The organism is Microbacterium sp. lyk4-40-TSB-66 (assembly GCF_030209475.1).
GTDB lineage: Bacteria > Actinomycetota > Actinomycetes > Actinomycetales > Microbacteriaceae > Microbacterium.
In genome coordinates this window covers 114,253-170,897 of the sequence record NZ_JARVRW010000007.1, presented here as the reverse complement: position 1 = coordinate 170,897, position 56,645 = coordinate 114,253, and the positions used below count along the sequence as shown (strand labels likewise).

The 56,645-nt window shown below is 71.8% G+C and carries 47 protein-coding genes (2 of these 47 only partly in view); 25 read left to right on the top strand and 22 right to left on the bottom strand.

The annotated features are described in order from the left end of the window. Together QRO03_RS11660 and QRO03_RS11655 are read right to left on the bottom strand one after the other, a co-directional pair. Positions 1-516: the 5' portion of an ABC transporter permease gene (locus QRO03_RS11660; protein ID WP_285137664.1), read on the bottom strand. Its footprint begins 384 nt before the window's first position; 516 of the gene's 900 nt are visible here — the first part of the coding sequence; the start codon lies at positions 514-516; its stop codon lies off the left edge, out of view. Next, a complete protein-coding gene (locus QRO03_RS11655; protein ID WP_285137663.1) occupies positions 513-1,430 on the bottom strand; it encodes an ABC transporter permease in 918 nt (305 codons plus the stop codon). Before QRO03_RS11655 ends, QRO03_RS11660 begins: the two co-directional genes overlap by 4 nt. A gap of 187 nt (positions 1,431-1,617) precedes the next feature. Here QRO03_RS11655 and QRO03_RS11650 point away from each other — a divergent pair, with 187 nt between their 5' ends. Continuing rightward, positions 1,618-2,319, top strand: coding sequence for a GntR family transcriptional regulator (locus tag QRO03_RS11650; RefSeq protein WP_285137662.1), 702 nt, complete (start codon positions 1,618-1,620; stop codon positions 2,317-2,319). A gap of 273 nt (positions 2,320-2,592) precedes the next feature. Here the strand turns inward: QRO03_RS11650 and QRO03_RS11645 are convergent, their stop codons facing one another. The 4 genes from QRO03_RS11645 to QRO03_RS11630 all read right to left on the bottom strand — a co-directional run bounded on the left by QRO03_RS11645 (position 2,593) and on the right by QRO03_RS11630 (position 7,891). Next, positions 2,593-3,438 carry a Cof-type HAD-IIB family hydrolase gene (locus tag QRO03_RS11645; protein ID WP_285137661.1) on the bottom strand — a complete coding sequence of 282 codons (846 nt, stop codon included), beginning with the start codon at positions 3,436-3,438 and terminating at the stop codon, positions 2,593-2,595. 58 nt (positions 3,439-3,496) lie between these two features. After that, a complete protein-coding gene (locus tag QRO03_RS11640) occupies positions 3,497-4,912 on the bottom strand; it encodes a glycoside hydrolase family 1 protein (protein WP_285137660.1) in 1,416 nt (471 codons plus the stop codon). A 19-nt stretch (positions 4,913-4,931) separates the two neighbouring features. After that, positions 4,932-6,791, bottom strand: coding sequence for a beta-glucoside-specific PTS transporter subunit IIABC (locus QRO03_RS11635; RefSeq protein WP_285137659.1), 1,860 nt, complete (start codon positions 6,789-6,791; stop codon positions 4,932-4,934). A gap of 191 nt (positions 6,792-6,982) precedes the next feature. After that, positions 6,983-7,891 (bottom strand): PRD domain-containing protein, encoded by a 909-nt coding sequence (locus QRO03_RS11630; protein ID WP_285137658.1) that lies wholly within the window; start codon positions 7,889-7,891, stop codon positions 6,983-6,985. 143 nt (positions 7,892-8,034) lie between these two features. Here QRO03_RS11630 and rlmN point away from each other — a divergent pair, with 143 nt between their 5' ends. Further along, positions 8,035-9,345: a dual-specificity RNA methyltransferase RlmN gene (gene rlmN / locus QRO03_RS11625; protein WP_285137657.1), complete on the top strand. Its 1,311-nt coding sequence runs from the start codon at positions 8,035-8,037 to the stop codon at positions 9,343-9,345. A 24-nt stretch (positions 9,346-9,369) separates the two neighbouring features. On the opposite strand, the gene QRO03_RS11620 is transcribed toward rlmN, so the two are convergent. From QRO03_RS11620 to QRO03_RS11605, 4 genes are read right to left on the bottom strand one after another with little or no spacing between them, the layout of a single operon-like run. Beyond that, positions 9,370-10,944 (bottom strand): glycosyl hydrolase family 8, encoded by a 1,575-nt coding sequence (locus QRO03_RS11620; RefSeq protein WP_285137656.1) that lies wholly within the window; start codon positions 10,942-10,944, stop codon positions 9,370-9,372. A gap of 50 nt (positions 10,945-10,994) precedes the next feature. Next, positions 10,995-11,894 (bottom strand): DUF4397 domain-containing protein, encoded by a 900-nt coding sequence (locus QRO03_RS11615; RefSeq protein WP_285137655.1) that lies wholly within the window; start codon positions 11,892-11,894, stop codon positions 10,995-10,997. Positions 11,895-11,945: 51 nt separating this feature from the next. Next, on the bottom strand, positions 11,946-13,919 hold the full coding sequence (locus tag QRO03_RS11610; protein WP_285137654.1) for an ArnT family glycosyltransferase: 1,974 nt from the start codon (positions 13,917-13,919) through the stop codon (positions 11,946-11,948). Beyond that, positions 13,916-15,373, bottom strand: coding sequence for a glycosyltransferase family 2 protein (locus tag QRO03_RS11605; RefSeq protein WP_285137653.1), 1,458 nt, complete (start codon positions 15,371-15,373; stop codon positions 13,916-13,918). The genes QRO03_RS11610 and QRO03_RS11605 overlap by 4 nt, the downstream gene beginning before the upstream one ends. Before the next feature lie 294 nt (positions 15,374-15,667). Here QRO03_RS11605 and QRO03_RS11600 point away from each other — a divergent pair, with 294 nt between their 5' ends. From QRO03_RS11600 to QRO03_RS11580, 5 genes are all read left to right on the top strand, one after another. Further along, entirely contained in the window at positions 15,668-16,543 is an 876-nt protein-coding gene (locus QRO03_RS11600) for an ABC transporter ATP-binding protein (protein ID WP_285137652.1), read from the top strand. Continuing rightward, positions 16,540-17,343, top strand: a complete 804-nt coding sequence (locus QRO03_RS11595) for an ABC transporter permease (RefSeq protein WP_285137651.1) — start codon at positions 16,540-16,542, stop codon at positions 17,341-17,343. The genes QRO03_RS11600 and QRO03_RS11595 overlap by 4 nt, the downstream gene beginning before the upstream one ends. Before the next feature lie 185 nt (positions 17,344-17,528). Continuing rightward, a complete protein-coding gene (locus tag QRO03_RS11590; RefSeq protein WP_285137650.1) occupies positions 17,529-18,542 on the top strand; it encodes an aldo/keto reductase family protein in 1,014 nt (337 codons plus the stop codon). A gap of 138 nt (positions 18,543-18,680) precedes the next feature. After that, positions 18,681-20,342 carry a DUF4407 domain-containing protein gene (locus QRO03_RS11585; protein WP_285137649.1) on the top strand — a complete coding sequence of 554 codons (1,662 nt, stop codon included), beginning with the start codon at positions 18,681-18,683 and terminating at the stop codon, positions 20,340-20,342. Beyond that, positions 20,342-20,821, top strand: coding sequence for an NUDIX hydrolase (locus QRO03_RS11580; RefSeq protein ID WP_285137648.1), 480 nt, complete (start codon positions 20,342-20,344; stop codon positions 20,819-20,821). The genes QRO03_RS11585 and QRO03_RS11580 overlap by 1 nt, the downstream gene beginning before the upstream one ends. Positions 20,822-21,240: 419 nt before the next feature. Here the strand turns inward: QRO03_RS11580 and QRO03_RS11575 are convergent, their stop codons facing one another. After that, positions 21,241-22,212, bottom strand: coding sequence for a zinc-binding dehydrogenase (locus QRO03_RS11575; protein ID WP_285137647.1), 972 nt, complete (start codon positions 22,210-22,212; stop codon positions 21,241-21,243). 253 nt (positions 22,213-22,465) lie between these two features. Between QRO03_RS11575 and QRO03_RS11570 the strand changes: the two genes are divergently transcribed. After that, on the top strand, positions 22,466-23,050 hold the full coding sequence (locus QRO03_RS11570) for a TetR/AcrR family transcriptional regulator (RefSeq protein WP_285137646.1): 585 nt from the start codon (positions 22,466-22,468) through the stop codon (positions 23,048-23,050). 66 nt (positions 23,051-23,116) lie between these two features. Here QRO03_RS11570 and QRO03_RS11565 read toward each other — a convergent pair whose 3' ends face one another. Together QRO03_RS11565 and QRO03_RS11560 are read right to left on the bottom strand one after the other, a co-directional pair. Beyond that, positions 23,117-24,739, bottom strand: a complete 1,623-nt coding sequence (locus QRO03_RS11565; RefSeq protein ID WP_285137645.1) for an ABC transporter permease — start codon at positions 24,737-24,739, stop codon at positions 23,117-23,119. Beyond that, the gene (locus QRO03_RS11560; RefSeq protein WP_285137644.1) at positions 24,736-25,641 is read right to left on the bottom strand and encodes an ABC transporter ATP-binding protein; all 906 of its coding nucleotides are present in this window, start codon (positions 25,639-25,641) and stop codon (positions 24,736-24,738) included. The genes QRO03_RS11565 and QRO03_RS11560 overlap by 4 nt, the downstream gene beginning before the upstream one ends. A gap of 124 nt (positions 25,642-25,765) precedes the next feature. Between QRO03_RS11560 and QRO03_RS11555 the strand changes: the two genes are divergently transcribed. From QRO03_RS11555 to QRO03_RS11530, 6 genes are all read left to right on the top strand, one after another. Next, positions 25,766-26,395, top strand: a complete 630-nt coding sequence (locus tag QRO03_RS11555) for a GntR family transcriptional regulator (protein ID WP_285137643.1) — start codon at positions 25,766-25,768, stop codon at positions 26,393-26,395. Beyond that, positions 26,392-27,918, top strand: a complete 1,527-nt coding sequence (locus QRO03_RS11550) for an MmgE/PrpD family protein (RefSeq protein WP_285137642.1) — start codon at positions 26,392-26,394, stop codon at positions 27,916-27,918. The genes QRO03_RS11555 and QRO03_RS11550 overlap by 4 nt, the downstream gene beginning before the upstream one ends. Positions 27,919-27,994: 76 nt before the next feature. Beyond that, positions 27,995-28,894 (top strand): methylisocitrate lyase, encoded by a 900-nt coding sequence (gene prpB / locus QRO03_RS11545; RefSeq protein ID WP_285137641.1) that lies wholly within the window; start codon positions 27,995-27,997, stop codon positions 28,892-28,894. 186 nt (positions 28,895-29,080) lie between these two features. Then, positions 29,081-30,265 carry a bifunctional 2-methylcitrate synthase/citrate synthase gene (locus tag QRO03_RS11540; RefSeq protein ID WP_285137640.1) on the top strand — a complete coding sequence of 395 codons (1,185 nt, stop codon included), beginning with the start codon at positions 29,081-29,083 and terminating at the stop codon, positions 30,263-30,265. Continuing rightward, a complete protein-coding gene (locus QRO03_RS11535; RefSeq protein WP_285137639.1) occupies positions 30,265-31,443 on the top strand; it encodes a thiolase family protein in 1,179 nt (392 codons plus the stop codon). Before QRO03_RS11540 ends, QRO03_RS11535 begins: the two co-directional genes overlap by 1 nt. A gap of 182 nt (positions 31,444-31,625) precedes the next feature. Next, on the top strand, positions 31,626-32,342 hold the full coding sequence (locus QRO03_RS11530) for a Type 1 glutamine amidotransferase-like domain-containing protein (RefSeq protein ID WP_285137638.1): 717 nt from the start codon (positions 31,626-31,628) through the stop codon (positions 32,340-32,342). Positions 32,343-32,431: 89 nt separating this feature from the next. Here the strand turns inward: QRO03_RS11530 and QRO03_RS11525 are convergent, their stop codons facing one another. After that, positions 32,432-35,893, bottom strand: a complete 3,462-nt coding sequence (locus QRO03_RS11525; protein WP_285137637.1) for a choice-of-anchor I family protein — start codon at positions 35,891-35,893, stop codon at positions 32,432-32,434. Positions 35,894-36,106: 213 nt separating this feature from the next. Here QRO03_RS11525 and QRO03_RS11520 point away from each other — a divergent pair, with 213 nt between their 5' ends. From QRO03_RS11520 to QRO03_RS11510, 3 genes are all read left to right on the top strand, one after another. Beyond that, on the top strand, positions 36,107-36,844 hold the full coding sequence (locus QRO03_RS11520) for a VIT1/CCC1 transporter family protein (protein ID WP_285137636.1): 738 nt from the start codon (positions 36,107-36,109) through the stop codon (positions 36,842-36,844). A gap of 161 nt (positions 36,845-37,005) precedes the next feature. Then, positions 37,006-38,184 carry an acyl-CoA dehydrogenase family protein gene (locus QRO03_RS11515; protein ID WP_285137635.1) on the top strand — a complete coding sequence of 393 codons (1,179 nt, stop codon included), beginning with the start codon at positions 37,006-37,008 and terminating at the stop codon, positions 38,182-38,184. A gap of 271 nt (positions 38,185-38,455) precedes the next feature. Beyond that, complete coding sequence (locus QRO03_RS11510) at positions 38,456-39,244, top strand: enoyl-CoA hydratase-related protein (RefSeq protein ID WP_285137634.1); 789 nt, start codon at positions 38,456-38,458, stop codon at positions 39,242-39,244. Positions 39,245-39,326: 82 nt separating this feature from the next. Here QRO03_RS11510 and QRO03_RS11505 read toward each other — a convergent pair whose 3' ends face one another. Further along, positions 39,327-39,854, bottom strand: a complete 528-nt coding sequence (locus QRO03_RS11505; RefSeq protein WP_285137633.1) for a MarR family winged helix-turn-helix transcriptional regulator — start codon at positions 39,852-39,854, stop codon at positions 39,327-39,329. A gap of 338 nt (positions 39,855-40,192) precedes the next feature. Between QRO03_RS11505 and QRO03_RS11500 the strand changes: the two genes are divergently transcribed. Genes QRO03_RS11500 through QRO03_RS11490 form a run of 3 tightly spaced genes read left to right on the top strand, consistent with a single transcriptional unit; the run spans position 40,193 to position 44,124 of the window. Continuing rightward, entirely contained in the window at positions 40,193-40,969 is a 777-nt protein-coding gene (locus tag QRO03_RS11500) for an electron transfer flavoprotein subunit beta/FixA family protein (RefSeq protein ID WP_285137632.1), read from the top strand. Then, entirely contained in the window at positions 40,969-41,934 is a 966-nt protein-coding gene (locus QRO03_RS11495) for an electron transfer flavoprotein subunit alpha/FixB family protein (RefSeq protein WP_285137686.1), read from the top strand. The genes QRO03_RS11500 and QRO03_RS11495 overlap by 1 nt, the downstream gene beginning before the upstream one ends. Then, on the top strand, positions 41,935-44,124 hold the full coding sequence (locus tag QRO03_RS11490; RefSeq protein ID WP_285137631.1) for a cytochrome b/b6 domain-containing protein: 2,190 nt from the start codon (positions 41,935-41,937) through the stop codon (positions 44,122-44,124). 182 nt (positions 44,125-44,306) lie between these two features. Here QRO03_RS11490 and QRO03_RS11485 read toward each other — a convergent pair whose 3' ends face one another. After that, positions 44,307-44,861, bottom strand: a complete 555-nt coding sequence (locus QRO03_RS11485) for a TetR family transcriptional regulator (protein ID WP_285137630.1) — start codon at positions 44,859-44,861, stop codon at positions 44,307-44,309. Positions 44,862-44,914: 53 nt separating this feature from the next. Between QRO03_RS11485 and QRO03_RS11480 the strand changes: the two genes are divergently transcribed. From QRO03_RS11480 to QRO03_RS11470, 3 genes are read left to right on the top strand one after another with little or no spacing between them, the layout of a single operon-like run. Continuing rightward, the gene (locus QRO03_RS11480; RefSeq protein WP_285137629.1) at positions 44,915-45,520 is read left to right on the top strand and encodes a biotin transporter BioY; all 606 of its coding nucleotides are present in this window, start codon (positions 44,915-44,917) and stop codon (positions 45,518-45,520) included. After that, the gene (locus QRO03_RS11475; RefSeq protein ID WP_285137628.1) at positions 45,517-46,197 is read left to right on the top strand and encodes an energy-coupling factor ABC transporter ATP-binding protein; all 681 of its coding nucleotides are present in this window, start codon (positions 45,517-45,519) and stop codon (positions 46,195-46,197) included. The genes QRO03_RS11480 and QRO03_RS11475 overlap by 4 nt, the downstream gene beginning before the upstream one ends. A 35-nt stretch (positions 46,198-46,232) precedes the next feature. Beyond that, positions 46,233-46,799, top strand: a complete 567-nt coding sequence (locus tag QRO03_RS11470; protein ID WP_502883038.1) for a CbiQ family ECF transporter T component — start codon at positions 46,233-46,235, stop codon at positions 46,797-46,799. A gap of 244 nt (positions 46,800-47,043) precedes the next feature. Here QRO03_RS11470 and cofE read toward each other — a convergent pair whose 3' ends face one another. After that, entirely contained in the window at positions 47,044-47,796 is a 753-nt protein-coding gene (gene cofE / locus QRO03_RS11465; protein ID WP_285137626.1) for a coenzyme F420-0:L-glutamate ligase, read from the bottom strand. A 1-nt stretch (position 47,797) separates the two neighbouring features. Next, positions 47,798-48,304, bottom strand: coding sequence for a GNAT family N-acetyltransferase (locus QRO03_RS11460; protein ID WP_285137625.1), 507 nt, complete (start codon positions 48,302-48,304; stop codon positions 47,798-47,800). 271 nt (positions 48,305-48,575) lie between these two features. On the opposite strand from QRO03_RS11460, the gene QRO03_RS11455 reads away from it, so the two are divergent. Beyond that, positions 48,576-49,136, top strand: coding sequence for an acyl-CoA thioesterase (locus QRO03_RS11455; protein WP_285137624.1), 561 nt, complete (start codon positions 48,576-48,578; stop codon positions 49,134-49,136). A gap of 105 nt (positions 49,137-49,241) precedes the next feature. Here the strand turns inward: QRO03_RS11455 and QRO03_RS11450 are convergent, their stop codons facing one another. The 3 genes from QRO03_RS11450 to QRO03_RS11440 form a co-directional block, all read right to left on the bottom strand. Beyond that, positions 49,242-50,219, bottom strand: coding sequence for an acetylxylan esterase (locus QRO03_RS11450; protein WP_285137685.1), 978 nt, complete (start codon positions 50,217-50,219; stop codon positions 49,242-49,244). 129 nt (positions 50,220-50,348) lie between these two features. Then, positions 50,349-50,480 carry a hypothetical protein gene (locus tag QRO03_RS11445; protein WP_285137623.1) on the bottom strand — a complete coding sequence of 44 codons (132 nt, stop codon included), beginning with the start codon at positions 50,478-50,480 and terminating at the stop codon, positions 50,349-50,351. 266 nt (positions 50,481-50,746) lie between these two features. Then, positions 50,747-51,871 (bottom strand): S1 family peptidase, encoded by a 1,125-nt coding sequence (locus QRO03_RS11440; protein WP_285137622.1) that lies wholly within the window; start codon positions 51,869-51,871, stop codon positions 50,747-50,749. Positions 51,872-52,093: 222 nt separating this feature from the next. Here QRO03_RS11440 and QRO03_RS11435 point away from each other — a divergent pair, with 222 nt between their 5' ends. Next, entirely contained in the window at positions 52,094-55,867 is a 3,774-nt protein-coding gene (locus tag QRO03_RS11435; protein WP_285137621.1) for an aldehyde dehydrogenase family protein, read from the top strand. 179 nt (positions 55,868-56,046) lie between these two features. Here QRO03_RS11435 and QRO03_RS11430 read toward each other — a convergent pair whose 3' ends face one another. Beyond that, on the bottom strand, positions 56,047-56,645 hold the 3' portion of the coding sequence (locus tag QRO03_RS11430; protein ID WP_285137620.1) for a hypothetical protein. The gene runs 322 nt beyond the window's last position; 599 of the gene's 921 nt are visible here — the last part of the coding sequence; its start codon lies off the right edge, out of view — the gene reads right to left on this strand; its stop codon occupies positions 56,047-56,049.

Below are 56,645 nucleotides of genomic sequence, written 5' to 3'. Positions count from 1 at the left end.
CCGCGCGTAGCCCACCCACCAGGTGCAGCCGACGACGAGGATCGTGAGACCGGCGCTGGGCGGCACGACGGCGCACACGGCGATGAGCAGCAGCACCACCGGCATCGCCAGCACGGTGTTCGACAGCACCGACAGGGCGGATTCGAGTCGCCCTCCGAAGAAGCCGGCCAGGATGCCGACGGTGGTGCCGATCACCGCGTTGAGGCACACGATGGCCACCGTGATGCCGAGGGTGACGGCGGAGGCGAGGGCGATCCGGCTGAAGAGGTCGCGCCCGAGCGGGTCGGTGCCCAGCGGGTGCGCCGGGTCGGCGAAGGGAGGGAGCAGGGCGCGGGACAGATCCTGCCCGAACGGGTCGAAGCCGGGGAGCACGGGCCGTAGCGCGGTCGCGCCGACGACGACGGCGAGCATCGCGATGCCGACGACGGCCGAGGGGCGCAGGCGCCGACGGCGGGGGCGAGGGGGCGGGGCCGAGGTCGCGGCCTCGGGGATCGGGGGCAGTGCGACGGTGGTCATGAGGTGGCCGTTCGGGGGTCGATGCGGGCGACGAGCAGGTCGACGAGGGTGTTGACGACGACGAAGGCGACGGCGACGAACAGGAGCCCCGCTTGGACGATCGGGAAGTCTCGCTGGCTCACGGCGGCGGTCAGCAGGCTTCCGAGTCCGGGCCAGGCGAACACCACCTCGACCACGACCGTGCCGCCCAGCAGGCCACCGAGGTTCAGGCCGGCCATCCCCAGCACCGGTGGAAGGGCGTTGGGGAGCATCTGGGTGAACAGGATGGTCGGTCGGGACTGGCCGATGGCGAAGGCCGTGCGCACGTAGTCCTGCTCGGCCTGGTCGCTCAGCGCGGCGTCGAGCAGGCGGAGGTACATCACGAACTGGCCGGTGGCCAGGGTCACGACCGGGAGCACGAGGCTCGCGGGACTCGTGCGGCCCAGCGACGGCAGGAGTCCGAGCGAGACGGAGAAGATCAGCACGAGCAGCAGGGCGAAGAAGAAGTCGGGGACCGCCTGCCGCGTGGCGCCGAGCCAGCCGACGATCGCGCGGAGGATCCGGCTGCCGCTGAGGTGGATGACCACGGCTGCCATCAGCGCGAGGGCGAAGCCGGCGAGGAACGCCCAGAAGGCGAGTTCGACCGTGGCGGGGAGTCGCTCCCAGACGAGGCCGAGCGCGGACTCGTGCAGGCGGTAGGAGTCGCCGAGGTCGCCGACGACGACCCCGCGGAGGAAGTCGAGGTACTGCACGAGGACCGGGCGGTCGAAACCGAGGCTGGCGTTGAGCGCGTCCACGTCGGCGCTGCTGGCGTTGTCGGGGAGGAGGAGTGCGCCGGGGGCGCCGGTGAGGCGGCCGAGGACGAAGCCGATCGTGACCACGAGGAAGACCGTGGCGCCGGCCAGGGCGAGGCGGCGGAGGAGGAAGGCGAGCACGGAGGCGACGCTACGGCGCGCAACGGGTATACCAAGTCGATGTAACGAACACGCAATGTGATTCTTACGCGAGCGTCACTTTGGAGTACCAAAAAGACCCTTAGAAGCATCTGAGGGTCAAAAGAGCAGTATTTGGAATACCAAACGGCGGTTTCTCGCTCACGTCCCGCCCTGTCAGGATGGAGGCGTGGACGACGACATCGACGCGACCGGCCGGCGCATCGCGCACATCCTGCGCGAACGCATCATCACCGGTGAGATCGACATGGGGCATCGGCTCGGCGAGCGCGACATCGCCGAGGAGCTCGGCGTCTCCCGCGTCCCCGTCAGGGAGGCGCTGCACGTGCTCGAGGCGGAGGGGTTCGTGTCGTCGGCACATCGGCGTGCGGCCGTCGTGCACCGCTTCACGGTCGATGACGCCAGGGAGCTGTTCGACATGCGAATGCACCTCGAGCCCTACGCCGCGGCGCTCGCCGCGGAGCGCGCCGCCGCGGGAGCCGACACCGCAGCGCTCCGGGCCGCGCTGGATGTGGCGCACGTCGCCTCGGTCGCCTCCGCGTCGGCGTCGTCGCGCAACTCCGATCTGCACGACGAGATTTTCGCCCTCGCCGGTCACACGCTGCTCTCGCGGATGAGCGGTCTGCTCACGGGGCGCACGCGATGGCTCTTCCGGCTGACGCCCGAACGCGACACCGTCGGTCGGTGGGACGAGCACGCCGAGATGGTGGAGGCGATCGTGGGAGGGCACGTCTCGTTGGCGCAGACCCTCGCCGCCGCCCATGTCGAGCGGGCCCGCGTGGAGTCGATGCCCGGCCTGACCGAGCGCCTTCCGCCGGTGGAGCGGCCGGTACGTCGACGCCGAGCGCGCCAGGTCGTCGCCGACGCCTGAGTCACCGACACGGTCGCCGCCTCGGCGCGCATAAACGCCATCGGTGTCGAGAAACACGCTGCCACCGCGTTTATGCGCACGGATCGCGTTTATGCGTGACTCTGCGGGGCCCGGACGCGCACGGGCACCCAACACGCACGCGCGCGGTACGCGCATCGGCGCCCGACGCGCGTGAGCGCCCACGCGCACGGGCGCCCAACGCGCACGGGCGCCCAACGCGCACGGGCGCGCGATCCGCACGGGCCGCCGACGCGCACGGCCCCCCGGCCGGCGTCAGATCAGACCCAGCTCCGCGAACGCGTTGTGCACGCCGTCCTCCAGCACCGCGGTGGTCACGCGGCCGGCGAGGCGCTGCAGCTCGGGTTCGGCGTTGCCCATCGCCACGGGGGTGCCGACGACCTCGAACATCTCGACGTCGTTCCAGCTGTCGCCCATGCCGATGGCATCCGTCGCCGAGAGCCCGAGCACGTCGAGCACCTCGGTGATGGCCGAACCCTTGGTCACGCCGGCCTGTCCGATCTCGCCGTTCGAGCCGCCGGGCAGGGGCATCGATCCGGGGATGACGTGGAATCCGTCGCCGAGCTCGGCCGCGGCGTGGGCCACGGTGTCGGGGGAGGAGCTGACGAACACCGCCTTCGCGACGCGATCGCGGTCGACCTCGGCCACGGCCCGCAGATCGCGCTGGCGGTGGTCGATGTCGGAGGGGAGCCCGAGGGCTTCCAGCTCCTCGGCGCGCTGGGCGTGGCGCGAGCGCAGGAACTCCTCCATCGTCTCGGCCATGCCGGGCGAGGCGTAGACGGCGTCGTGCGTCTGCAGGAAGTAGTGGATGCCGTGGGCTCCGAAGTAACCTTCGAGGGCCTCGACGTCGGCGCGCGGAAGGGGCCGCTCGATGAGGGTCTCGCCCCCGCGCGTGGCGTACGCGCCGCCGTTGGAGATGGCGCCGTCGAAGCCGATGGCCGTGACGTCGGGGTGGATGTCGGCCTCGGCGCGGCCCGTGCACAGCCACACGAGGTGGCCGTTCGCGCGGGCCTGACGGATGGCCTCGACCGTGGAGGGCGCGATCACCGAGCCGTGCTCGAGGATCGTGCCGTCGACGTCGAGGAAGGCGATGCGGGTCATGTGCACTCCAAAGGGTCGGCCCCGAGCCCGGAGGACTCGGGGCCGAACCGGACGGGGGTCAGCGGGTGAGGGATGCGCCGTTGGATCGGATGACGTCGGCGTACCAGCCGAACGACTTCTTCCGGTAGCGATCCAGCGTTCCGGTTCCGTCGTCGTTTCGGTCGACGTAGATGAAACCGTATCGCTTGCTCAGCTGTGCGGTGCTGGCGCTGACGATGTCGATGCAGCCCCACGAGGTGTATCCGAGCACGTCGACGCCGTCCTCGATCGCCTCGCCGACCTGCACGAGGTGGTCGTTGAGGTAGGCGATGCGGTAGTCGTCGACGACCGTCTTCTCGCCGTCGACCTCGACCAGCTGGTCGCGCGCGCCCAGGCCGTTCTCGACGATGAACAGCGGCTTCTGCCACCGGTCCCAGAACTGGTTCAGCACCAGGCGGAGCCCGACCGGGTCGATCTGCCAGCCCCACTCGCTCGCCTCGAGCGTCGGGTTCGAGACGCCGCCCATGATGTTGCCCTCGCCGGCGACCTTCTTCGACGGGTCGGCGGTCTCGGCGATGCTCATGTAGTAGCTGAACGAGACGAAGTCGACGGTGTTCGTCAGGTCGTCGCGGTCCTGGTCGGTGATCTCGAGCTCGATGCCCTTCTCGCGGAGCGTCCGCAGGAAGTACCCGGGGTACGCGCCGCGGGTGTGCACGTCGCCGTAGACGAGGTTGCCGTGGTCGGCGTCCATCACGGCGCGTGCGTCGTCGGGCGACGGCGTCAGCGGGTAGATCGGCATCGACAGCACCATGCAGCCGACCTTGGCCTCGGGGGCCACCTCGCGGGCGATCCGGGTCGCGCGGGCGGATGCCACGAGCTCGTGGTGCATCGCCTGGTACAGCTGCTGCTCGGGCACGCCGCCCTCGGGGATCGGGATGCCGCCGCTCATGAACGGCGCGTGCAGCAGCGAGTTGATCTCGTTGAAGGTCAACCAGTACTTCACCCGCGAGCCGAAGCGCTCGAAGAGCGTGCGGGCGTAGCGCTCGTAGAAGCCGATCAACTCGCGATCGGTCCATCCGCCGTACGTCTCGGCCAGGTGGAGCGGCGTCTCGTAGTGCGAGATCGTGACGAGCGGCTCGATGCCGTGCTTCTCGAGCTCGTCGAGCACGCGGTCGTAGAAGGCGAGGCCTTCTTCGTTGGGCTCGGTCTCGTCGCCCTTCGGGAAGATGCGGCTCCACGCGATCGAGAACCGGTAGACGCCGAAGCCCATCTCGGCGAAGAGCGCGATGTCCTCCGCGTAGCGGTGGTAATGATCGATGCCGACGAGCTTGAGGTTGTCGGGAGTGGGGGTCTCCGAGCGCGGTCCCGAGATGCCGCGGGGCATCACGTCCTGCACCGAGAGTCCCTTGCCGCCCTGGTCGTACGCGCCCTCGATCTGGTTCGCGGCGGTCGCGCCGCCCCAGAGGAAGCCGTCGGGGAAGGGGGTGTTCGTCATTGTTCGTGTCTCCGGGGGATCAGCGGGCGGTGGTGAGGGAGTCGACCGACACGGCGCGGAACAGCGTCTCGCCGTGCGAGAGGGGTCCGGATGCCACGTCGGCGACGTCGGGGTACAGATCGCCGTTGGTGACGATGACCGGAGTGATCAGGTCGTATCCGGCCTTCTCGATGGCGGCGCCGTCGAACTCCACGAGCAGGTCGCCCGCCTTCACCTCGGTGCCGGACTGCACCTTCAGGGTGAAGTGGGTGCCGCCGAGCTTGACGGTGTCCAGGCCCACGTGGATGAGCAGTTCGACGCCGTCGGTGCCGCGCAGGCCGATCGCGTGACCGGTGGGGAACGCGGCCACGACCGTGGCGTCGAAGGGGGCGTAGACCGCGCCCGAGGTGGGTCGGATCGCGACGCCCTTACCGAGGGAGCCGTCGGCGAAGGCGGCATCCGGTACCTCGCTCAGGGCGACGACGGTGCCGTCGACGGGGTTTCGCACCACGGTGTCGGTGGCGACGGCCGGGGTCGCGGGGGCCGCGGCGTCCACGGGGTCCTTGAAGCCGATCAGGACCACCAGCAGGAAGGGCACGATGATCGCGACCGCGAGACCGATCGCGAGCATGACCATGTTGCCGTTGCCGAGCAGGGCCGGCAGCGCCAGACCCGAGGGGACCACGAAGGCCTTCGAGAAGACCCCGCCCATCGCGATGAGGGCTCCACCGAGCGCGCCGCCGACGATGCCGAAGGCGAAGGGGCGCTTGAGGGGAAGGTTGATGCCGTAGATCGCGGGCTCGGTGATGCCGGCGAGGAAGCCCGAGAGGGTGGCCGGGGCGGCGAGCGAGCGCAGGTTCTTGTTGCGGGTGCGCACCATGACACCCGCCACCGCGGCGGCCTGGGCGAGGACGGCGGCGAAGACGGGTCCGATGAGCAGGATCATGCCGGTGGTCTGGTACTCGAGCTGGAACAGCGGCACGAGGCCCCAGTGCAGACCGAAGATCACGAAGACCTGCCAGAGGCCGCCCATGATGGCGCCGCCGAGCCACGGAAGCGTCTGGAAGACCCAGCCGATGCCGGCCGCGAGCCCGCCGCCGACGAGGCTCGAGAGGGGGCCGATGGCGAGGAACACCAGCGGCACCGCGACGAGCACGACGATCATCGGCGTCAGGAAACGCCGCACCGCTCCGGGCAGCACCTTCAGCAGGAACCGCTCCGCGTGGCTCTGCAGCCACACGATAATGATGACCGGGATGACGCTGGAGACGTAGCTGACCATCGTCACCGGGATGCCGAAGAAGGTGATGTCGGGCTGGCCGTTGAGCGCGACGATCGAGGGGTAGACCAGGGCCGCGGCGATCGCGAACGAGGTGAACTCCGACGCCTTGAAGTACCGGGCGGCGGTGATCGACAGGGCGATCGGCAGGAAGTTGATCAGCGCGTCGGAGAGCGCGTTGAGGATCGCGTAGGTCGTGGTCGTGGCATCCAGCCAGCCGAAGGTCACGGCCGCGGCGAGGAACGCCTTCAGCAGGCCCGTGCCGGCCAGGGCCCACAGGATCGGGGTGAAGATCGACGAGATCATCTTGATGAAGCGGTTGAAGAGGTTGCCCTTGGGCCCCTCGTCGCCCCCGTCGCCGCCCGCGCCGCCGAGCTTCGTCTGCGCCTGGATGGCGGCGTAGACGTCGGGGACGTCGTTGCCGATGACGACCTGGTACTGCCCGCCCGCCTGCGCGGTGGTGATGACACCCGGGGTCGCGCGGAGGGCCGCGGCATCCGCTTTGCCCTCGTCCTTCAGCACGAACCGGAGTCGGGTCGCGCAGTGCACCATCGAGGTGATGTTGGTCTCTCCGCCGACGCCGGTGAGAACCGCCGCCGCTGTCTTCGCGTGATCCGTCATCGGAATCCGCCTGCCTTTCGCCGCATCGATGCGGCCTGTCGAATGTTCTGTGGCGACGACCGGGGAGTGTTTTCGGGCAATAAAAAAGACCCGAATCCGTTCATCGCTCGTCAGCGATGTGGATTCAGGTCTTGCCCGCTCGCGCGGTAACAATCCGGAAATCGTCGGCAGGTGTGAACCTGCGTCCGCGACTATAGCACCGGTGCGTCGGGTCCGCCAGAAGTTTCTGCGCGACCGAGGCTCGTCGCCAATCGCTCGACGTGCACCGTGAGGTAGAGCACCTCTTCGTCGGTGAGGGTCGACCCGGTCGCCGCGAGCACGTAGGCCTTCACCGCCTCGGCGATGCCGAAGGATCGCGGGTAGCGGTGCTTCGCGAAGTCGAAGAACGACGAGTCGCCGCTGGTGAGCATCGCGCGATTCACGAGACGTTGCAGCAGGAAGCGCACGTGCAGGATGAACCGCGCGTAGTCGGGACCGTCGGTGTCGAGCGTGACGCCGAGGCCCGTCTCGACGGTGCGCACGACGTGCTGTACGCGCCGGAACAGCAGCGCCGCCGTGCCGTTGGGCTCGTCACGCGTGGCGTTGAGCAGGTGCATCGTGAGGAACACCCCCTCTTCGGGGGGAAGCTCGCGATCGAGGGATGCCGCGATCGAGGCCGCCATGTGCTCCGCCGCGCGCGACTCGTCGGGGTGCAGGATGCGGAGTTCCGGCATCGACGTACCGGGGATGCGGATGCCCTGGTCGAGGCGCTCGATGACGTAGTTCACGTGATCGATGACGGCGAGCGGAAGGCGCCGACCCAGATCGCGGCCGAGCTCGCGCTCCGCCTCGTCGACGGCGTGGAGCACCGCCTGCACCAGCGCATAGGGTGCGTCGGTCAGCAGCTTCCGCGCGTGCGCGGTGTCGGTGGCCTTATCGAGCACGAACGTCTTCTCGACCTTCGCGGGGTCGACGCGCCCCTCGTGCTTGAGCTGGAAGCCGATGCCCCGGCCCATCAGCACGCGCTCGCGGCCGTCGGCGTCGACCGCCACGACGACGTTGTTGTTCAGCAGTCGCTGCACGCCGCCGGGCGGGATGGAGGCGTCACCGGCACCGGGCATGGGATGCAGTTTAGGGCTGGTGACCTGGGGTGCGAGTCGGTGGGATTCGCCGCCTGGCCCGCCCCGAGGAGACGATTCCCGGCGACTCACGGGTCGGCGCAGCGCCCAGGCGCGGCGCAGGCACGCCCCGGTACCCTGGAAACATGACCGAACAGCCCCCCGTGCGCTCCACTACGCCCCGGCAGGCGCGCCCCGCGGGGGCCCCTGCCGACACCGGCATCCGCGAGACGCGCCCCGCGTCCGGCACCCGTCAGGTGCGGCCGAAGACCGAAGGCTGGCAGCAGGCGAAGGACGAGACCGGTCGCCCCCTGCTGCAGTTCGCCAGCCCCAAGCGCGGAAAGCCGCCCGTCCACCTCGCCGACCTCACGCACGACGAGCGGATCGCGAAGCTGAAGGAGCTCGGCCTCCCCGGCTTCCGGGCGAAGCAGCTCGAGAAGCACTACTTCACGCACTACACCTCCGACCCCGCCGCGATGACCGACCTCCCGGCATCCGGTCGCGAAGAACTCGTCGCGGGGCTCCTGCCCCCGCTGCTCACCGAGGTGCGTCGGCTCGAGACCGACCGCGGCGACACGATCAAGTTCCTCTGGAAGCTGCACGACGGCGCCCTGGTCGAGTCGGTTCTGATGCGTTACCCCGGCCGCATCACGCTGTGCGTGTCGTCGCAGGCGGGGTGCGGAATGAACTGCCCGTTCTGCGCCACCGGCCAGGCGGGGCTGACCCGCAACATGTCGGCGGGCGAGATCATCGAGCAGATCGTGCGCGCCAACGCCCTCATCGCCGCCGGGGGCCTCGGCGGGAAGAAGAGCTCCGACCACTCGCTCGACCGCGTGAGCAACATCGTGTTCATGGGCATGGGCGAGCCGCTCGCCAACTACGCGCGGGTCATGCAGGCCGTGCGCGTCATGGTCGACAAGGACCACGGGCTCGGCATGAGCGCCCGCGGCATCACGGTGTCGACCGTGGGACTCGTCCCCGCGATCCGCAAGCTCGCCGACGAAGACATCCCGGTCACCTTCGCGCTGTCGCTGCACGCGCCCGACGACCACCTGCGCGACGAGCTCATCCCGGTGAACTCCCGCTGGAAGGTCGATGAGGCATTGGATGCCGCGCGCAACTACTTCGACAAGACCGGTCGCCGCGTCTCGATCGAATACGCCCTGATCAAGGACATGAACGACCATGCCTGGCGTGCCGACCTCCTCGCCGAGAAGCTCAACGCCCGCGGCCGCGGTTGGGTGCACGTGAACCCGATCCCGCTGAACCCGACTCCGGGATCGATCTGGACGGCATCCGAGGTGCCCGTGCAGAACGAGTTCGTGCGCCGGCTCAACGACGCCGGCATCCCCACGACCCTCCGCGACACGCGCGGGAAAGAGATCGACGGGGCGTGCGGCCAGCTCGTCGCCACCGAAGAAGACGAGGTCGCCGCTGCGGCGACGCCCGTCGGCTGACGCGCTCCTCGCGGCACCCGCCGTTCACGCCGCGACGGCGGTGACCACCAGGTTGTCGACGTAGTGCCCGGTCGCCGGGTCCCACGCCCCGGCGCAAGTGACGATGCGCAGTTCCGGTGTGGGCACGGGGGCGTAGATCGACGCGGTCGGGAAGGTATCCTTCTCGACCGTCTGCAGGCCGGTCACGACGAAGTCCGCCGTGGTCCCGTCGCTGCGGGCGATCGACACGGTGTCGCCGGACACCAGCTTGGGAAGATCGATGAAGACGGCGGGCCCGGTGGGGGAGTCGACGTGAGCGGCGATGACGGCCGGACCCACGGCGCCCGGAAGCACACCCTTCTCGTACCAGCCGACGGCGTCGAAATCGGTCGGGGCCTCGATCCAGCCGTCCGCGCCGCGGTCGAGGCCGATGAGGTCGGAGTCGACCCCGATGGCGGGGATGGAGATGTGCACGGGCGACGCGGTCGACGGTGAGGTCGGTGAGACCGGATCCTGCAGGCCCGGGGCGGCTCCCGTCGACGCACTGCCGGCGTCAGACGCCGAGCCTGCTGCCGCGGGCGTGGCGTCGGTCAACGGAGGACACCCCGCGAGCACGTCATCGCTGAGCATCGCGGTCGCCAGGGCGTTCCAGGCATCGCCGTAATAGGTCGGTGTGGTCGAGGAGGTCTCTGACATGCGGCCGAGATCGGATGCCGCGGCGTCGGTCTGTCCGGCACCCGCGAGCGCCGCAGCGCGGGCGGCGTAGGCGATGGCGTGCTGATCCGTGGTCACCGCGCCCCCACCGGAGTCGAGTTCGGCGGGGAGTGTCTCGTCGGCGGGGAGTGCGGGGCCGATGCGTCCGGCGAGCGCGCGGTCGGCGGGGTCGCACGACTCGGCGAAACGGATCGGGGTGCGCACGGCGTCGTATCCGTAGCGAGGTTCGCCCTCTCCACTCGCCGATCCGGCGATCGCCACCGTCCCGTCGTCCGCGACGGTGGCCCAGTTGGTGGGCAGAGGGTTGGCGTCGAGCAGGGCGGCGGTCGCGGCGCGGCTGCCCTCGGTCAGCTCGTCCCAGCGCGGATCGCCCGACGCCTCCCCGAGCACTCTGTACGCCGCCGGCGAGGCGTAGGAGGGGTTGTACGCGTGGGGAGAGGACGTCGCCCACGGACCGGGGAGGAGGATCCGGCCCAGAGCGGTGGTGGTCGTCATCTCGTCCAGCAGTGCCTCGCCCAGCGCCACACCCTTCTCGCGCAGGTCGTCACGGTCGAAGGCGTCGGCGGCGAGCACCAGCGCTCGTGCCGCATCGAGGTCGGCGTCGGAGGCGGGCTGGTCGTCGACCACCGCCCCGTCCTTCCATTGCCACGACAGCAGGCCGTCGTCGCGCTGGAGGTTCTCGGTAGTCCAGGACCAGATGCGGTCGAAGCGCTCCTCGTCGCCGGCGGCCACCGCGAGGAGCAGACCGTAGGCCTGCCCCTCGCTGACAGTGTCGCCGCCCTGGTCGGTGCGCACGACCCGACCGTCATCGACGTAGGCATCCAGGAAAGTGGATGCCGTCGCGACCGTCCGCTCGCGCACTCCGGTGTCGTCGTCGGCCGGCGCCGCGCACGCGGTAAGGACCATCCCGACAGCCGCGGAGACCGCGCCGACGCCCAGAAGCCTGCGCGTGCCGCTCACACGGTTCCCTTCGCCGCCCGGCGGCGCCGCACGACGACCGCCGCGACGAGGGCGATGAGCAGCGCACCGGCTCCGGCCAGCGGTCCCCCAGCGGGGACGGGCTGCGCGGCCGTGCCCCCTCCGCCGGTGTGGATGCCACCGATGGGCATGTCGGCGAGCGTGGCGGAGTCGGTGACCGCCTGCGCGATCAGGGTGCCGGCGGCGTCGTCGAGGACGAAGAGGGTCGAAACGCTCCCCGCGGGGAGGTCCACGGTCGAGGACGCCGTCTCGTCGGCACCCGACAGTTCGAGGGCCCACGATCCGGCGGAGACCTCGGCATAGTCCGTCGCCGACCCGGTGGGAACGGATCGGGCGATCGCGCGCCCCTGCGCGGTGTCGACGTCGACGACGGGTTCGACGGTGGAGGCCTGGACCACCCGCACGCGCGCATCGCCCGCCGCGGGCGCGGATAGGTCGTCGGTGAAGACGGCGGTCTTCAGGTCGGCATTGCGTCCATAGGCTGCGACGGTGACGGGCACGCCTTGCGAAACGTCGACGGATTGCCGCACGACGGGTTCGGCGTCGTCGGCGGCATCGGAGGGCACCATGGCGACGACGTAGGTCCCCTCCGCGAGCGGGATGTACGGGCTCACTGCGCCGTAGGCGACGTCGTCGAGCTGGTAGACGACGGCGCCGCCGGCCAGGGCCGTGAGCTGCACGTCGACCGACTTGGTGTCGGGCGAGAGGTGGGCCACGCGCGCCCACCCGCTGGGGGCGGTGGAAACCGCCATCGCGGCAGGTGCGGTGGCGACCCCCAGGGCCAGGGGCAGTGCGGCGGCCGCGGCCAACGCGAGGGCGCGCAGGCCGCGCCGGGGCGTGCGGCTCGAGGAACGGGAGGTGTCGATGGTGCGGGTCATGGCGGATCCTTTCATCGGGGGGTCAGGGGATGAGGCGGTGAGGGAGCGTTTTCACGCGGGCGGACGGGCAAGCAGGCCGGTCGGTTCGTCGGGGGAGAAGGTCACGACCACCCCGGCGTCGCTGCGTTCGACCGAGACCGGGCGCAGCTGGCCCGCGAGAGACTCGTAGAACCGCACCACCGCGTCGGAGCCGGGTGCCGTGCCACGTGCGTCCTGTCCCGCGAACGAGCTGATGACGAGTCGACGGTGGACTCCGGAGGGATCCCCCTCCAGCTGCCCGATGTCGGCGAGGTCGATGCGGCCGGTCGAGGAAAGCTGACCGAGCGTGAGCAGGATGCGTCCATCGACGACTCCGGAGGTGAGCAGGTCCTGCGCCGCACCGGGGACGCCGACGTCGGGGTTGCGCAGCAGCTGCTGCCCTGCGATGGAGCGTGCGGCATACAGTCCGTCGTCGGCGGCCTGCGCGAGGGCGGCCTGATCGCGGTCGACGAGGCGCACGTCGACCTGCTGCGCACCCTCGCCGAACGAGGCGACGACGACGCTGTTCTCGATGGCCTGACGGACGGTCGGGAACTCGGTGGGGAAGGTCCGCATCGAGTCCGTGGTGATCACGTAGTCGTAGTCTCGCCAGCCGTCGGGCGCGAGCTCCTGCACATCGGTGTCGGTGTCGGCCTTGTAGTACCAGACCACGTTCTCGCGGGCGAACCCGGCGTCGACGAGGTCGACCCACATCGCGTCGTCGACGAGCATGCGCGCATCTCCCGACGCGTTCTGCGTCATCCACGATTCGGCGTCGCGCAGCGGGCGGTCGAGGTCGGCGAGCAGGAACCCGCGCAGCTGGGTGGCCCACAGCGGCCCGGCCGCGACGAGTGCTACGACCAGTCCCGAGGCGAGGGTCGCGCCACCGATCCGCCGCAGGGCGGTACGGGAGCGGAGCTGCTCGAGTGCGATCTGCCCCATCCCTGCCACCACGATCGCGGCGAAGGGGAGCAGCATGATCACGTACGGCACCGGAAGGTAGCCCCCGCGGAACATGAAGGCCGTCAGGGCGAGCAACACGACGGCCCAGGGGCGCAGGCGCCGCACGATGAGCCCTCCGACCGCGACGACGAGCGCGGTGACGATGAGGACCGCGTCGAGCTGCCACCAGAGTCCGACCGTGCGGGAGAACAGGCTGTTTGGGTCGAACAGCGACCCGCTGCCCTCGCGCGACGCCAGCTGGAAGGCGAGGCCGTCCCACAGGCTCACGCGGCCCGTTGCCGGCATGACCTCGCCCTTCACCACCGCGAACGCGACGTAGACCAGGCCCATGAGGGCGAAGACCGCCGTCGCCACCGAGAGCGTGTAGCGCCTCGTGGTGCGGTCGGCTCCGCGCCACATCAGCCAGGCCACCAGCGGCAGCGCGAGCAGGTAGGTCTCCTTCGTCAGCACGGCTACCCCGAGAGCGGCGGCAGCGCCGATGTACCCGATGAGCTGAGCGCGCCTGCTCATGGCGAGCAGGAGGGCGGCGAGCAGCCACGCGGTCGCGATGTTGTCGAGGTAGACCTGGCGGTGGAACTGCACGGCGAGGGGCGACAGGAGGAAGATCGCCACGGAGACGGATGCCGTCAGGCGGGCGAATCCGATGCGACGTACGAGGTACCAGAGCAGGACGGCCGCGATCGCGGTGGCCACGAGCATCGCCTCTCGGGCGGCGATCACGGCGACGTCGTAGCGCCCCCAACCGTCGGTGAGCCCCACCCACGCGGCGATCTGGATCCAGCCGAGGGGCGGGTGGTCGTACCAGTAGGTGTAGTGGGTCAGCTCTCCGAGGTTGCCGATGCTCCACGCCTGCGCGGTGTAGGTGCCCTCGTCGTCGATGCGTTGCGGCGACCCGCCGAGGTTCAGCGCGTTGACGAGAAGGCCGATCAGCAGAGGGGGAAGCAGCCAGGCGGCGTCGAGCAGCCGCCGGCTTCGGGTGCGGGGCGGTGCGTCGATGCTCTGCGCGGCGCTCGCCGCAGCGGGCCGATCGATCGTGGAGGTCATCGGTTCGCCTCCGTCGTCGCGCTGACGAGTTCGCGGGCCTCCGGCGCCGGGTTCACGGCATCCCGGTGCGCACCGGTGTGCTCGGTCTTCTCCCAACTCCCGTCACCGCGCAGCTGTCGGACGACCGAACGCACGGCCGCGGCGGCGAGGAACACCTGGTAGGGCACGAGGCCGAGCACGAGCCGCACATAATCGCGGACCCGGACCTTCTTGCCGTACACGCGTCCGAACTCCGTCAGTCCCGCGGCTTCCGCGACGAGCGTGAGGACGGTGGGTACGAGCGGGAGGAAGGTGAGGAGCGCGACGGCGGTGGGGACCTTGACGAGCAGGATGAAGGCGATCGAGATCGGAATGAGCAGACCCGTCGCAGCCTGCAGGAACGGCATGTTCAGCAGGTATCGCGCGTACATGCGCTGGCGAAGCGTCGGCAGCGCCTTCCACTCGCCCTTGCCGAGCACCTGCAGGAAGCCCTGGTTCCACCGGGTCCGCTGCTTGTAGAGGGACTTCAGTGTCGGGGGCGTCTCTTCGCGGGTGACGTACTCGGGGTTGTACGCGACGACGACCTTCGCGCCGTCGCTGGAGAGGCGTACGCCCAGCTCGCAGTCCTCGGCCAGGCACTCCTCGTCCCAGCCCTTCGACCAGGTGAGACGGTCACGGGTGACGAAGACGGTGTTGCCGCCGAGGGGGATGAACTTGGAGCGCGCGTGGAAGTGCAGGCGCGAACGGAACCAGAAGTAGTACTCGAGCACGTTGCGCAGCGACCACCAGCTCGTCTCGAAGTTCATCAGCTGCACGCCGCCCTGCACGACGTCGGCGTCGGTCTCCTGGAACTTCGAGTCGACGACGGTGAGGAGCCCCGGATGCACCTCGTCCTCGGCGTCGAAGACGCCGACCACGTCGCCCGTGGCGATCTGCAGGGCCCTGTTCAGCGCCTTGGGCTTGTTCTTGGGCACGCTGTCGTCGACGACGACCGTGATGAGGTCGGGATGCCGAGCGGCGGCCTGTCGTACGACGAGTTCCGTGCCGGGGTCGTCGTGTCCGACGATCGCGATGATCTCGAAGTTCGGGTGGTCCTGCTGGGCGAGGCGGTCGAGCGTCTGACCCATGACCTCCTCCTCGTGGCGCCCGGGGACCAGGAGGGTGAAGCGGTGTCGAGACGGCCGCGGTGCGGAGCTGAACTGCGTGGCTCGCAGGTCGTCCGCGGAGCGCCAGGCGTGCAGCATCCACCACAGCGTCGTCGTCGCGACGACGGTGAGCGCCAGTGCCAGCACGATGATGCCGCTGTAACCGAGCCATTCACCGATCGACCAGTCGGGGAGGAAGCTCCCGGTGACGGAGGAGCCCGGCTGGGCGGGGACGGGGACGTCGACGGGCTGTTGACCGGGAGCGGGGGCGACGGGGGTGAGCAGGGGCCCCGGAGTGGGGTCGGGTGCGGTCTGCGCGAAAGGGGGCATGAGAGTGCCGAGGGGAAACATCAGGGGACCTCCGGCGTCCGGGGGACGATTCGGGGATGGGAGGGGACACAGTCGGCGAGGGGGGAGTCGAGCCGACGACGGAGTGATGCCGGTGCCGGTCCCGCGAGGCAGATCATCCGGCCGTACGCGTTATGCGCGGCGAGGTGGGGGGATGGTTTGGATCGGTCAGGTCATTGCCAGGTTGGCCCCGACTCGGGCGGGTCGGTCGGACAGTGGATGCCGACGTCCCCTGCTCGCCGTTCCCGTCGCCGCCCCGTGCGCCAGACTGGGCCCATGAGCGAGAGCGTCGTCGAGGTCGAGAACCTGCGCAAGACCTACCGAGGGGGACTCGAGGCGCTGCGGGGCGTGTCGTTCGACATCCGCCGCGGTGAGACGTTCGCGCTGCTCGGACCCAACGGGGCGGGCAAGAGCACCGTCATCGAGATCCTCGAGGGCTACCGCGATCGTACGAGCGGCGAGGTGCGCGTGCTCGGCGTCGACCCGCACCGCGGCGGGCTGGACTGGAAGGCCCGGCTCGGCATCGTGCTGCAGAACACCGGTGAAGCGCCGACCGCGAGCGTGCGCGAGATGCTCGCGCACTTCGCCTCGTTCTATCCGCGCCCGCGCGACGTCGACGAGGTGATCGCGTCGGTGGGACTCGCCGAGAAGGCCAAGGTCTCGGTGCGCAAGCTGTCGGGCGGGCAGCGTCGCCGCGTCGACGTGGCGCTCGGCATCATCGGCCGCCCCGAGCTGCTCTTCCTCGACGAGCCCACGACCGGGTTCGACCCCGAGGTGCGGCGGCAGTTCTGGGACCTCATCCGCGACCTGCAGCGCCAGGGCACCACGATCCTGCTGACCACCCACTACCTCGACGAGGCGGCCGAACTGGCGGAGCGCGCCGCGATCATCGTCGGCGGGCAGATGGCATCCGTCGGCCGTATCGACGAGCTCGGCGGACCCGACGCGCGCGTGCCCGTCGTGCGCTGGCGCGAAGGCGGGGAGACGCGCGAGGAACGCACGCAGGACCCGGGGGCGGCCGTCGCGTCGCTGTACGCCCGCCTCGGTGAACCGGAGCGGCTCGAGGTCGTGCGCCCGAGCCTCGAAGACGTCTACCTCTCGTTCCTCGGCGACGAGGCCCGTCGCACCACCGCCGCGGGAGGCGTGGCGTGAGCCGCGTGCTGCGGCTGGGCGCCGCGCGCGTCGCGTTCGAGGTGCGCGCGTACTTCCGTCAGGGCGACTCGGTGTTCTTCACGTTCCTGTTCCCGGTGATGATCCTGCTGATCTTCTCCGTCGCCTTCGACGCGCAGACGTTCGGCCCGCCCGGAGACGAGGTGGATGCCGCGCAGTTCTACCTCCCCGCGATGCTCGCCGCGGGCGTTCTGCTGTCGGGCTTGCAGAACATGTCGATCGACATCGCGATGGAGCGCAGCGACGGCACCCTCAAGCGCCTGGGCGGCACTCCGCTGAGCCCCGTGTCGTACTTCATCGGCAAACTCGGCCAGGTGCTGGTGACGGGTTTCCTGCAGTCGGTGCTGCTCATCGTGGTGGCAGCGGTGTTCTTCGGCGTGCCTCTGCCGACCGATCCGGAGCATTGGCTGACCTTCGCGTGGGTGTTCCTGCTCGGGGTCACCACGTGCGCGATCCTCGGTATCGGCCTGTCGGCGCTCCCGCGCACCGGCCGCAGCGCCACCGGCGTCGTCATCCCGATCGTGCTGCTGCTGCAGTTCATCTCGGGCGTCTACATCAACTTCGCCGCCCTCCCCGAGTGGCTGCAGAACGTGGCGAGCGTCTTCCCGCTGAAGTGGCTGGCGCAGGGGTTCCGTTCGGTGTTCCTGCCCGAGAGCTTCGCCGCAGCCGAGCCGTCGGGCTCGTGGGATCACCCGCTCATCCTGCTGGTGACCCTGATCTGGCTGGTGGTCGGGCTCGCCCTGGTGCGCGTGACGTTCCGGTGGATCCGCAAGGACGCGTGAGTCGCTGCGCGAGCGTGCTGCGCGCTGCGCGAGGGAGTGCGGCTGCGCGCGTGTGCGCGCTGCGCGAGCGCGTGAGTCGCCGAGATGTGTCGCTTACGGGGCATCCGAAGCGACGAATCCCGGCGACTCACGCGGAGGAGGGATGCCACGGCCCCGGTGTCGGAGGGGAGCGTTAGCGTTGGAGGATGGTCGGTTATCGCTACCTCGGAAACAGTGGATTCAAGATTTCGGAGATCACCCTCGGCAACTGGGTGACCCACGGCTCGCAGGTCGGTGACGACGCGGCGGTCAAGACGGTGCATGCGGCGCTCGACGCGGGCATCACGACGTTCGACACCGCCGACACGTACGCCAACACGGCGGCCGAGACGGTGCTCGGGAAGGCGCTCGAGGGTCAGCGGCGCGAATCGCTCGAGATCTTCACGAAGGTGTACTTCCCCACCGGTCCGATGGGGCCGAACGACACCGGTCTCAGCCGCAAGCACATCATGGACTCCATCAATGGGTCGCTGAAGCGCCTCGGCACCGACTACGTCGATCTCTACCAGGCGCACCGCTTCGACTACGAGACCCCGCTCGAAGAGACGTTCCAGGCGTTCGCCGACGTCGTCCGCCAGGGCAAGGCCCTCTACATCGGCGTCTCGGAGTGGACCGCCGAGCAGCTGCGCGAGGGGCACGCGCTGGCGAAACAGCTCGGCATCCAGCTCATCTCGAACCAGCCGCAGTACTCGATGCTCTGGCGTGTGATCGAGGGCAAGGTCGTTCCGACCAGCGAAGAGCTGGGCATCTCGCAGATCGTGTGGTCGCCCATGGCGCAGGGCGTGCTGAGCGGCAAGTACCTGCCCGGCCAGCCGGTGCCCGAGGGCTCGCGCGCGACCGACGAGAAGAGCGGCGCGAACTTCATCAAGCGGTTCCTGAACGACGACACCCTCGAGGCCGTGCAGCGCCTCAAGCCCATCGCCGACGGGGCCGGGCTCTCCATGCCGCAGCTCGCGATCGCGTGGGTGCTGCAGAACCCCAACATCGCCGCGGCGCTCGTGGGGGCCTCGCGTCCCGAGCAGCTCGCCGACACCGTGAAGGCGTCGGGCGTGACCCTGGATGCCGACACCCTCACCGCCATCGACGAGGCGCTGGGTGGCGCGGTGTTCTCCGACCCCGAGAACACCTACGAGGTGTCGCCGAAGCAGCGACTGGTCTGACGACGGCGAGGGAGCGGGTCGGGCGTTAGCGTCCGGCCCGCTCTCGTGTGCGGGGCGGCCTCGGGCGCCCGGGCGGCGCTGGGCAGCGCCTCAGGAGGCGCTCAGGAGAGAGCAGGGATCGCGTCGTACCCTGTGCGAATGTCCTTTTCCGCTCACCGGCCCGGTCGCTTCGGCTCCGACGGCCGCATCGAGTTCACGACGGACGAGGAACGCGAGCAGTATCTCGACGACATCCTCGCCGCGCAGAACGCGGCGAAACCCGACGCCGCGACACCCGACCACACCTCCGAACCGTGGGGTGCCCCTCCCGCCGACGAGCCGCGCGACCCCTTCGCCGACGACGAGACCCTCCGCCTCGACCGCGATTTCGCGGCATCCGGCCCCGACGACGACACCCTGCGATTCGACCGCGATCCGGCGGCATCCGCTCCCGACGACGAGACCCTCCGCCTGGACCGCGACCCCGTCGAGGTCGCGCCGGCGACTCCCGCACCGCAGCCCGAGGCCGCTCCGAGCCCCATGGCATCCGACCCCCGGCCGACCCGCCTGCGGCGCCACGACCCCCGCCGCCCGAGTCTGTCGCTGATCCGGCGCATGGCCGTGCTCGGCGGCGCCGACAACGACGTGCTCGACGAGGTGCCCGAAGAGGTCCCCCGTTTCGTGCAGATGTTCCTCGTGCTCGCGGGCACGGCCCTCGTCTCGGCGCTGTCGATGATGTTCGCGCTGATGACCGGCGTGCGCGTCAGCATCCTGCTCGCGATCCCCCTCGCGATCGTGTGGGGCCTCATCATCTTCAACCTCGACCGCTTCCTCACCTCGACGATGCGTTCGACCAAGAACATCTTCCGGCTGCTCGGTCTCGCCCTTCCGCGCGTGATCATGGCCGCGCTGATCGGCATCGTGGTGGCGGAACCCCTCGTGCTGCAGGTGTTCCAGAACGACATCGTGCGCGAGGTCAACTCGACCAACGTCACCCAGGCGCTGACGGACCAGGATGCGGTGACCGGCGGTCCCGAGAAGCAGGCGCTCGACGCCGCGACCGCGCAGGTGTCGGCGCTCGAGAACCAGGCGGCGACGGGCATCGTCACCGGCACGTCGTCGACCTCCGCCGAATCGGCCGCCGCCCAGCAGACCGTCGACCAGCTCACGCAGCAGCTCACGGCGCAGCAGGGCGTGATCGACCAGGCGCGGGCGGTGTACCAGTGCGAGCTGACCGGCCAGGGCGCCGGAACCGTGCCGGGCTGCACCGGCGTCGCCGGCGACGGCGCGAGCTCCGACGCGGCGCAGGCCCAGCTCGGCCAGGCGCAGTCGGCCTACGACTCCCTGTCGACGCAGCTCGCGCAGGCGCAGTCCACCCTCGCGGCCGCCAACGCCGCGGGCACCGAGGCTGCGGCATCCACCACCGAATCCAACAAGCAGCAGGCGGAGGATCAGCTCCCCGCCGCCCGCACCCAGTACGAGGCGGCGCTGGCCGCGTACAACGCGCGCTCCGAATCGGTCGCCGACGGCAACGCGGGGGCGGTGGGACTGCTGAGCCAGATCACGGCGCTCGAACGACTGTCGGACCGTGAGCCGGTGCTCCGCTGGGCGCACTATCTGATCGCCGCGCTGTTCTTCATGATCGAGCTGCTGCCGGTGCTCGTGAAGGTGCTGACCGGCTTCGGCGGTCCGTCGTTGTACGAGAAGGCCGAGAAGATGCGCGGCCAGATCGCCCTCGACCGGGTGTCGGCCCGCACCTATCGCAAGCGCGCCGACATCATCGCCGACGAGGCGAACCGGGTCCCGGCGACGGTGTCCTGATGGTCGCCTGGAGCGCGGGGCTGCTGCTGTACCGCCTCACCCCCGCGCCCCAGGTGCTCATCGCGCACATGGGCGGACCGTTCTGGGCGAAGAAGGACGAGGGCGCCTGGTCGATCCCCAAGGGCGAGTTCGACCCGGACTCCGAGGGAGCCCTGGATGCCGCGCAGCGCGAGTTCCGCGAGGAGCTCGGCGTCGAACCGCCCGACGTCGACTGGGCCGAGCTCGGCACCTTCGCGTACTCGAGTGGCAAGAAGGTCGTGGTGTTCGTGGGCGACGGGGCCGGGTTCACGGCATCCGGTTTCTCGTACGGCACCTTCGAGATGGAGTGGCCGCCGCGCTCCGGTCGCACCGCGTCGTTCCCCGAGGTCGACCGCGCGGAGTGGGCCGACCTCGACACCGCGCGCGCCGCGCTCGTGAAGGGCCAGCGTCCCGCGATCGACGCGCTCGCCGCCGCGCTCGAGGCACTGCCCGGCTCCTGACGCCCTCTCTGCGTGGGGGTCGGTCGAGTGTCCGCGACGCGCCGTGCGGCTGCCTCGAGCGCGGCGTGTCGTGGACACCCCACGGGTTAAGACCCCGCGCGGGCGCGCGAGCTGTTGAGCGTCCAGGACACGCCGCGCGGCTGCCCCGCCCGCGGCGTGTCGTGGACACTCGACGGGGTATGGGGCTGAGGCCGCGGATCAGGCGCGCCCTGAGGTAGCCCCGTGCGGAGCGCGCCCGGCCAGGCCGTTGAGCGTCCAGGACACGCCGCGCGGCTGCCCCGCCCACGGCGTGTCGTGGACACTCGACGCAGGTTCCGGCCCCGGGGTCGACCGTGGCGCCACCCGGACACTCACGATCGGGAAGGCGACCGATGCCGCGGCGCGGCGTCGTGCGAACGACGACACCGCACCGCAACGGATCACGGGCGCAGCAGCACCTTGCCCACGCGGGGCGAGTCGCTCGTGGTGACGGCGTCGACGATGTCGTCGAGGCCGAAGGTGGCGGCCACGGGGAGGGTCACGGTGCCGTCGGCGAGGTAGCGCGACAGTTCACCGAAGAGGGCGCCGCGGGTGTCGGCATCCATCGTCTTGCTGACGACACTGCCCCAGAAACCCTTCACGGTGGCCTGACGGAAGATGAGGTCGCCGGCGCCGAGCTCGAGCTTGCCCGCGCCCATCGAGCCGAAGATCACGAGCGTGCCGTTCTCGCTCAGCAGCGACAGCACGTGACCTGCGGCGGGACCCCCGACCGAGTCGACGCCCGCGACGATCCTCGCGCCGTCGGCGAGGGCGAGGGCCTTGTCGCTCCAGTCGTCGGCGTCGGTCGACACGACATTGTCGATGCCCTGCTCGGCGAGTTCGGCGACGGCGCTCTCGCGACGCACCAGACCGATCACGTGGATGCCACGGGCCTTCGCGATCTGCGCGACCATGCGCCCCACCGCGCCGTTGGCGGTGTTCTGGACGATCCAGTCACCGGGCTCCAGGTCGAGCGAGTGCAGCAGGCTGATCGCGCTGAAGGGCATGGCGACCAGCTGTGCGGCCATCTCGTCGGACAGGGCATCGGACACGGGGATGAGTCCCGCGGCGGGGGCGATGACGTACTCCGCCCACACGCCGAAGGTGCCGCCGGTCGCGACGCGCTGGCCGACTTCGAGCGAGACGCCCTCGCCGACGGCGTCCACGACCCCGGCGGCCTCGGTGCCGGCACGTGCGGGAAGCTCGGGCTTGAAGCCGTAGGTGCCGCGGATGGTCCACAGGTCGTGGTTGTGGATGGGTGACAGCAGCACGCGCAGGCGCACCTCGCCGGGGCCGGGGGTCGGGGTCTCGACCTCTTCGACGCCGAGGACGTCGGCCGGTTCGGCGAACTCGTGGTGGATGACTGCGCGCATGGATTGCCTCCTGTGGTTATTTTGTAACGACCGGTCTAATATAGACCTCGAGCCTCGGAATGCAACCGAGAGGCCCGAGCCGGCCGAGGGGTCCGGGACTCGCGTGGTCCCGGTGGCTTCGACAGGCTCAGCCACCTGCGCCGAGAGGCGTCGGTGGCTTCGACAAGCCCAGCCACCCGCGCCGAGGGGCCCCTGGGCTCGTCGAAGGGTCCGGCGACACCGACGGGCTCAGACACCCAAGGAGGGCGAGATCATGGGCAGGATGCCGAGCTTCGACCGCTCCGTCGTCGTCGACGCCGCGCGCGACGTCTTCTGGCAGCGCGGCTATGCCGAGGCGGGAATCGCCGAGCTCGAAGAGGCGACCGGCCTCACGCGCTCGAGCATCTACAACGCCTTCGGCAGCAAGCGAGGCCTGTTCGACGCGGTGCTGGCCGCCTACCTCGACGATGTCGTGCGCACGCGGCTGCGTCCGCTGGGCGGGGGAGACCCCGGCGCGCTCGAGGCGTACGTCGACGAGATGCGCACCGCGATCGCCGAAGACGCCCCGCGTGCGCGGCTGGGGTGTCTGCTGCTCAACGCCGGGGCGTCGCCGCTGGCCAGCGATGACGCCGAGGTGCGCGCGCTCGTCTCGGGCTACACCGCCGAGATGCGCTCCGCCATCCGCGCCGCCGTCACCGACCGCCGGCCCGACCTCGCCCCGGATGCCGTCGACGCCCTCGCCGCGGTCTGCGCCTCGCTCGTGGTAGCCGGCCTCACCCTCGCCCGCGCCGATCGCGACGCGTCGCTGGCCACCTTGGCATCCATCCCCTCGACCCTGACGTCGTGGGGGAGCCGCTGACCGCCGTCCGTCCGGGGCTGAGGGGTCCGGCATCCGACGTCCTGGGGCGAGCCGCTGCCCGGTCGCTCAGCGATCGGCGACGAGCGGGCGCCGACGCACCCCGACCGTCGCGGCGGTGATCAACGCGGCGGCGATCAGCGCCCACCACACGGCGCCGCGCGCGTCGACGGTGTCGCCGCTGAGGATCGGAACGGATGCCAGCGGCGAGGCGCGCACGACGGCGTCGGGGAGCCCCAGCAACGGGCCGAAGAGACCCGCGACGGCGGCGAGCCCCACGAGGCCCCAGCCGATCGCGATCGAGGCTCGCGGCACGACGACTACGGCGACGGCGGCGACCAGGGTGATCACGAGCGCCGCCAGGGCCTGACCCGCGGCGCTCACCGCTGCCGCGCGCAAAAGGGAGGTGTCGCCACCGTCGGTGGTGGCGACACCGAGCGCCGCCCCGGTGACCGCGGCGCCGAGGGTTCCCACGATCCCCGCGAGCGCCACGCACACCGCCGCCGCCAGCCAGCGCACCCGGCTCACCCCCGCGGCGCGGACCGGTTCGGCCAGACCCGCCGCCTCGTCCTGACGAAGGCGCACCACGGCCTGCACGCCGGCGCACGCGGCGAGGATCCCGGCGAGGGTGAAGAAGACCTCGACCGCTCCCTGCGCGAGAGACCCCTGCGCGGCGAGACTCTGCAGCAGCGTCTGCACGGAGGGGATCGAGTCGCCGATCTGCGAGATCACCGCCGACAGTCGCGTCGACAGCAGCCCGACGAGCAGCCCCGCCACGACCCACCCGATGACGGCGCCGCGGCTCTCCCTCCACGCCAGCCCGATCGGCCCCGAGAGCAGCCGCCCGGCCGTCGCCGGTCCCCGCGGGGCGGGCAGGAGCGAGGCGCCGAGGTCGCGCGATCGGTGCAGCACGACCGCGACGCCGACGGCGACGATCGCGAGGGCGGCCGACAGCAGCAGGGGCCGCGCGTCGTCGGCGTCGAACGCGCGCACGTTCTCGGCCCACCCGAAGGGCGACGCCCACGCCAACGGGGCGCTCTGCATGCGTTGCAGATCGGCGCTCGGCGTGCCGAGGGCGTTGCCCACGCCGCAGGCGAGGTAGCTCAGCAGCACGGCCCATACCCCGATGCTGTTCGCCGCGCGCGCGGTGCGCGCGATCTCGGCCGCGACGAACGCGACGGCGAGGAAGGCGACACCCGTCAGCCCCGCCGAGGCGCCCAGCAACGCACTCCCCGTCGCCGCGAAGCCGAGGCCGACGAAGGTGAGGGCCGCGAGGACGGCGAGCACGAGATTCGCCAGGATGCCGTGCGCCACGGTCGCGGTGAGGGCGGCGGATCGTCCGGCCGGCGTCGCGGCCACGAGTTCGGCGCGGCCCGCCTCCTCGTCGCCGCGGGTGTGACGGACGGCGAGGAAGGTGCTCATGAGGGCGGCGAGCAGGGCGAGGAACGGTGTGATGAGGAACGCGGCGAACGCCCCCTCGTCGCTACCCGACGGCAATCCGCGGAAGAGCAGGATGACGGGATTGGCGATGGCGGTCGCCAGCAGCGCCTCCCGATCGGTCGGCGTGGCGAACTGTCCGCGGACCCCCGCGACCGTGGCGGCACCGAGGGCGACGGTGCCGAGGATCCAGATGGCCAGCTGCACGGCATCCCGTCGCAGGCGCACCCGCAGGAGCGGGCCGAGGCCGTTCATCGTCGGTCGTCCTCGACGCGCTCGCCGTAGTGGCGGAGGAACAGCTCCTCGAGCGACGCCGGCTCGACGCGCAGACCCGTGACGCGGGCTGTCCCCAGGGCGGGGAGCACGGATGCCACCTCCGCGGTGTCCACGGTGAAGCGCACGCGTCCGTCGCGCCGCTCGATGTCGTGCGCGGCCGGGAGCGAGAGCTCGGCGCCGGTGTCGGCGAAGGAGATCTGCGTGCGGGTGAGGTGGCGGAGATCGTCGAGGGTGCCGGTCTCGACGACCTTGCCCGCGCGGATGATGCTCACCCGGTCGCACACCTGCTCGACCTCCGAGAGGATGTGGCTCGACAGCAGCACGGTCGTGCCGTGCTCGCGGACGCGATGCAGTTCGCGCTGGAACACGACCTCCATGAGCGGGTCGAGACCGCTCGTGGGCTCGTCGAGCACGAGCAGGGCGGCGGGGCAGGCGAAGGCTGCGACCAGCGCGACCTTCTGCCGATTGCCCTTCGAGTAGGAGCGACCCTTCTTGCGCGGGTCGAGGTCGAACGCGTCGAGCAGGCGTGCACGTTCGCGCTGGAACGCCGTCGTCTCGCCGAAGCCGCGCAGCCGGGCGAGCAGGTCGATCGCCTCACCGCCCGAAAGGTTCGGCCACAGGCTCACATCTCCCGGCACGTACGCGAGGCGGCGATGCAGGCGCGGGGCATCGCGCCAGGGGTCGGCGCCGAGCACCTCCACCTCGCCCGCGTCGGCCCGCGCAAGGCCGAGCAGGATGCGCAGGGTCGTCGACTTGCCCGCGCCGTTCGGCCCGAGGAAGCCGTGGACCTGGCCGATGCCCACCTCGAGGTCGAGATCGTCCAATGCCACTGTGCGGCCGTAGGTCTTTCGCAGGCCCGCGGTGCGGATCGCCCCACTCATGTCGCGGACGATACGCCGACCGAACGGCCGCTTCAAGGGGAAGCAATGTATACGGACGGGGGATGCCCCCTGGTTCCTCCCGTTGCTGAGGGAGCGTAATGTATACACGACGAGGAGGTGGGCGGTGCGAGCAGGAGAACGGGCGTACGCGACCCTCCTCGACGAGATCCAGACGGGCACCCTGGCACCCGGGACCGTCCTCGGCGAGGTCGAGCAGGCGACGCGCCTCGGGGTCAGCCGCACGCCGCTGCGCGAGGCCCTGCGTCGATTGGCATCCGACGGTCTCGTCGCCCAGGCGTCGGCGCGGGTGACGGTCGTCGCCGGCATCGACGCCGACGACATCCGTGAGCTGTTCGCATTGCGCCGAGCTCTCGAGAGCGAAGCGGCGCGATCTGTCGCCCACCGCGGCGATCGGCGGGTGTTCACCGCCCTCGCCCGCGAGTTCGCGGCGGTCGACCTCGCGGATGCCGACGCGTACTACGCCCTCATCGCCCGCTTCGACGACGCCATCGACGTGGCGGTCGAGAACCGCTACCTCCTCGCGGCACTCCGCAGCGTCCGCACCCACCTCGTGCGGGTGCGTCGCATGGCCCGCTTCAACCCCCTTCGCCTCTCCGCCTCTGCGGGGGAGCATGAACTGATCGCGCGAGCGATCGGCGCCGGCGACCCCGAACTCGCCGTCCACGCCACCCACGTGCATCTGCACAACGCCCTCACCACCATCCTCGAAGCCCTCACGGAGGACCCCTCATGACGATCACCCACCACGTGCGCGTGCACCGCAGCGACGAGAACCTCGCCCGTGAGGGCCAGCTCGCCTGGGCCCTCGCCCGGGTCGCGGTCGACCCGGTGGACGTCGACGACGACGTGGTCGACATGATCATCAACCGCCTCATCGACAACGCCGCCGTCGCCGCGGCCTCGATCTCGCGGCCGCCGGTCAGTGCGGCGCGTCAGCAGGCCCTCGACCACGCCGTGTCGATCGGCGGCCCCGGCGCCACCGTCTTCGGCTGCCTGCTCGAGCGGCGCACGAGCCCGGAGTGGGCGGCCTGGGCCAACGGCGTCGCCGTGCGCGAGCTCGACTACCACGACACCTTCCTCGCGGCCGATTACTCGCACCCGGGCGACAACATCCCGCCCGTGCTCGCGGTCGCGCAGCACACCGGGCGTGACGGCGCCGCATTGGTGCGGGCGCTGGCCACGGCGTACGAGATCCAGATCGACCTCGTGCGGGCGATCTCGCTGCACAAGCACAAGATCGACCACGTCGCCCACCTGGGCCCCGCGGCCGCCGCGGGCATCGGCACCCTGCTCGACCTCGACCAGGAGACGATCTACCAGGCCATCGGCCAGGCCCTCCACACGACCACCGCGACGCGGCAGTCGCGCAAGGGCGAGATCTCGACCTGGAAGGCGCACGCCCCCGCCTTCGCCGGCAAGATGGCCATCGAGGCCGTCGACCGTGCGATGCGCGGCGAGACCAGCCCGTCGCCGATCTACGAGGGCGAAGACGGTGTCATCGCGTGGATGCTCGACGGCCCCGACGCGTCGTACGACGTCCCGCTGCCCGCCGAGGGCGAGAGCAAGCGCGGCATCCTCGACTCGTACACGAAGGAGCACTCGGCCGAGTATCAGGCGCAGGCGTGGATCGACCTCGCCCGCCGCCTCGGTACGGAGCGCCCGGATCTCCGCGACCCCGCGAACGTGGCATCCATCGTCCTGTACACCAGCCACCACACGCACTACGTGATCGGTTCGGGGGCGAACGACCCGCAGAAGTACGACCCCACCGCCTCGCGCGAGACGCTCGACCACTCGATCCCGTACATCTTCGCCGTCGCCCTGCAGGACGGCGCGTGGCACCACGCCGACTCGTATGCGCCCGAGCGCGCGGGCCGCACCGACACCCTCGCGCTGTGGCACAAGATCACGACGGCGGAGGATGCCGAGTGGACGCGCCGCTACCACTCGGAGGACCCCGACGAGAAGGCGTTCGGCGGCCGCGTGGTCATCACGCTGACCGACGGCACGACGGTCGAAGACGAGATCGCCGTCGCCGACGCCCACCCGCTGGGCGCTCGTCCGTTCGCCCGCGAGGACTACGTGCGCAAGTTCCGCCTGCTGGCCGAGCCGGTGCTGCAGCCCGAGGAGATCGAGCGCTTCCTCGAGCTCGTGCAGCGTCTGCCCGAGCTGACGCCCGCCGAGGTGATGCAGCTCTCGATCGTCGCCAAGCCCGGCGTGCTCGCCCTCGCTCCCGCACCCAAGGGGCTGTTCTGATGCGCGGGGGCGGGTGCGCTCCCGAGAAGCCGGAGCCGCCGGTGCGCGAGATCCACTCGATGAAGCGAGGCCGCTGATGCTGTACGCCCAGACCACGCCGCAGCAGAAGCGTCGCGCGCTGCGCGAGAGGCTGGCATCCGGAGATCTCGTGCGCATGCCCGGGGCGTTCAACCCCCTGTCGGCCCGGCTCATCGAGCGGAAGGGCTTCGACGGCGTCTACATCTCGGGCGCCGTGATCTCGGCCGACCTGGGCCTGCCCGACATCGGCCTGACGACCCTCACCGAGGTCGCCGGTCGCGGGCAGCAGATCGCGCGCATGACGGAGCTGCCGGCGATCATCGACGCCGACACCGGATTCGGCGAGCCGATGAACGTCGCGCGCACGATCCAGACGCTCGAAGACGCGGGGCTCGCCGGCACCCACATCGAAGACCAGGTCAACCCGAAGCGCTGCGGGCACCTCGACGGCAAGAGCGTGGTGGATGCCGACACCGCGATCAAGCGCATCCGCGCGGCCGTCGACGCCCGACGGGATCCGGACTTCCTCATCATGGCGCGCACTGACGTGCGCGCGGTGGAGGGGATGGACGCCGCGATCGACCGCGCGAAGGCCCTGGTCGACGCGGGCGCCGACGCGATCTTCCCCGAGGCGATGCGCGATCTCGGCGAATTCGAGGCGATGCGCGCGGCGCTGGACGTGCCGATCCTGGCGAACATGACCGAGTTCGGGAAGAGCGAGCTGTTCTCGACGCGGCAGTTGCAGGATGCCGGGGTGAACCTCGTCATCTGGCCGGTCTCGCTGCTGCGGCTCGCCATGGGCGCCGCCGGCCGTGGCCTCGACGCCCTGGCATCCGAGGGTCATCTGCGCGAGCAGCTCGGCGAGATGCAGCACCGCGCCGACCTGTACGACCTCATCGACTACGAGGGCTACACGCGCTTCGACGCCGACGTGTTCGACTTCACCGTCGAGCGCTGAGCGGGCGCCCTCACGCTCGTCCTGTCGACGTTGCGCTCCTCGTCCCACTTCTATCGGCGAATGTCCCACTCATGGCCGGTCGAAGGGTCTGGAGGCGACAAGAAGTGGGACGAGGGTCGCCCCGCCGCAGCTCCGCCCCGGCCGCATCCGGCACCATGGAACAGAGCACGACTCAAGGGAGAGACGATGACCGACATCAAGAAGGGCCTCGCCGGCGTCACGGTCGATGAGACCGCCGTCAGCAAGGTGAACCCCGAGACCAACAGCCTGCTGTACCGCGGGTACCCCGTGCAGGAGCTCGCCGCCACCCAGCCCTTCGAGGCGGTGGCGTATCTGCTGTGGAACGGGGAGCTTCCGGATGCCGCACAGCTCGCCGACCTGCGCCGGATCGAGCGGCAGCACCGGTCGCTGAGCGACGACGTGCGCGCCGTGATCGATCTGCTGCCGACGTCGGTGCACCCGATGGACGAGGTGCGCACGGCCGTCAGCGCCATCGGCGCGCGCGAGACGGCGGGCATCTCGAACGTGATGGATGCCGTGGGCACCCCCGAAGAGAACCTCGAGCGCTCCGTGCGGTTGTGGGCGCAGCTGCCCGCGGTCGTGGCCTACGGCCAGCGCCGCCGCCGCGGCGAAGAGCTCATCGAGCCCCGCGACGACCTCGACTACTCCGCGAACTTCCTCTGGATGACCTTCGGCGAGCAGGCGGACGAGGTCGTCGTCGACGCGTTCAACCGGTCGATGATCCTGTACGCCGAGCACTCCTTCAACGCCTCCACCTTCACCGCCCGCGTCATCGCCTCGACCCTCAGCGATCTGTACTCGGCGGTGGTCGGCGCGATCGGCGCACTGAAGGGTCCGCTCCACGGCGGCGCCAACGAGGCCGTCCTGCACGTGTTCACCGAGATCGGCTCGGCCGAGAACGTCGGTCCCTGGCTCGATACGGCCCTCGCCGAGAAGCGCAAGATCATGGGCTTCGGCCACCGCGTGTACAAGCGCGGCGACTCGCGCGTGCCGACGATGAAGGCCGCGCTCGACACCCTCGTCGCGCACTACGACCGTCCCGACGTCGCCGCTCTCTACGACGCGCTCGAGTCGCAGTTCGTCGAGCGCAAGGGGATCTACCCGAACCTCGACTACCCCTCGGGCCCCGCGTACGACCTCATCGGCTTCGACACCCTGACCTTCACGCCGCTCTTCGTCGCGGCCCGGGTGACCGGTTGGACCGCCCACATCCGGGAGCAGCAGTCGTCGAACGCCCTCATCCGTCCGCTGTCGGCCTACGTCGGCCCCGACGAGCGCCACGTCGAGGGGTACGTTCCGGATGCCGCCGACGTCGAGGCGCAGGAGCGACCCGAAGAGGCGGCGGGCTGATGCCCGAGCCGCGGATCGTCCTCGTCGCGGGAGCCCGCACGCCGATCGGGTCGTTCGGGGGCGCCCTGTCGGGCGTCGACGCGTACGAACTCGGCGCGGTCGCGGTGACCGAGGCGCTGCGCCGGGCGGGAGTCGCGAAGGACGACGTCGACGAGGTCGTCATGGGCTGCATCGCCCAGAACGGCCCCGACGCCTACAACGCGCGCCGCGTGGCGCTCGCCGCGGGACTGCCGACGCGTGTCCCCGCTTTCACCGTCAACCGGCTCTGCGGCTCCGGCCTGCAGGCGATCTGGTCGGCGGCGCAGGAACTGCGCTGGGGTGGCATCGATGTCGCCGTGGCCGGAGGCGACGAGAGCATGTCGCGCACGCCCTTCCTCGACTACGGCGCCCGCGGCAATGCCCGGCTCGGCGATCGCACGCTCCTCGACGGCACGCTCGCGATCCTCACCGACCCGTTCAGCGGCCGGCACATGGGCACGACGGCCGAGGTCGTGGCATCCCGGTACTCCGTCTCGCGCGAGGAGCAGGACGCCTTCGCCGTCGAGAGTCAGCGGCGGGCGGCGACGGATGCCGCGCGCGCGGCCTTCGCCGACGAGATCGTCGCCGTGACCACCGGCGGAAAGCGGTCGGTCGAGGTCTCCGTCGACGAGCACCCGCGTCCCGACACCACGATGGAGGCGCTCGCGGGCCTCCGCCCCGCGTTCGAGAAGGACGGGTCGGTAACGGCCGGCAACTCGTCGGGCATCAACGACGGCGCCGCCGCGACCGTGCTCATGCGCGAGGACGACGTGCGCGAACGGGGCCTTCCGGGTCTGGCGACGCTCGAGGCGGTCACCACCGCCGGCGTCGACCCCGAGATCATGGGGTACGCCCCCGTGCTCGCCCTGCAGCGTCTGTGGGATCAGACGGGACTGCGGCCCGCCGACGTCGACGTGATCGAGCTGAACGAAGCCTTCGCGGCCCAGGCGGTGGCGGTGATCCGCGATGCCGGGCTCGACCCCGAGAGGGTCAACCCGTACGGCGGGGCGATCGCCCTGGGGCACCCGGTGGGTGCGACGGGCGCGATCCTCACCGTGCGCGCCGCGCTCGACCTGCAGCGCCGCGACCTCGAGTACGCCGTGGTGACGATGTGTATCGGCGGCGGTCAGGCCCTCGCGGCCCTGCTGCGGCGCTACTGAATCCCCCGCCCTCTCGCGCGCGCTCGCTCTCCCGCTCTCTCGCTCGCTCGCTCGCTCTCGCGATCGCTCTCGCGCTCGCTATCGCGCGCGTGAGTCGCCGAGAATTGTCGCTGGATCGAGGGTCCAAGCGACTGAATCCGGCGACTCACGCGGGGGGTGGGGGAGAGAGGGAGGATGGGGGCATGAGCGTGTTCCTTCTCGGTGGCGGTCGCGACCTCGCGCGCTGCGGCGATCTGCTGCGTCCCTTCGTCGCCGAGGCGCGACGGCGAGCCGGCGACCGCGCGCCCGTGATCGCCCTGCTGCTCGTCCTCGAGGCCGACGACGACTCGTCGGTCTCGCGCTTCACGGCGATGCTCGACGCGGCCGGCGCCGCGGCGGAGGAGATCCGTGTCGAGTCCCTCGTCGAGGGCGAGGTCTACGATGCTGCGGCGCTCGACGCCGATGCCCTCTTCGTGGGCGGTGGCCTCACGCCGGCGTACCTGGACGCCTTCGGACGGATCCGGGATGCCGTGCTCGACCGCGTCCGCGAGGGAGTCCCGTACGCGGGGTTCTCTGCCGGTGCGGCCATCGCCGCGGGTCCGGCGCTCGTCGGTGGATACCGCATCCACGGGGTCGAGATCGTGTCGGAGGACGCGGGCGAAGAGCTCGACGCGGTCGAGGTGCGCCCGGGCCTCGGGCTCCTCGACTTCGCCGTCGACGTCCATGCCGCCCAGTGGGGCACCCTTTCGCGTCTCGTCGCGGCGGTCGACGCGGGCCTCGTCACCGACGGAGTGGCGATCGACGAGAACACGGCCCTGGTGGTCTCGGCGCAGGCGGCTCCGGCCGTTCGCGGCAGCGGGCAGGTGTGGCGCGTCGAGTCCGCGGCATCCGGGGTGCATGTTCAGGTGCTCCGCGCCTGAGCGTCGGCGTCAGCCGGCCTCGTCGGCGACCTTCCACGAACGGAAACGGCCCCCACCCGTGAGGGTGAGGGCCGTCGCCTGTTCGAGCGTCAGACGCGGCGGCGGCGAAGCGCCACGGCGAGACCGCCCGCGACCACGAGGAACCCGCCCGCGAGGGCGATGCCCCACGGCATCTCGGCACCGGTGACGGCGAGGCCGCCGCCGGGGCGGGCGCCCGTGTTGCCGGGCTGCGTGCCGGGCGTGCCGGGCGTCCCCGACTGGCCGGGGGTCGGCCTCTGCGTGATGGCGAGAATCGCACGACCGAGCGGTGCCGGGTCGACGACCGTCATCGCCTCGAAGTAGGCCAGGGTCGCGTCCAGGTCGACCTGGCCGGTGTCGGTGCGGTCGGTGCCCTTCGCGAAGGTCGGGAAGCCGTCACCGCCGTTGGCCAGGAACGAGTTCGTCACGACGGTGAACGTGTCGGTCGCCGCGATCGGCTTGCCCTGGTACGACATCGAGACGACGCTGCCCACGCGCGGGTCGACGGCATTCTGTCGGTATTCGTAGGTGAACCCGTCCGAGACGCCGAGGTGCAGCTTCGGGCGGTCGCCCGTCGCCTTCCACTGCTCGTTCAGGATGCCGCGGATCTGGTCACCCGTGAGGGTCACCGTCACGAGGGTGTTGGCGAAGGGCTGCACGAGTGCCGCCTCCTTGTACGTCACCACGCCGTCGTCGCCCTTGAGCAGGTCGGCCCGCAGGCCGCCCGGGTTCATGAGCGCGATCTGCGCCGGGGTACCGGCATAGGCGGGGTTCTCCGACGTCGCCCACAGGTAGACGTCGGCGACCCAGTTGCCCATCGACGACTCGACGCCGCGGTCCGAGCCCGTCGGAGTGCCGCCGCGCAGGATGTCGCCGCTGATCATGCCGACCGGCTCGGCGCCGATCACGTCGGCCTGCTTCACGTACTCCGCGACCTTCGCGGCGATGGCCGCGTCGGGGGCGAAGGCGCCCTCGAGTCGGAAGGTGGTGCCCGAGACGGATGCCAGCGAGTCGGTGCGGGTGTCCCACGCGAGCGAGAGCTGGCCCATCGCCTTGCCGTACTCCGACGCCTGGATCACCGGGCGGGTGCGGTCGGTGCCGGCCACGGCGACGTCGCACGCGTACGTCTGGTGCGTGTGCGCCGAGACGATCGCGTCGATCTCGGGCGAGGCGTTCGTGGCGAGGTTGCCGAAGCCGGCCTGGTCGGCGGCGAGGGCGGCGCAGTCGTTCGACGTCGCCGCTCCCGAGTGGGTGAGCAGCACGATGACGTCGGCGAGGTCGCCGGCCGTGAGCTCCTCGGCCACGCGGTCGGCGGCTTCGAGCTGGTCGCCGAAGTCGAGTCCGGCGATACCGGCCGGGTCGACCATGGTCGCGGTGTCGGGCGTCACGGTGCCGATGAAGGCGACGCGCACGCCGTCCACGATCTTGATCGCGTACTCGTCGAGGACGGGCTCCTTCGTGCCCTTCTTGTACACGTTCGCGCCGAGTCCGAACTCGCCCCCGCCGTACTCGGGGAGCACGCGCGTCGAGAGGTCGGTGAAGCCGCGGTCGAACTCGTGGTTGCCGACGGCCGAGACGTCGAGGCCCGAGGCCTTCAGCGTGTCGATGGTCGGCAGGTCGTCCTGGATGAGCGAGGTGAAGGTGGAGGCCCCGATGTTGTCACCGGCCGAGACGAACAGCGTGTTCGGGTTCGCGGCCTCCTTCGCCTTGACCGCGCCGGCCATGACGGCGGCGCCGGCTTCGCCCTGCGTGCCCGCCTCCAGGCGACCGTGGAAGTCGTTGATGGTGAGGATGTCGATGTTCTTCACGTTCGGGTTCGTGACCTCGAACACGGTCGTGGTGCCCGAGACCTCGTTGCCGACCGCGACGAGCGGGCGCCCGTTGGGCGAGCTCTCCGCGGGGATGAAGTCGACGCCCTCGGGACCGAGGTCGCCGGCCTTCGACAGCAGCGCGCGGTTCGCGGCTTCGTCGGCGGTCAGCTCGTCCTCGACCGAGACCGAGAAGTCGCGGTTGTTGACGTACCCGGCGTAGGTCGCGTCGGAGGGGTCGGTGATGTCGTAGGTCATCACGCCGCCCACGCGCTCCAGACCGATGAAGGCGTAGGTGCGCCCGTCGACCTGTCCGATGGCGAGGTTCTCGGGCTCGGGGCCCTTGTCGTCGCTGCGCCCCTCGAGGTTGGACTCGGAGTGGTTCGAGTTGAAGAAATCGGGGTTCGCGTCGTGCGTGATGGCCTCGAAGTCCGAGCCCGAGTCGAAGACCTGGTTGCCCTCGGTGTCCCACACCGACAAGCCGCGGCCGCCGAAGGTGTACAGCGCGGAGTAGCAGGTGCCCTCGGCGTTCAAGCCCATGTCGGTGGCGACGTTGAGGCGGCCGAGGTCGGCGTCGTCGAGCGACCCGGCGAGCGGGCTGTCGGCGCAGACCGGCGCGAGGCCGTCGTCGCCGAGGTCCTTCACACGGGCGGTGTCGTTGAACTCGCCCCACTCGCGGCCGTCGCCCTCGTTGGCGGTGACCAGGTAGGTCTTACCGTCCGCCTCGTACGCCTGGATGCCGTCGGGCATGTACATGCCGAACAGGCCCGGGTAGCTGTTCTGGTTGTAGGTCGGCGCGTCCTCGGGGTCACGGTCGCTCGCGTCGAGCGTCTCGACGCCGTAATCCTTGAAACCGAGGGGGCGGATGCCGGTGACCGCGGCCGACGCGAGGTCGACGACAGCGAGGGCGTTGGCCTCCTGCAGCGTCACGTACGCGACACCTCCGGCGACCGCGACGAACTCCGGCTCGAGGTTGCGGCTCACGCGGTTGGCGGCGAGCGGCGTGCTGCCCTGGTCGGGGGCGGCGACGTCGGGTCCGAAGACGCGGACGGCGGGGTCGAGCGTCTGGGAACCGCCCTGCTCGAACGCGGCGAAACCGGCGGTGCGAACGGCGTCCTGGGTGGGGGCGGTCTTCGCGGCGGGCAGCGACACGACGCCGACCGACCCCTCGGGGTCGACCGTGAAGTCGTCGTCGGGCTCGCCTTCATTGGCGACGACCGCGTAGGTGCCGTCCTCGGAGATCGTCACCATGTCGGGCAGGGCCCCCACGGTGACCGTGCCCAGGACGGTGGGCGCGGTGGCGTCCGCGTCGAAGAACACCAGGCGACCGGGCGCGGTCTTGTCGGCGTCTTCGAGGGCGATCACGCCGAGGCCGTCGGTGCGGACGGCGAGGGAGTTGGCGACCCCCGTACCCGCGATCGAGTACAGCTTCGTCGGGGCGGCGGGGTTGCTGTTGTCGAGCACGTCGACGGCGCCGGCCTGCGCGTTGACGACGAACAGGCGGTTCTTGTACGCGTGCACGATCTCGGCGGCCGACTGGTCGAAGACCCCGGTCTCGTAGGTGCCGATGGGGCGGAGACTCACCGCGCTGTCGGTCGGGGTGTCGCGCACGGGTTCGGGGACGATCGCGGCGGAGGCCGCGGTGGCGCTCGACAGGGCGAGCGCGCACACCGCCGCGGTCGTCGCGGTGAACGCGGCGGCGCGGCGAAGGAAGGTCGAAGGCATGGCTGTGTCCTCGGATTCGGGTGGGGGGGCGATCCGCGCGGGCGGCGCGATCTTGTGGATTTTGCCTGGAGGGGGTGACGCCCGGGTGAACGGAGGGCGAACGAGGCGGCCGCTCGCCCCGCCTCCGGGTCTTCCCGAGGGGTGCGGCATCCCGCTTCCGGGTGACGCGAGGGTTCCGGCCCCGGTGGGCCGTCACGGTCCTACGCTCGTCGCATGAGTCATGATGCCGGCGACGGGGAGCCGCCCGGAGCCCACGCCGCAGAGCCCCACCGCCAGGGCTTGTCGCAGCGCCTCAACGGGCTGCGCGCCGGGGTGCTCGGCGCCAACGACGGCATCGTGTCGACGGCGGCCGTCGTGGTGGGCGTCGCGGGGGCGACGACCGAGACCGCACCGGTGCTCGTGGCGGGCCTCGCCGCGCTCGTGGGCGGCGCGATCTCGATGGCGCTGGGGGAGTACATCTCGGTGTCGAGCCAGCGCGACAGCGAGCACGCGTTGATCCAGAAGGAGCGCCGCGAACTCGCGGAGGACCCGGATGCCGAGTTCGCCGAGCTCGTGGGCCTGTACGAGGCTCAGGGACTCTCGCGCGACACCGCGACGCGCGTGGCGACCGAGCTCACGGCATCCGATGCCCTCAAAGCCCATCTCGCCGTCGAACTGAACCTCGACGCCGACGACGTGGTGAGTCCCTGGACGGCGGCGCTGGCCTCCGCCGTGGCGTTCACCGTCGGGGCCGTCCTTCCGCTGCTCACGATCCTGCTCGCGCCCGTCGAGGTGCGCGTCGCCCTCACCTTCGTGGCGGTGCTGATCGCCCTCGCGATCACCGGCTACCTCGCCGCGTGGATCGGCGGCGCGCGTCGCGGCCGGGCGATCCTGCGGACCGTGATCGGCGGCGCGCTCGCCCTCGGCGCGACCTACCTCGTGGGGTCGCTGTTCGGCGTGGCCTCCGCCTAGTCCCGGAGCGGGACGCGCCTGCTCGTCATCGCGTTCCCGCCTACAGGGGTGTTTCGCACGCGCGGCGGGGTTCTGACTGGTCGCTCCCCCTATCAATTAGTAGGACGTCCAGGTAATCTGGGGGATGCGACGACGCCGTCGCCCTCACGAAGGAGAGCCGCATGGATACCACCCCTGCTCCGGCGCTCGACGCCCCGTCCGCCGGAACCCTCTCGGCCGACGAACGCGCCGCCATCCTCGACGCCGTCCGCGATTTCGCCGCGACCGAGCTCGCTCCGCACACCCTCGAATGGGATGCCGAGAAGCACTTCCCCCGAGACGTCCTCCGCCGCGCGGGGGAACTGGGTCTCGGCGGCGTCTACGTCAAGGACGACGTCGGCGGCGCCGGGCTGACGCGAGCCGATGCGGTCGCGATCTTCGAAGAACTGGCCTACGGCGACCCCACGGTGACGGCCTACATCACGATCCACAACATGGTGGCCTGGATGATCGACGCCTACGGCACCGACGCCCAGCGCGAGCGCTGGCTCCCCGGTCTCGTCTCGATGGAGGATCTGGGCGCCTACTGCCTGACCGAGCCGGGCGCGGGATCGGATGCCGCGGCCATCACCACGTCCGCGATCCGTCACGGCGACACCTACGTGCTCACCGGCGTCAAGCAATTCATCTCGGGTGCCGGGGAGGCATCCGTCTACGTCGTCATGGCGCGGACGGGCGAACCGGGGGCGCGGGGGATCAGTGCGTTCCTCGTGCCCGCCGAAGCCGAGGGACTGTCGTTCGGGCCCAACGAGAAGAAGATGGGCTGGAACGCGCAGCCCACGCGTGCCGTCGTGCTCGACGAGGTGCGCGTGCCGGCCGAGAACCTGCTCGGCGGCGAGGGCCGCGGCTTCTCGATCGCCATGACGGCGCTGAACGGCGGGCGTCTCAACATCGCGACCTGCTCCCTCGGCGGGGCGCGGTGGGCGCTCGACCGGGCTGTCGCGTACGTGCACGAGCGGTTCACGTTCGGCGAACCGCTGGCCGAGAAGCAGTCGGTGGTGTTCGCCGTGGCCGACATGGCCACCGACCTCGAGGCCGCGCGACTGCTCGTGCGCGATGCGGCGCTCGCCCTCGATGCGAAGGCCCCCGACACCGCCACGCGCTGCGCCATGGCGAAGCGCTTCGCGACCGACGTCGGCTTCCGTGTCGCGAACGAGTCGTTGCAGCTGCACGGCGGCTACGGATATCTGCAGGACTACGGCATCGAGAAGGTCGTACGCGACCTGCGGGTGCACCAGATCCTCGAGGGGACGAACGAGATCATGCGGGTGATCGTCGGCCGGAGCGTCCTCGCCGCGTGAGCGCGCGGGCCCGTGAGGTCGGTGTTCCGTGGGTCCGGGCGGGTTCGACGCGCGAGCGCGGAACCGGCGGCGCGGGGTGGGTTCCCCCGGATTCGGGGCGGAATCCGCTCTTCGGGGCGGACCTCACCCGCCCCGAAGAGCAGAACGCGCCCCGAACCGTCGGCATCCCCCTGTCCGTGAAGTCGCGGACGGGGAAGCCCCTCGGTGGATGTCGGGGGCGCGTGCGAACATGCGAGGGCGGGATCGTCCGCACCGTCGCGATAGGAGTGAGATGACCGATCAGGATGCCGGGTACGAGACGATCCGCGTCGAGCAGCGCGGGCGCGTCGGATGGATCACGCTCGACCGCCCCGAGGCGCTGAACGCCCTCGACACCCGGACGATGCGCGAGGTGGTCGCGGTCGCCGAGGCCTTCGACGCCGACACGGGTGTCGGAGCGATCGTCGTCACCGGGAGCGAGAAGGCGTTCGCCGCGGGTGCCGACATCAAAGAGATGGAGCAGAAGTCGGGTCTCGACATGACGCTCACCGACCACTTCGGTGCCTGGGCGCGTTTCGCCGCCGTGCGCACGCCCGTGATCGCCGCGGTGTCGGGTTACGCGCTGGGCGGCGGGTGCGAGCTCGCCCTCATGTGCGACGTCATCCTGGCATCCGACCGTGCGAAGTTCGGCCAGCCCGAGGTGCAGCTCGGCGTCATCCCCGGCATGGGGGGCACGCAGCGGCTCGTGCGCGCGCTCGGGTACTACAAGGCCGCCGAACTCGTGCTCACCGGCCGCATGATCGACGCCGCCGAAGCCGAGCGCGCGGGACTGGTGTCGCGCGTCGTCCCGGCCGCCGAGCTGCTCGACGAGGCCGAGGCCGTCGCCCGCACGATCGCCGAGAAGCCCCTGCCCGCGCTGTACGCGGCCAAAGCGGCGCTCGACGTGGCCCTCGAGTCGACGCTCGCCGAGGGTTTGCGCTTCGAACGGCAGGCGTTCGCCGGCCTCTTCGACACCGCCGATCAGAAAGAGGGGATGGCGGCGTTCCGCGAGAAGCGCCCGCCGTCCTTCACGCACCGATGAACGACTCGGCGCACCGGGATCCTGCGGCGGGCGTTCGACCCCGGCGCGGGGCACTCCCGTGCGCCGAGGGTGCTCTTCGGGGTCAGAGCGGGTCGGGCACGGGCGCGGGGTCGGCGAAATCGCCGGCGCCCTTTCGGAAGCGGGCGATGATGCGCACGAGCTCGGTCGCGTCGCCGTCGTCGAGGCCCAGATCGGCGAACACCGCGTTCAATGCCCCGGTCGCCTCGTCGACCCGGCGGCGTCCGGCGTCGCTCAGGACGAGCAGCGCCGCACGACCATCGGTGGGGTGCGGTTCGCGCGAGATGAGCCCGTCGCGAGCCAGGCGATCGACGGTGTTCGTGACGCTCGTGGGGTGCACCTGCAACCGCGCGATCGCGCTGGCCATCGGCATCCGTCCCTCGCGGGTGAAGGCGAGCAGCCGCAGCATCTCGAAGCGCGAGAACGACAGGTCGCAGGGCTTCAGCGCACGGTCGATGGATGCCATGAGCAACTGGTGCGCCCGGATCACCGAGGTCACGACCGTCATGCCGTCGGCGGCGTCGTCCCACCCGTGCGCCAGCCACTGGCGCTTGGCCTCGGCGATCGGGTCGACCGGCAGTCGTCGCGTCATCGGTCCTCCTCCGGATTCACGGTACCGCTCGTGCGCCGGTCGTGCCGGGCGTCGGAGTGCGACGCGGCTCCCGGCCTCCGGGGCCCTCTCGGGCGCCACCCGTGCGGAATCGGGGCCGAGCCGCCTACCGCAGCCCCCGCGCGCCTCTCCGCGAGGTGCGGTGCCCTCGACGGGCTCCGGGCCCTCGCCGCGAGGGGCGCGCCCGATGACGGCTCCGCGCCCCCGACGGGCCCCGGGCCGTCGCCGCGAGGGGCGAGCCCGATGAAGGCTCCGCGCTCCCGATCCCGCCGCAGGACCGACGCTGTGGCATCCCTCCCCCCGACGAAGGAGACGCATCGATGAAGATCGTGGTCCTGATCAAAGAAGTGCCCGACACGTGGGGCGAGCGTCGACTCGACCTCGAGACCGGGCTCGCCGACCGCGCCGCGTCGTCGCCCGTGCTCGACGAGATCGACGAGCGGGCGGTCGAGGTCGCTCTCGCCCACGCCGACGCGCACCCGGGAACCGAGGTGACGGTGGTGTCGATGGCGCCCGCGTCGGCCACGGCGACGATCCGCAAGGCTCTTGCGATGGGGGCGACCTCGGCCGTGCACGTCGTCGACGACTCCCTGCGCGGTGCCGACCTGCTGCTGACCGCCGAGGTGCTCGCCGCCGCCGTACGGCGCACCGACTACGACCTCGTGATCGCGGGCAACCTCTCGACCGACGGCGGCGGAGGCGTCATCGCCGCGATGGTCGCCGAGCTGCTCGGTGTGCCGCAGCTCACCGGGCTCGCGGCCGTGGAGCTGTCCGACGGCTCCGTGTCGGGAGACCGGGTGAGCGACGCGGGCACGATGCGGGTAACGGCCGAGCTCCCCGCGGTGGTGTCGATCACCGAGGCTCTGCCCGAGGGGCGGTTCACCACGTTCAAGGGCATCATGGCGGCCAAGAAGAAGCCGTACGAGACCGTGGATGCCGCCTCGCTCGACGTCGAGCCCGGCGATCCGGCGACCCCGCGCTACATCATGCTGTCCGTCGCCGAACGGCCCCCGCGCGCGTCGGGGACGAAGATCGTCGACGAGGGCGACGCCGGCGAGAGGCTCGCTGCGTTCCTCGTGGCCGAGGGGGTCGCGTGATGGGCGTCGCACTGGTCCTGCTCGAGGTGCTCCCGAGTGGCGCGCTCGCCGCGACGGCGCCCGGCCTTCTCGCCGCCGCCGCGCGGGTCGGCGACCCCGTCGCACTCGTCGCGGCCGCCTCCGACGCCCTCGACGGGGCCGCTGCCGACGCAGCCGGTCTGGGCGCCGTCCGCGTGCTGACGGCCGCGACAGCGCCCGACGCGTTGACGGTCCCGGTCGTCGACGCGCTCGCCGCGGCCGTCGACCGCGAGCGCCCCGACCTCGTGCTCGCGTCGAACGCCGTCGAATCCCGAGACGCCCTCGCCCGGCTCGCCGCTCGGACCCGACTGCCCCTGGCCACCGACATCGTCGGTGTCGACCGCGATGAGATCGGCGTCGTGGCGCACCACTCGGTTCTCGGCGGCGGGTTCACCGTCGACGGCGCGCCCACCTTCGGCCCGCTGCTGGCCACCCTGCGGCCGGGCTCGATCGATGCGCGTCTCGAGGCGCGGCCGCTCGTGGCCGAGGAGCTCGAGGTCGCGGCATCCGGGGTCCGCACCGCCCGCATCGAGGGCTTCGCCGAGACCTCCGCGCCCTCCTCGCGACCCGAACTCCGCGGGGCCACGGCGGTGGTCGCGGGTGGGCGGGGCGTCGGCTCACGCGAGGACTTCGCCCTCGTCGAGCGTCTCGCCGACGCCCTCGGTGCGGCGGTCGGCGCCTCGCGCGCGGCGGTCGACGCCGGCTACGTCCCCGCGAACGCGCAGGTGGGTCAGACCGGCGTCTCGGTATCGCCGCGCCTGTACATCGCGCTCGGCATCTCGGGAGCGATCCAGCATCGGGCGGGGATGCAGACGGCCGGCACGATCGTCGCAATAGACAAGAATCCCGACGCGCCGATCTTCGACATCGCCGATTTCGGTATCGTCGGAGATCTGTTCACCGTCGTCCCGCAACTCATCAGCGCGCTCGAGGCCCACAAGAAATAGATGGCGTCCACACCACGCACCCCGCGTCGCGGGCTGCCGCGCGTCCCCGGCGGGGAGCCCTGGCCGCCCGCGGCCTTCAGCGCGCCCGACGGGTCTGACGCCGCAGCGGCTTCCGGTGCGACGAGCGCGGGCGAGGTCGTGGATGCCGCAGAGGCGGCGTCGAACGCGGGCGATGTGTCGCGAGCCGCCGAGGCGGCGTCGAGCGCGGGCGATGTGGCGCGAGCCGCGCAGGCGGCGCCGAGCGTGAGCGGGACTTCCCCGGCGAACGAGACAGCGGCGGTGCCCGTCTCGCCGGGCGACGCCGACCGCGCCCCCGTGCCGAGTTCGGCGACGGGTGCCGACTCCGGCGACGCGGACGACCCGGGCGCCGTCGGTGCGCAGGGCGCGACGACGATTCGCCGCGGTCTGCCGCGCGTTCCCGGCGGCGAACCCTGGCCGCCCGCCCCCACGACCGTCTCGGACCCGCCGGCAGAAGCGGAGGCACGGGATGCCGCGTTCTCGGTCGTCGCGGACGCGGCATCCGGAACGCGTACGCACGCCACCGCGCACTCGGACGTCGTGGAATCGGACGAGCGCAACGGAATCGGGGGCTCGGCCGCGCCCGCACCGAATCCGGTGCGGGTTTCCGAATCCGTTGAGGCGCCGGACGGTCGCGGTGACGCGGCGCCCGACTCGGACCCTGCCGCAGTGCCCGCGCATCCGGATGCCGGGCACCCCCGCCGCGGACTACCCCGCGACCCGGGCGGTGAGCCCTGGCCTCCCGCGCCCGAGTCCGGTGCCCTCTCACCTCGGCCGGGCGCTGACGCGGCCACGCCCGGGGGTGCGGCATCCGGTTCGTCTCGTGCCGCCGGTGCGGCGGTGTCCGGGGATGCGGCATCGGGTTCGGCTCGTGCTGCCGGTGCGGCGACGCCCGGGGATGCGGCATCGGGTTCGGCTCGTGCCGCCGGTGCGGCGGTGTCCGGGGATGCGGCATCGGGTTCGGCTCGTGCCGCCGGTGCCGCGACGCCCGGGGCTGCGGCATCCGCTTCGGCTCGTGCCGCCGGTGCGGCGGTGTCCGGGGCGGCCGGCTCCGAACCCTCCTCCGGTGACCGCCTGACCGTGGCATCCACGCCCCCGCCGAGGGCGACCGCGGCGGGCGATGCGGCGCCGTCCGAACCCGCATCGGATGCCGTGCCCGCTGCGCCGCGCGCGCCGCTGACGGTGCGGCGGTCCGTCTGGCCGGGGGCCGCGGCCTCCGCCGAGCGGCCCGCGCGGACGGAACCGAAACGCGTCGGCCCCTTCACGCCGCTGCAGTGGCTCGGCTCGACCGCGGTGCTCGGCGTGTTCGCCCTCGCTCTCGCGGGCATCACGGTGCTGGTGGCGCGGTTCCTCCTCGCGCTCGGTCCGGGCCAGGAGTTCCTCGCCGCCTACCCGGGCGAATACCACCTGCCCGACTCCGCGCCCGTCGGCATCCCCGCGTGGCTGAACTGGTCGCACTTCCTCAACAGTTTCTTCCTGCTGTTCATCATCCGCACGGGTTGGCAGGTGCGGACCGAGAAGCGCCCCGCTGCCTTCTGGTCTCCCCGCAAGAACAAGCGTCGACGCATCAGCCTGACGCTGTGGTTCCATCAGGCCATCGACATCCTGTGGATCGCGAACGGCGTGATCTTCGTCGTGCTGCTGTTCGTCACCGGGCAGTGGATGCGGATCGTGCCGACCTCGTGGGAGGTCTTCCCCAACGCGCTGTCGGCGGCGCTGCAGTACGTCTCACTCGACTGGCCCACCGAGAACGGGTGGGTGAACTACAACAGCCTGCAGCAGCTGTCGTACTTCGCGATCACGTTCGTGGCCGCCCCTCTCGCCATCGTGAGCGGCGTGCGGCTGTCGGGCGTGTGGCCCAAGGACGCCGAGATTCTCAACCGGCTGTACCCGGTCGAGTGGGCGCGCAAGGTGCACTTCCCCGTCATGTTGTTCTTCGTGGCGTTCATCGTCGTCCACGTCGCGCTCGTGCTGGCCACCGGCGCTCTGCGCAACCTCAACCACATGTACGCCGCCCGCGGCTCGGTCGACCCCGCCGCCTTCTCAAGCGACCCGACCGGTCTGCTGATCTTCGCGGCATCCCTGCTCGTGATGGCCGTCGGCTGGGCGGCCGCGCGTCCCGCGGTGCTCGTGCCGATCGCCCGCCTCTTCGGCGAGGTCAAGCAGCGCTGACGTGCCCTCGGGGCGAACGGATGCCGAGACCGCATCCGTTCGCCGCGCGCGCCGTCGGCGGCGCCGGTGCGGGGCGCGAAACGTGCATCGGGGTGGTCGCCGCTCGCCGCGGTGCACATCGCGCGCCCCGATGCGGCTCCAGCGTCGTGCCCCGCGCCCGCCCTGCGGCGTCCTGGCCGGTGTCAGACCCGTCCGCGCGCCCGGAGGCCGGCGGCGATCAGGTCGAGACCGAAGGCGAAGTCGTCCGACTCGAGGCCCGACGCCTCCATGTCGCGCGCTCCGACGCTGTCGTACAGCATCCGCTGCTGTTCGTGCCACACGAAGCCGAGCACGTAGTGCAGCACGGTCGTCGCGCCGCGACGCGCGGTTCCGGCGTCGAACCCGTCGTGGACCACGGCGGCCGTCAGCCGGTCGTGCGCGAGCGTCGACCCCAGGCCCAGGGCCAGGGTGCTCGAGACGACCTCGGCCCCGTCGCGGTAAGCGAGGAGGGCATCGCGCAGCGAGAACGCCTCGGTCCGCAGATCGGTGGGGACTCCGGATGCCGTCCGGCCCACGATGCGATCCGACAGCTCCGCGAGCAGTGTCTGCTTGTTCGGGAAGTGCCAGTACAGCGCGCTGGGCTGCACCTCGAGGGCGGTCGCGAGGCGCCGCATCGTGAGGTCGGGGAGGCCGTGATCGTCGAGGATCCGCAGGGCGGCGCGGGCGACGTCATCGGCGGAGTGTCCGCGAGGAGCCATGGGGTGAGTATAGTGAACGCCGTTCAGGTGAACAGTGTTCAGGAAGGACCGTCATGCGCACAGCCGACGCCACCGATCTCGCCCGCATCGCCGTCTTCACCGCGCTCATCGCGGTGCTCGGGCTCCCCGGCAGCTTCCCCGTGTTCGGTGGGGTGCCGATCACGGCGCAGACCCTGGGGGTGATGCTCGCGGGCGCGATCCTCGGCCCGTGGCTCGGGGCGCTCTCGGTCACCGTGCTGCTCGCGCTGGCGGCGGTGGGTCTGCCGGTGCTGGCCGGCGGTCGAGGAGGCATCGGCGTCTTCCTCGGACCCACCGCGGGCTACGCCCTTGGCTGGATCCTCGGCGCGATCGTCATCGGGCTGATCGTGCACGCGGGCGGACGTCGTCCCGTCGCCTGGCGCACCGCGCTGGCGATGCTCGCCGGCGGGATCGGCGCGATCTACGCCCTCGGCATCCCGGTCCAGAGCCTGGTCACGAGGCTGCCGCTGGCCGAGACCGCGCTCACGAGCCTCGTCTTCGTGCCGGGCGATCTGCTGAAGGCGGCCGTCGCCACGGTCGTCGTGACGACGCTCGTCACGGCGTACCCGCGCGGCTTCCGCCGTGACTGGAGCGTGCGCGCCACCCGACGGCGACCGGCCGAGGTCGCGGTCGACGCGTGATCCGGTGCGAGGCCCTCGGCGCGCGCCTCGGGCAGCGTGAGGTGCTGCAGCGCGTCACCCTCGACCTGGACGCGCGGACGATCGCGGTCATCGGCGACAACGGATCGGGCAAGTCGACCTTCGCGCGACTCGTGGCGGGCCTCGTTCGCCCGTCGGCCGGCGCCCTGCGGGTGCTCGGGCTCGACCCGCAGCGGGATGCCGCCGAGCTCCGCCGACGGGTGGCGCTCGTGTTGAGCAATCCCGACGCGCAGATCGTGATGCCGACCGTCGCCGACGACGTCGCCTTGTCACTGAGACCTGAGCGCCTGCCGCACGAGGTGCGCGATGGACGGGTGGCCGCGGCGCTCCGGCGCTTCGGGCTCGAGGACCTCGCCGACCGTCCCTCGCACGACCTCTCGGGCGGGCAGAAGCAGCTCCTCGCTCTGTGCGGCGCGTTCGTCCGCGAGCCGCACCTGGTCATCGCTGACGAACCCACCGCCTTCCTCGACGCGCGGAACGCCCGCCTCGTCGTCGACCACCTGCTCGCCGACACCGGACACGCGCTGCTCGTCATCACCCACGACCTCGCCCTGGCACGCCGCTGCGAACGGGCCGTGCTGTTCGCCGAGGGGCGGGTCGTGGCATCCGGAGCCTCCGCCGAGGTCGTCGACGCCTACGCCGCGGCCGTGGCGTGCTGAGCCTGTACCACCCCGGACGGGGATGGATGCACCGGATGCCGGCCGGCCCCACGCTCGCGGGGCTCGCGCTCGTGGCGCTCGTGCTCGCGGCTCTGCCATCGGCATGGCAGAGCGTGCCCGTCGCGCTGGGCGTGGCCTGCGGGCTGTATGCCGCAAGCGGCATGGGGGTCACCGGGGGGATGCGCGCGCTCGGCGGACAGGTGTGGGCCGTGCGGTGGATCATCGTCGTCACGGCGGGAGGGCAGCTGCTCTTCCTCGGGCCGGAGGCCGCCGCCGCCAACACGGCGCGGGTCGCCGCGGCGCTGGTCGTGGCCGGACTGGTGTCGCTGACGACTCCCGTCGGGTCCCTGCTCGAGGCGCTGGAGAGGGGATTGCAGCCTCTCGGTCGCATCGGGGTCGATCCGGCCCGCGCCGCGCTGCTGCTGACGATCGCGCTCGCGATGATGCCCGTGCTCACGCGCCTCGCCGCCGAGGTGCGAGACGCCCAGCGTGCGCGGGGCCTGCGTCCCTCCCTCGCGCGCGGCGCGTTGCCGCTGCTCGTCCTCGCGCTGCGTCACGCCGACGATCTCGGCGACGCCCTCGCCGCCCGCGGCATCCGCTGACGCCACCGGCGTGTCCCACTTCGTGCAGGATTGCGCCTGTCCTGTCGCCCCTTCTGGGACATGCCTCGCCGTGCCGAGCGGGTCGGTCCAGCGTGTCCCGCTTCGTGCGGGAATGCGCCCGTCCCGTCGCACCTTCTGGGACATGCCTCGCCGCGCCGAGCGGGTCGGTCGAGCATGTCCCACTTCGTGCAGCAACGCGCGCTTGCCACCGCACCTTCTGGGACACGCCGCGAGCGGCGCCGCGTCAGTCGCGCGCCGCGCGACCCGCCGCGTACCCCTCGGCATACGCCTCGTCGGCGCCCTGGCGGAACATGTCGCGGGCGGGGTCGCGCACGATGGAGCGCGCGCCGGGGAGGTCGAGGTCTCCCACCAGGTCGGCTCGCCCGCGCACGATCGCGACCGGGCGACGCGACGCCTTGCCCTTGACGAGGTCGGTGGCCGCGGCGATCTCGTCGGCCACGCACGGCAGGGTGACCACGAGCGGTCGGCCCTCGGCATCCGTCGTCCCGCGGAGGTCCTCGAAGACATGGATGCCGGCGGCCCCGATGGCGTGGTCGGTCTGTCCCTCGCGCCAGGCGCGGCCCAGGGTGTCGGTGATGATGACGCCCACTCGGGCGACCTCGCGAAGGCCCTCTGCGAGGCGCCGGGCCGACGCGTCGGGGTCGACGGGTAGCAGGAGCACGGTGCCCTCGGGGGTGTTGCTGGCGTCGACGCCGGCGGCGGCCGAGACGATGCCGAGCGGGTTCTCGACGATGCGCGTGACGTGTCCGGTGGGGGAGGTCCGGGATGCCACGAGGCGCACGGTCTCGCGCGTGATCGCATCTTCGCGGTCGTCGGCGCGGATGATCCGCCCCTCGGCCTTCGACACGATCTTGCTCGTGACGACGACGATGTCGCCATCCTGCAAGGGCTGGGCCAGAGCGCCGAGGATCACCCCGACGAGGTCGTCCCCCGGGGTGATCTCACGGATGCCGTCGAGGGCCCAGACCTGCAGCACGTCAGCGGACGAAACGTACCTCGGTGAGCTCTTCGCCGAGGAAGGGCTGTGTCTGCGATGCGCCGTCGAGCGCGAAGCCGTTGCGCACGTAGAAGCGGTGGGCGCGCGGGTTGTCGTCGGCGACCCAGAGGTAGAGGCCCTCGCCGTCCTCGACCGCGGCGTCGAACAGCTGCTGGCCGATGCCGGTCCCGTGGTGCGCGTCGAGCAGGTAGATGAAGTACAGCTCGCGCTCACGCGGTGCGTCGTCGTCTCGGGCGGGGCCGGAGCCCACGAAACCGACGATCTCGCCGTTCACGAGCGCGGCGTGCATGCGGTAGTCGTCGCCCTGCGAGGCCCAGTGGGTCCAGAGCTCCGCCATGCGTCGGGGCGAGACGGCTTCGAGGGCCGCCTTGCTGATGAGGTGGTCGTACGTCTCGTGCCAGCAGGTGGCGTGCACGCGGCCCAGGGCCTCGGCATCCACATCACGCACCGGACGGACGACGATGTCGGTTCGGGTTTCCGCAGTCATGGCGCGACTCTACGCGCGGGATCGGTGTGCGTGAAATCCGTCGCGGAGCCCCACCCGATGAGGTAGGGGAGTGCGCGAGGACTCACCGTGTCGGCATCCATCGACTGTCCAGAACACGCCGTATCGCCGCGAAAGCGACGGCGTGTTCTGGACACTCGACGCGGGGGTGACGGGCGCACGGAGCGGAAGAGGAGACGGCAGGATCGGTCGGTTTGTCGAGTGGGTACAACGCGATGGCCGATCCGTCGTCGGATCGCTACGCTCGCCCCTCGTGAACGTCCTCTGGCGCACCCTTCTCGTGCTTCTCCGTGCCCGTCGCCGCCTCCGCCGCGAGGGCCCCCTCGACCCCAACACGGTGACGCGGATGCGGCTGCGGGTGCTGCCCACCGACATCGACGTGCTGCGCCACCTGAACAACGGGCGCTACCTGTCGCTCTTCGACCTGGGGCGGTGGGACCTGCTGACCCGCTCGGGCCTCGTCTCGGCGATGACGAAGAAGGGTTGGTACGCCGTCGTGGCCGCCGAGACGATCACCTTCCGCCGCTCGCTCGAGCTGTGGCAGCGGTTCGACCTCGAGACGCGTCTCATCGGCCACGACGACCGCGCGGTGTATCTCGAGCACCGCGCGCTGGTCGGCGACGAGATCTACGCGCGAGCGATCATCCGCGCGCGGATCCTGCGTCGCACCGGCGGCACCGTTCCCCACGACGAACTGTTCGCCGCCGTCGGTCGTCCCGAGGGGCTGCCCGACATCGAGGCGTGGGTCCACGACTGGGCGGCGGGCTCGGCCCTGCCGTCGACGCGGCGACCGGCTCCCAGCGTCTGGGAGTGAGCGGGAACGCGTGAGGGATGCCACGGGGCGGTCGGCGCATGAGTGCCGGTCGCCGCGGCTTCGGCGACGCTTCGCGCCGCCGCGCGACGGCTGCGCCCCGCCGGATCAGCGCCCGAAGCGGGCGTCCAGCCAGGCGACCTGCTTGATCCAGTGCCGGTATCCGCCGCCCTCGTGCCCGTTGTAGGGGTACTCCTCGATCGCGGCATCGTCCGAGGCGAGGGCGTGGAACGCCGCGAACACCCCCGACGGGAGCACGACGTCGTCCATGAAGGCGACCGAGAAGTACGCCGGAACGCGGATGCGGCGCGCGAGGACCGCGCCGTCGACGTGCGACAGCGTGTGCAGCACCCGGTCGGCGTCGTCGCGGTGCACCGCGAGGAAGCGCGTGATCTCGGTGAACGGTGGCGAGGGCGTCCGCACGATGCCGTTCGGAAAATCGCACAGGAAAGGCACGTCGGGCATGACGGCCGCCACCGCCTCGCCCGAGAGTGCGGCCGCCGCGATCGCCAGACCTCCGCCCTGGCTCGCGCCGGTGACGGCGACCCTGTCGGCATCCACCCCCGGCAGCGCCCGCACCTCGTCGACGAGGCGGACCGCGTCGGTGATGAGCCGGCGGTAGTAGTACTCGTCCGGATGCAGGATGCCGCGGGTCATCACACCGGGGAAGGCGGCGGCCGATCCGTGGGGGTCGGGAGTCGCTCCCACGCTCCACGCCGAGCCCTGGCCCCGCGTGTCCATCACGACGTGCACATAGCCCGCCGCCGCCCAGTTCACGCGCTCGCCCGGAAGCCCCCGCCCGCCGCCGTAGCCGATGTACTCGATGACCGCGGGGAGCACCTCGTCGCCGTGCGGACGCACCACCCAACCGCGGATCTCGTCGCCGCCGAAACCGGTGAAGGCGAGGTCGGACACGCCGAGCGCGCGCATCGGGGCCTCGACGGGAGTGACGCGGGTCGGGCCCGCGGCGGCGCGCGCCGCCGCGAGCGTCTCGGTCCAGAACGCGTCGAGCCCCGCGGGTTCGGCGAGGTCGGGGCGGTACGCGCGCAGGGCCTCGATCGGCATGTCGGTGAAGGTCACGGCCATGGACACCGACAGTAGCGGCCGCGAGGATGCCGCGGCTCGCTCGTTCGTCGTGCTCACGCCGCGCCCTCAGCTCCCACGGGCCGGACGAGGCGGGCCGTCCGACGGCTGCGCGCGTGAGACCGACGCCCGTCACACCTCGACGGAGTGGCGCGGCGGCTCCCGGTACAGCGGATAGAGGTCGCCGACGATGCGCTCCGCCACCGCGTACGAGTACCAGGCGGGCCCACCCAGCCGCTCCTCCGCCTCGGCCGTGAGGCGCACACGCGCCGTGTGCGTCCCGGTGGCGCGATCCCCCAGACGGACGAGCCCGAGGTCGTCTTCCAGCGACGCGCGCCGCTCCCGCGACCGCGATGAAGCCCCGACCGCCGGAGGCGGCGGGGGCGCCGTTTCACCCGGCCGCTCCCGCGACCGCGATGAAGCCCCGACCGCCAGAGGCGGCGGGGGCGTCGTCTCGACCGGCCGCTAGCGCGACCGCGATGAAGCCCCGACCGCCAGAGGCGGCCGGGGCTTCGGGTACCCGGGGGGGACTAGCTGGTGAGCAGACGGAGGTTGTAGGCCTGCAGGATCTCGTTGACCGGCTGGAAGTAGGTCGTGCCGCCGGAGGTGCAGTCACCGGAGCCGCCCGAGGTGACGCCCTGCGCCTGGTTGCCGGCGATCAGCGATCCGCCCGAGTCGCCGGGCTCGGCGCAGACGCTCGTGCGGATGAGGCCCGAGACCGAACCCTCCGCGTAGCGCACGGTGGAGTTGTAGCCCTGGATGCGTCCGCAGTGCCAGCCGGTGGTCGAACCCGAGCGGCACACCGTGGCGCCGACGGCTGCGGCGGTCGAGCCCTTCACCGCGACCGTGCCGCCGCTGTAGTCCGACACCTGGCCCACGGGAGTGTGGTTCGGGGTTGCGACCCAGGCGTAGTCGTTGCCGGGGAACGACGACCCGCGGAAGGTTCCGTAGGTCGTGCTGTCGCCGGTCACGCCGCAGTGCCCGGCGGTGATGAAGCCGCCCTGCACCGCGAAGCCGACCGAGCAGCGCCCGGCGTTGTTGATGAGGTACGAGATGCCGCCGCGGATCGTGGCGAAGGTCTCGGGCGCCTCGACGCCCGTCTGAAGGCGTACCGCGTCGGCGGGGGCTCCGAGCGTCGCCACGAACGCGGTCGCGGCCTGCTCGCCGCCGGCGACGACATCGACGACGACGTCGTTCGCCTCGACGTCGATCCACCAGGAGGGGATCGTGTCGGGAACGGGGCTCGCCTCGATCTGCGCGGTGATGGCCTCGAGCTCGGCGAGCGAGTACTCGGCGGCGACGGGTACGGCGCCCGCGTCCGCGGCGGCATCGAGGGCCGAATCGGTGGTCGCCGCGGCGTACACCGTCTGCGTCGACTCGTCGAGCCAGGTGCCGGCGAACGCGTCACCGGCGACGCCGGCGACCTCGTCTGCGGTCTCGGCCGCGTCGGCCTGGAAACGCAGCACGTCCTGTGCGCCGGAGACGTCGGTGCCGAGGTCGGCCGCCATCGCCTCGAGCAGCTGCGCGTCGACGCCGTCGACGGCCGCGTCGGGGGATGACGTGGGGGTCTGCGCCAGCGCGGGAGCACTGGCGGCGGTGGTCAGGAACAGGCCGATCGCGGCAGCGCCGACGACCGTCTTCGAGAAACGGTTCACGTGGAGTGACCTTCCATCCAGGGGGGATAAATGGTGGGGTACCCATGGCTATCGAAACACGAGACGGCCGGAATGCGAAGGAATTCCTGCGAATTGATGGTTAGGGTCCAAAAAGTGTCGGCCATTTGGGGGACAGGCCGTCAGCGGGTCTTACGGGGTCGATCCTCGACGTGCGCGGCGGGCCGCCGAGGTGGCACGCGCGCGATGTTTAGGCTGACGGGCATGAGCACGAACGACCCTCGCGCCGCAGGTCCAGCGCTCTCCTCCGACCCGGCTTCGCGGGCCGCCGCCGAGATCCGGACGTTCTCGTGGCGCCCCGTCGCTGCCGTCACCGCGCGTCGCGGCGCGCTGCCGACCGACCCTGACGCGGCGGCCTTCGTCGCGCGGGTGTTCGACGGTGTCGTGCGGCCCGAGAGCGTGACGTCGGCCGCGGCGGCACTGCATCGCCTCGCCGCCGAGACCCCGTCGACGCTTCCCTGGTTCGTGCGCGGCGCTCTGCAGATCGGGGCGGCGGTCGCACCCGTGCTCCCCACTCCGGCAGTCCCGATCGCCCGCCGCGCGCTGCGCGAGCTGCTCGGTCAGCTCGCCCTCGACGCGCGACCCGAGCGACTCGGGGCGGAGCTCGCGGCCGCCGCCGAGGACGGGTGCATCCTCGACGTTCGCCTGGCCGGGCCGGCGGTGCTCGGCGAGACGGGCGCACGGCGTCGCCTCGACGGCATCCGTTCCCTCGTCTCGCGGGAAGACCTCGATCGCGTGTCGTTCGCGCTGTCCGACGTGTCGGCGCGTCGGACACCCTGGGCCTTCACCGCCGATGTGGAGCATGTCGCCGAGCGGGTGCTGCCGGTGTTCCTGGCCGCCGAGGCGGCGGGAACGCACGTCACCCTCGTCGCCACCGGTCGCGATGACCTGGATGCCACGATGGCGGTGCTGACGCGCATACTCGAAGAGCCGCGGCTCGAGGGCGTCCGCGCCGGCATCTCGCTGCCGATCGCCGTGGCCGAGACGCACGACGCCGTGCGCGAGCTCGCCGCCTGGGCCCGGGTGCGCGTCGCCCGGGACGGGGCGCGGGTGACGCTGCGCCTCAGCGACGAGGTCGTCGACACCGCGGACGTGCTGACCGCCGCGCGCCACGGGTGGGCGCCCCCCGCCTCCACCTCACGCGACGAGGTCGACGCCGGTCTCGTACGCACCGTCCGCGAGGCCGTCTCTCCGCGCGGGGTCGAGGGGCTGAGCCTCGAGGTCGCCACGGCCGACCCGGAACGCGCGGCCCTCGCCTTCGCCCTCGCCGCGGAAGCGAGCGCCGAGCTGCGACTCGTTCTTCCGCGCGCGACGCCCTGGAGGCCCGATGCCGAGCACGTGGTCGCCGCGGCCGCCGTGCACCCCGATGACCTGGATGCCGTGGCCGGTCGCCTCGCCACGGAGTACGCCGGGGCGGTCGCCGCGGCCCCCGCCCTGCCCCTCGCCGTCCCCCGGGGGGCCGCCGCCACGGTCGCCGAGGATGCCGACGCGGAGGACGCCGCCGAGGAGGCCGACGCGAGGGACGCCGCCGAGGGTGCCGCCGTCGACGCGGCCGACCTCGACGAGCCCGAGACCTCGGCCGTGGCCGCGCGGGCGCGCCGCGCCCTCGCGGCGGCCGACGAACCGGCCCCGACCACCCGCCGCCCGCAGCGCGGAGGCGAGGACGACCCGGCGATCCTCCGCGACCGCGCGGACGACGACACCGCCGAGCCCGGGCTCACCCAGGCGGTGCTCGGCATCGCGCGCGAGGCAGCGGCATCCGGTGACACCTCGTCACTCGGTCCCGACGTGCAGCAGATGCTGTTCGGCGGTCAGGCGTTCGTCGACACGGCGGTGTTCTCGGCCCGGGAGAGCGCCGAGCTCGCCGGTGGGGCGCCCGGTTTCCGCAACGTCGCCGACACCGATGCGACGATCGCGGACGACCGCGCCTGGGCGACCGACGTGCTCGCGGGCGTCGCCGCATCGACCGCCGGGGACGCGACGGCTGCGGCCGGGCGCATCGACGACGAAGAGGGGCTCGATGCCGCCGTGCGGCGTGTGCGCGCGGCCGCCGAGCCCTGGGGCGCGCTGGCTGCGGCCGAGCGGGCGGCCGTGCTGCAGAGCGCGTCCCGGACGCTCGCCGCGCGCCGCGCGGAGCTCATCGAGGTTCTCGCCGCCGAGGGTGGGGCGCTGCTGACCGAGGCCGACGCCGAGGTGAGCCAGGCGGTGGATGCCGCCGCCTACTACGCCGCGACCGCGAAGGAGCTCGACCGGGTGCCGGGAGCCGTCTTCCTTCCCGACCGGGTGAGCGTCGTCGCCCCGCGGTGGAATGCTCCTGTGGGCCTGTGCGCCGCCGAGACCCTCGCCGCTCTCGCCGCGGGGTCGGGCGTGCTGCTGACCCCCTCGCCCCGTGCCCGTCGGGCGGGGGCGGTCGTCGCCGAGGCGCTGTGGGCGGCGGGTGTGCCGCGCGACCTGCTCGTCTACGTCGACCTGAACGAGGAGGCGTCGGGGCGCGCGGTGGTCGTCCACCCCGGCGTGGATCGCGTGCTGCTCGCCGGGGCTCGCGCGACCGCTGAGCGCTTCGCCGCCTGGCGCCCGGCTGCGAAGCTGCAGGCCCTCACCGCCGGGCGGAACGCCGCGATCGTCGCGCCCTCGGCCGACCTCGACGCCGCCGTGGCCGACATCGTGGCAGGCGCCTTCGCGCGGGCGGGGCAGGCGGCGACCGCCGTGTCGCTCGTCATCCTGGTGGGAGCGGTCGGTCGGTCGACGCCGTTCCTCGACCAGCTCGCCGACACCGTCTCATCGCTGCGGGTCGGACCCGCCGACGACCCGCTGTCCGACATCGGTCCGCTCGTCGAGGAGCCCGCGGGCGAGGTGCGCCGGGCACTGACGGTGCTCGGCGAGGGCGAGCGATGGCTGATCGAGCCGCGCGAGCTCGACCTCGGCGCCGAGACGGCCGGGCGCTTCTGGTCGCCGGGCGTGCGCACGGGCGTCACCGCGGGTTCGCACCTCACCCGGGCGGCTGTCGCCGCTCCCGTGCTCGGCATCCTGCACGCGCCCACCGTGACCCGGGCGATCGAGCTGCAGAACGCCATCGGCTCCGGGTTCGTGGCGGGTCTGCACACGCGCGACGTCGGCGACCTCGAGCTGTGGCTCGACACCGCCCAGGCCGCGGTGCTGCGCGTCAACCGCCCCTCGACGGGCGGGGTCGTGCAGCGGGAGCCGCTCGGCGGCTGGGGTGAGGCGGCCGCGGGCACCGGTGCGATGTCGGGCGGACCGAACCGCCTGGTCACGCTCGGCTCGTGGCGGCCCTCGTCGGGCGGCGCGTCGTCGTCGACCCTGCACCTGCGCGGGCTCGACAGCCGCATCACCGCGCTCATCGAGGCCGCGCAGCCGACCCTGTCGTACGAGGCGTTCGAGTGGCTCCGCCGCGGCGCGCTGTCGGACGCCGTGGCGTGGGACCGCGAGTTCGGCCGCGTCACCGACGTCTCGCGCCTGCGGGTCGAGCGCAACCTCCGCCGGTACCGTCCGGCCGACGTCGCGGTGCGCGCCACCGGCGACGCGGCCTGGCAGGCGGTGCTGCGCGTGCTCGTCGCGGCGGTGCGCTCGGGTTCGACGTTCACCCTCAGCACGCCCGTGGGGCTGCCCGCGGCGGTGCGGCACCTGCTCGGCGAGGCGAACGTGGCGGTCTCGGTCGAGAGCGACGCGGAGTGGTTGCAGCGCCTGGCGGGTGGCATCCCGGATGCCGACGCGGTCGACGCCGTCATCCCGTCGGTGCGACCGCAGCGCATCCGGCTGGTCGGTCCGACCGACACCGTCGTCGCCCTGCGCACGGCGGTCGCCGAGACCGTGGGGGCCGACCTGTCGCTGACGGTGTACGCCGACGAGGTCACCACGGCCGGTCGTCTGGAGCTGCTGCCGTTCCTGCGCGAGCAGGCGGTGTCGATCGCCGCACACCGCTACGGCCGCCCCGACCCCTGGTCGGCCGCCGTCATCTGAGGCCTCATCGGCGGGCACGTGTCGCGCTGCTCCACCCGCGGCGTCACGCGGGCCCGGCGTCCACACCCGACCCGCCTGACGCCGCCCGACCCGCGGCGATGCCGCCCGTCCCGCGGCGATGCCGCCCGACCTGCGGCGATGCCGCCCGACCCCGCCGCCGAACACCGCCGGCGCGCCGGTCAGCGCTCCACGGTGGTCTGCGCGAGGAGGGCGATCTCCTCCTCGGTCCACCCGTGGTCGATGCGCAGGGTGTCCTTCAGCGCCGTCGCCGCCCCGGACCGCGACAGCCCCGCGCCGCCGAACACCGACACCGCGCCGGGATCGATGGCCGCGGCGGCTTCGCGTACGTCTTCGACGAGCCCGCGGAACCGTGGCAGGCGGCCGGTGCCGCCGAGCCGACGGCCGGGCACGATCACGAGCACGGCGGACGACCCCGCGGCCGCGAGGAGGTTCTCACGGCGCACGGCGAGCCAGAACGCCGAGACCGCTCCCGTCGCCAGGGCGATGACGACGACCCCCACCGTGATGGCGCCCGCGTCGGAGAAGATCCCGCCGGGGGCGCGGTCGTCGTCCTCGGCGACCGCGATCGCGAGGGCGATGCCCCGGGCCGCACAGTAGAGCGAGAACACGCTCAGCGTTCCGGCAAGCACGCGGATCGACGCCCGGTGCCCTTCCCGGGAGCCGAGGGCCGCCGCCGCGCCGCACACTCCGACGACCGCGAAGGTGAACGACTGCACCACGACGGCCTCCAGCTCCGGGAGGAGGAACGAGGTCGCGG

What these genes read in the sequence shown, in the direction of transcription:
- QRO03_RS11435 (WP_285137621.1), top strand. Translation starts at nt 52,094, where the DNA reads ATGAGCACGAACGACCCTCGCGCCGCAGGTCCAGCGCTCTCCTCCGAC.
- QRO03_RS11495 (WP_285137686.1), top strand. Translation starts at nt 40,969, where the DNA reads ATGGGCGTCGCACTGGTCCTGCTCGAGGTGCTCCCGAGTGGCGCGCTC.
- QRO03_RS11525 (WP_285137637.1), bottom strand. Translation starts at nt 35,893, where the DNA reads ATGCCTTCGACCTTCCTTCGCCGCGCCGCCGCGTTCACCGCGACGACC.
- QRO03_RS11480 (WP_285137629.1), top strand. Translation starts at nt 44,915, where the DNA reads ATGCGCACAGCCGACGCCACCGATCTCGCCCGCATCGCCGTCTTCACC.
- QRO03_RS11500 (WP_285137632.1), top strand. Translation starts at nt 40,193, where the DNA reads ATGAAGATCGTGGTCCTGATCAAAGAAGTGCCCGACACGTGGGGCGAG.
- prpB (WP_285137641.1), top strand. Translation starts at nt 27,995, where the DNA reads ATGCTGTACGCCCAGACCACGCCGCAGCAGAAGCGTCGCGCGCTGCGC.
- QRO03_RS11635 (WP_285137659.1), bottom strand. Translation starts at nt 6,791, where the DNA reads ATGACGGATCACGCGAAGACAGCGGCGGCGGTTCTCACCGGCGTCGGC.
- QRO03_RS11575 (WP_285137647.1), bottom strand. Translation starts at nt 22,212, where the DNA reads ATGCGCGCAGTCATCCACCACGAGTTCGCCGAACCGGCCGACGTCCTC.
- QRO03_RS11520 (WP_285137636.1), top strand. Translation starts at nt 36,107, where the DNA reads ATGAGTCATGATGCCGGCGACGGGGAGCCGCCCGGAGCCCACGCCGCA.
- QRO03_RS11540 (WP_285137640.1), top strand. Translation starts at nt 29,081, where the DNA reads ATGACCGACATCAAGAAGGGCCTCGCCGGCGTCACGGTCGATGAGACC.
- QRO03_RS11570 (WP_285137646.1), top strand. Translation starts at nt 22,466, where the DNA reads ATGGGCAGGATGCCGAGCTTCGACCGCTCCGTCGTCGTCGACGCCGCG.
- QRO03_RS11505 (WP_285137633.1), bottom strand. Translation starts at nt 39,854, where the DNA reads ATGACGCGACGACTGCCGGTCGACCCGATCGCCGAGGCCAAGCGCCAG.
- QRO03_RS11620 (WP_285137656.1), bottom strand. Translation starts at nt 10,944, where the DNA reads ATGGTCCTTACCGCGTGCGCGGCGCCGGCCGACGACGACACCGGAGTG.
- QRO03_RS11590 (WP_285137650.1), top strand. Translation starts at nt 17,529, where the DNA reads ATGGTCGGTTATCGCTACCTCGGAAACAGTGGATTCAAGATTTCGGAG.
- QRO03_RS11640 (WP_285137660.1), bottom strand. Translation starts at nt 4,912, where the DNA reads ATGACGAACACCCCCTTCCCCGACGGCTTCCTCTGGGGCGGCGCGACC.
- QRO03_RS11515 (WP_285137635.1), top strand. Translation starts at nt 37,006, where the DNA reads ATGGATACCACCCCTGCTCCGGCGCTCGACGCCCCGTCCGCCGGAACC.
- QRO03_RS11580 (WP_285137648.1), top strand. Translation starts at nt 20,342, where the DNA reads ATGGTCGCCTGGAGCGCGGGGCTGCTGCTGTACCGCCTCACCCCCGCG.
- QRO03_RS11550 (WP_285137642.1), top strand. Translation starts at nt 26,392, where the DNA reads ATGACGATCACCCACCACGTGCGCGTGCACCGCAGCGACGAGAACCTC.
- QRO03_RS11485 (WP_285137630.1), bottom strand. Translation starts at nt 44,861, where the DNA reads ATGGCTCCTCGCGGACACTCCGCCGATGACGTCGCCCGCGCCGCCCTG.
- QRO03_RS11530 (WP_285137638.1), top strand. Translation starts at nt 31,626, where the DNA reads ATGAGCGTGTTCCTTCTCGGTGGCGGTCGCGACCTCGCGCGCTGCGGC.
- QRO03_RS11460 (WP_285137625.1), bottom strand. Translation starts at nt 48,304, where the DNA reads ATGACTGCGGAAACCCGAACCGACATCGTCGTCCGTCCGGTGCGTGAT.
- QRO03_RS11450 (WP_285137685.1), bottom strand. Translation starts at nt 50,219, where the DNA reads ATGGCCGTGACCTTCACCGACATGCCGATCGAGGCCCTGCGCGCGTAC.
- QRO03_RS11615 (WP_285137655.1), bottom strand. Translation starts at nt 11,894, where the DNA reads ATGACCCGCACCATCGACACCTCCCGTTCCTCGAGCCGCACGCCCCGG.
- QRO03_RS11610 (WP_285137654.1), bottom strand. Translation starts at nt 13,919, where the DNA reads ATGACCTCCACGATCGATCGGCCCGCTGCGGCGAGCGCCGCGCAGAGC.
- QRO03_RS11605 (WP_285137653.1), bottom strand. Translation starts at nt 15,373, where the DNA reads ATGCCCCCTTTCGCGCAGACCGCACCCGACCCCACTCCGGGGCCCCTG.
- QRO03_RS11470 (WP_502883038.1), top strand. Translation starts at nt 46,233, where the DNA reads ATGCCGGCCGGCCCCACGCTCGCGGGGCTCGCGCTCGTGGCGCTCGTG.
- rlmN (WP_285137657.1), top strand. Translation starts at nt 8,035, where the DNA reads ATGACCGAACAGCCCCCCGTGCGCTCCACTACGCCCCGGCAGGCGCGC.
- QRO03_RS11600 (WP_285137652.1), top strand. Translation starts at nt 15,668, where the DNA reads ATGAGCGAGAGCGTCGTCGAGGTCGAGAACCTGCGCAAGACCTACCGA.
- QRO03_RS11630 (WP_285137658.1), bottom strand. Translation starts at nt 7,891, where the DNA reads ATGCCCGGTGCCGGTGACGCCTCCATCCCGCCCGGCGGCGTGCAGCGA.
- QRO03_RS11535 (WP_285137639.1), top strand. Translation starts at nt 30,265, where the DNA reads ATGCCCGAGCCGCGGATCGTCCTCGTCGCGGGAGCCCGCACGCCGATC.
- QRO03_RS11510 (WP_285137634.1), top strand. Translation starts at nt 38,456, where the DNA reads ATGACCGATCAGGATGCCGGGTACGAGACGATCCGCGTCGAGCAGCGC.
- QRO03_RS11490 (WP_285137631.1), top strand. Translation starts at nt 41,935, where the DNA reads ATGGCGTCCACACCACGCACCCCGCGTCGCGGGCTGCCGCGCGTCCCC.
- QRO03_RS11585 (WP_285137649.1), top strand. Translation starts at nt 18,681, where the DNA reads ATGTCCTTTTCCGCTCACCGGCCCGGTCGCTTCGGCTCCGACGGCCGC.
- QRO03_RS11565 (WP_285137645.1), bottom strand. Translation starts at nt 24,739, where the DNA reads ATGAACGGCCTCGGCCCGCTCCTGCGGGTGCGCCTGCGACGGGATGCC.
- QRO03_RS11560 (WP_285137644.1), bottom strand. Translation starts at nt 25,641, where the DNA reads ATGAGTGGGGCGATCCGCACCGCGGGCCTGCGAAAGACCTACGGCCGC.
- QRO03_RS11645 (WP_285137661.1), bottom strand. Translation starts at nt 3,438, where the DNA reads ATGACCCGCATCGCCTTCCTCGACGTCGACGGCACGATCCTCGAGCAC.